Genomic DNA, 56,227 nt, shown 5'->3' with positions numbered 1-56,227 from the left:
GGTCCGAAAACCTTGGGTTGGAACGGGCGATCAATTCGACTGATCTGTGCGCTGTGGAGGTGCTCGATCGGGGAACGAAGGGTCTGGGTGGGCCCACCCGAAACGACATCGATCCCGCTGCAGGTGAACCCGCCGACTTCGCCGACTTCGTGCTCACGATTGGTGCGCCACCTGAGCACGGCTATGGGGGCGGCACCTACGGGTTCGGCAAGACGGCCGCGTACCTCGCCAGCGAGTGCTCGACCATCGTCATCTGGTCGAGGTTCAGACACGCGGACGGCTCGTTCGAGGAGCGCTTCATCGCGTCAGCGATGGGCTCGAGGTTCGTCGTGGACGGGCAGCGATACACCGGAAGACAGTGGTGGGGTTTCTCGGCCGACGCACCTGATACCCAGGCTGTGTTCCGAGTGGAACCGGCCGTCGGCGACGACGCCCGCACCCTGGGACACGCTGTCTTTGAGCGTCGCTTTGCTGACGATGAGACCGGTACTTCGATCCTGATCCTGCAGCCGAAGGGTCGCGAAGACGTCGATGAACTCGTCGACAATTGGACGCAGGCGGTCACTCGCAATCTTTGGCCGAAGCTCGACACCGATCAACCGATGGACAGGCGTATGGACATCGGGATTGCTCGTGACGGTGTCGACCTTCCGCTGCCCGGGCTCACCGGCTCTGCGGCTCTTGAGGCTGCGGCAAGGTGCCTGACCTCGCTCAGACAGGTCGGCACAGGGGCCTCTGAGCCTCACCCATTGGTGCAGGTCCAGGAGATTTGGTGTCATCGCCCGCGCCAACTCCTTGGCCACATCGCACTGACGAAATACCTGGCAGGCGCCGACGATGGTGATGGGTATGCCGCAGACTCCCTGATCTTCATGCGTAACAGAGCAGAGCTTGTGGTCCGCGATGAGATGCTTGGACCGACAGCGGACGGACTCACACGCTGGGTTGGAGTGTTCAAGCCTCTGAAGGAACTCGACTCGGTGTTCGCTGCCGCTGAGCCACCCGCTCATGACTCCTGGAATCCGGGAGGGCTTGAGGACCCGCGGCACAGGACCTTCGTCAAGCTGGCTCTGGAGCGTTCACGGGAGAGTGCGAATATCTTTCGAGGTCCTGCGAAGTCTGACGTCGTAGCTAAGGAGGCCAGTTCTACAGGCCAGTTGGCGGTGGCGTTGGCCGGACTCGTCGGCTCGTCCTCGGGGCCCATAGCGACGAACCGACCGAAGGCTTCAGGTCCGCGCGGCAAGGCCAGATCGCACCAACCGAGGGTCGAGGTCCTTGAGATACTGCCGATACCGCAGTCATCAGACGATTGGAGACAAGACCGCCAGACGACGCGGGTTGCCTTGGAGGTCACCGGCTCGAAGTCGGCGGTCCCAGTCCATGCGGCATCGTTGTCCCTTGCGGTCGACGGCGGCGTGATGGCCTCAGAAGGGCAGGTTGTGCTCAAGCAGTGGACTTTCGAGGGCGGGGCTTCGGTCAGGGCAGATGTGATCGAGCTGCCCCCAGGGCAGAAGGTGTTCGCTGATATCAGTTTCCCGGCGGGATTGGCGATTGACTTCAAGTTCGCGGCTGGTGAGGCCTGATGCGCGCGATGCCCTTCCGGACAGCCTCGGAGGCCTCCGTCCAGTTCACTCCTCCCCGGCTCCAGGTCGGGGATGCGATTTTCGAGGCTGGAGACGCTGTCCCAAGCTGGGACTTCCTGGCTGCACCAACGATCCTGGGCTTCTTTCGAGTCGAGCCGGACGAACTGTTGCGTTCCACCGGTATGAGGGACCTCGATGGTCTGAGCGGAACGATTCAGGTGGACTGCAGGGCAACCGGCTTCCGCGAGACCGTGACGGTACCGGTGCTGTCAGCCGTTGGCGCGGAAGCCCCACTGCAGGTCCGGATCGGCCCGCATACCGTCGCGGGCGAGCTCGAGGTCCGTTACGGCCTCGTGCTCGACAGGGAACGTGAGGTGGGGCTTGAGATGGCCGCGAGTAAGCGCGGCAGCAGGGTCTACACCCCCACCAGGAGCTACCGGTTCCCGCTTGAGGGTGATGCGGCGGGGTTTCCTACAGAGGCCTTCGATTTCGAGCCGACAGGTTACCCGTCGGAGGCCTGTTGGCACCTCAACTTCCGAGCGGACTCTTTGGACGAGCCTTTCATGGGTGCTGTCCGGCTTTTCATCAATACGGGGCATCCGGCGGCCAGCACGCTGTTGTCTGGAGTTGCAAGCATCCATCGGTCGGTGCTGTTCCATGGGGTGGTCGAACAACTGCTCGTGTCAGCGGCCAGTAGATGGTCGGATGAGCTTCCAACTGAGTATGAGGAAGGCACGGTGGGCCACGTACTTCAGGAGTTGAGCTCAACCTATCTGCGCATGGGGCTGGCCGAGGCCATCTCCGCAGTCCACGGGGACGGAGACCGCGTCTTCACGAGACTCCGTGCGGCCACCGGGCTTCTGGAAGGGAGACAGTAGTGACGCACAAGCTCATCCCGCGTTTCTCACCGGGTCAGGCTTCGGCCAGACTCGAGGAGATCCAGGCCGATCTCGCCGCTGGGAAGCGTCCCGGTGAGCTGGTTCGTTTCGACAGGGTAGAGGCGGTCCCCAACGCAACTGGTGGGGAGGCCGCGAACAGCGCGGACCTCCAGCGGTGGCGAAAGGGCGTGATGCATGCGCTGGATCACTTGGAGACGGGCTCGAAGTTCGACAACGACATCTATGGCATCGAGTTGGGCAAGGCGCTCGATTCAGAGATCAGGCCGAGCCCCAGTGATGCGGCCTCGGACGGCGTCTGGTCCTTCCTGTCTCTCGCAATGTTCCCGGATGTGGTTCACAGGAGGTGGCCGGCAGAGTCCCCCGCATTCGAGCTCTCGAAGGATCGCTGGATCGGCGGACAAGTAGGGCGCGATCGCAACTACCTCAAGCTCTCATGGCGACGCTGGCGTGTGCTGGGGCAGGTGATGGAGGAAGCGTCGCCAAAACTCGGAGAGGATGAGTTCGGCGCTCTGCTCGAGCGATCTGCGGTGGCAAGGAACGCACGCCTAGTGCGGCTCGCTGCTCAGGAGGTCATCTCTTTCAGTGGGCAGGACGGTGCGCGAAGTGAGTTTGCGCGGGCGTTGATGAAGCAGATCACCTACCGCTCGGGACCGCTCAACCTGGACATCCTCACCGTCGATGAACTGGGCGACCTCGTCGGTGAGTGCGCGGAGGCAGTGATGAGTCGTGGAGCACCTCGCAGGGCGGCTGCTGAGTCCGCAAGCTGAGCCGCCGAGGCGGAGCGCTGTCGGATAGTTCCCCTAACATCTACTCATGGACTCGGCGGGCACCACCAAGGATGGCGGATTCGGTGTCAAGCTGGTCCGGGGACCGTTTCTGCAGCTTCCCCCCCATCCCGGGCACGTGAAGAGCCCAGCGGCGCTGGCCGGCTTGTGCCGGAGTCTGAAGCGGGGGTCGCCCGGCACCAGGCTTGCTGCAGACCTATTCTCTGGAGCCGGCGGACTGAGCCTTGGGCTCCACCAGGCGGGGGTGGAGGTAGTGCTCGGCGTCGATCACTACGCCGAGGCCGTCAAGACCCACGCACACCACTTCCCTGGCCTCTCGGTCGACTGGGATTTGTCAGAGCCTGATCGGATCGAACAGGTCGCCAGCCTCATGCGCGAGTGCGGCATCACGGTGCTCGCAGGTGGCCCTCCGTGCCAGCCGTTCTCCAAGGCAGGCCGATCAGGCATCCGTCACCTCGTCCGCAACGGTCAGCGCGAATCGCACGACCAGCGCAGGGATCTCTGGCGCTCCTTCATGGAAGTGGTTGACCTCGCTCGGCCAGAGGCTGTGCTGATGGAGAACGTCCCAGACATGGCGCTGGATCCGGAGATGTTCATCCTCCGGACAATGGTTGAGGAGTTCGAGGTCCTGGGGTACTCCGTGGAAGTGCGGGTCGTCGACTCTTGGCGGTATGGGGTTCCCCAGTTCCGGCAGAGGCTTATCGTGGTTGCGCTTGCTGATGGGGTTCAGTACCGGTGGCCGGCGGAGTCGGACCATCGAGTGACGGTCTGGAATGCGATCGGTGACCTGCCTCCAGTCGAGGGGGGATGGCGCCCAGCCGGCGGAGAATACGGCTGGGCAGGGTATGCGGCTCCGCAGACCGCATTCCAGCGGAAGATGCGCGAGGGAGTGCCGGAGGCGGACAGTCGCAAGGTGTTCGATCACATCACGAGACCAGTTCGCGCCGACGACGCTCAGGCTTTCGCGCTGATGAGTCCTGACACGAAGTACTCGGAGCTTCCAGACGAGTTCAAGCGATACCGGGACGACATCTTCGACGACAAGTACAAGCGACTCGATGAGAACGACGTCTCGCGGACGATCACGGCCCACATTGCCAAGGATGGATACTGGTACATCCACCCACGTCAAGGCCGGACGATCACCGTTCGTGAAGCTGCACGCATCCAGACCTTTCCTGACTGGTACCGCTTCAACGGCCCGCCATCCGCTGCCTTCAAGCAGATCGGGAACGCTGTGCCGCCCCTTCTGGGGCGTCATCTCGCCCGGTCGGTGCTGACCTCGCTCGCTGAGGGGGCGGCGCGGAGCTACTCGACCCGTGAGCTCGCTGGAGCCGTGTCAACGTGGTTCACCGCGAGGGATAAGTTGACGGTGCCGTGGCTCCGTGGGAATCGCTGGCAGGTCATTCAGGCCGGGGTTCTGCTCGATCGCCTCACGGCGGTGATGGTGCCGCAAGCCTGGGCAGTCATTGAAGGAGCGATGACGAAGCCCGAGGAGACACTTGAGAACCGCGATGTGGTTCGAGCCGTCGGGCGGTTGATCGGGCGCACTGCAAAAGCGGAGCTGGTTATCAGCTTGGCCCAGATCATGGCAGATGAACCGGATCTGCCTGATGAGGGACTCATCAAGCTGCCGGGGGTCAACCAGACCACGGCGGCCATGGCGGTCCTGGTGGATGGACTGAGCGAGGAGGAGCCGGTCACTTCTGGAGCGGGCATTTCGCGTGTCGCGGCGCGCTTCTCAGGCACCTCGTCGGATATTCACAATAAGTTCACTGACGGTCGGTTGGCCATCGCTCGCATGATCGGAAATGGCAAGACCTCGCGGAGCGCGCAGCTGGGACTGATTGAGTTGGCCGCTGCGATCTGTGTTCCTGATCGGCCCCGGTGTGGTGAGTGTCCGCTGGAAGAGCACTGCCTTACGGCTCAGCTTCGACCTTCTCGGAGAGAATTCGAGGGGAGTCCACAGCCCATCAAGTAGTCACTTCAGACTGCGAGCTCGTCCAAGCCGAGAGTGGTGGCAAGTTCCGGCGACTCTAGGCGCAGTGCCTGGACGATCGAGCGCAGGGGGTCCAACTGGCCCGAAGCCGAGGCGGCCGCGAGGATGGCCAGTCCGGCTTGGGCGTTGAGGCTCCCGACGGCGGTCCTCTTCGTGGACTCAGCGCGTTCCGTGTGCACGTTGGCCTGTCGGTAGACGGCCTCAGCGCGGTTGCACATCTCCTGCACTGGGCGCTGGAGCATCGTCTTCAGCTGCGGCGGCAGTGAGACGCGCATCTTGGCCACGTTGATGTTGAAGGCTGCATCGAGATCGGTGTCGAAACGCAATGCGCATCGGGCGATCTTGGTGTGCTCGTCGATCGCGCGCAGCCCCGCCCAGCCGCCCCCTTGGACCAACCGGTCGGCGCGGTAGATGTAGATGCCCTGTTGCCTGTTCCACTTCAGTGGCCCCGCGGCCATCTCGAAGGCTGCCTGTGAGCTGAACTGATGCCGTGGGGGCAGGACCCAACGGTCCAGCGTGACGGTCCCAGCCACCCCGGCTGAAGCAACCTCAAATGTCTGCGACGGCAGCTTCAGGGTGTTGCGTTCGTGGCGGGCGAACGGGTCCCAAGGGGTAAGCGCCTGGCCGTCCATCTCGATGGTGACGACGTCCCCGCGGGTTCCGTCGAGATACCGATGAAACACCATCGAGAGGTGCTGGGCGGTCCGCTCGGCAGAAGCGGTCATGCGTCGCCTGGCCCATCCGTCGGCCATCCCTTCCGGGATCACGCGGTCGAGGTCTTCCCACACGACCACAGTGTTGAGTCCCTCAGACAGAAGGGCTGCCGCCTCGGTGATCGCCGGGGATTCGAAGGGCTCCACGATCACCCATTTGTCGAACCTCTCCACCAGATCCAGACTGAGCTGGCGGATCGTGATCCGATCTGTTCCCCGAGGTCTCGAAACCACGGTCAGCTTGCGCGCCTGAGAGAGGGACGCGGTCTTGAGGCCGAGCCCGTATCGTCCGAGCTCGCCGCGCTCGTACTCCCGCCGCGACCCGAACCTCAACGCCTCATGCACACGGTCGTCGGACATCCCGGCGCCATTGTCCCCGATCAATACCCGGTAGTCGCCGTCGCCCTCGAACTTGATGACGACCCGGTCTGCGTCGGCCGCGATGCTGTTGTCGACGAGATCGGCGACCGCAGACTGGAGGTCATATCCAATGTCCCGGAGCGAGGTCGTGAGTCGGAAGGCCGATGGCGCGACCGAGAACGTTGGGCAGGCACTCACCCGATCACTCCTGACTCATTCGTGGCTGGTGGTCTCATCCTCCAGGATGTCACAGCCTTCTGACATTCTGCCAGTCTGGACACGCCCAACCGCACTTCGCCACAGCGTTGTGATGCGATTGGCAGCCTCCCCCGCATCCTCGTGCTCCCACACATGAATCGCGAGCCAGCCCATGGATTGCAGGGCAGCATCCTTCTCGCGGTCCCGCTCCACGTTGCGGGTGAGCTTCGCCTCCCACCAGTCGTGGTTGTTCTTGGGAGCTGTTGAATGCTCCGGACAGCGGTGCCAGAAGCAGCCGTCGACGAACACGGCGATCTTCGCGCGGGTGAAGGCGATGTCGGGCCGGCCGGGGAGGGGCGCCTGGACTCGAAAGCGCAGACCCCGGCGGTGAAGGAGCCGGCGGAGACGCATCTCGGGCTCAGAGCCGGCCCGTGGCATCCGTCGCATCTGCGCGGAGACGCCTGCGCTCAACGGCGTTGGCATTGCAGCCCTCGGTTGAGGCTCGGAGGGTGACTCCGATGAACTCATACCCATCAGTGTCATGCAGGCGAAACCAAAAGAGTGAGAATCCGGGGAGATGGCCGCCAGAGGGCTCTATCTCCCCGGATTCTCACTCTCTCCGCCCCTGGCCCGGGATCCCACCAGACCCAGGGGAGCGTCGAAAGGGAGCGACAAACTCAGTCAGTGAGCTCAACGCCCGCCGCGTCGCGGTGCCACTGCTCGCCCGGCTTCGAGATGAGGATCAGCACGCCCTCGATCAGGCCCCATATGGCGGACACCCAGGACAGGAAGCCCACCGACAGCACGGTGATCAGGAGCTGGATCAGCGCCTTCTTGGTGAAGCCGAGGTAGAAGTTGTGGATCCCAAGCCCACCGAGCAGGATGCCGAGGATGCCCGCCACGATCTTGGACTTCTGGTTCACCGGGGGGCCGTACTGCTGGCCCTGGTAGGGCGCGCCGGCGTACTGCTGCTGGCCCTGGAACTGGCCGGGGGTTTGCCCGTACGCGGGGGTGCCGGTGGGCTGACCGTAGGCGGGGGCCTCCGGCTGACCGTAGACGGGGGCCTCCGGCTGGGCATGGGCGGGCGCGGCCGCGGCGGCCGGCTCCGCCCGGAAAGGAGCGGCATACGGCTGGGCGTCCGCGGGCTGCTGGTCGGCGGCCGGCTGGTCAAAGGTGGGCTGATCGAAGCTCGGCTGCTCGGCCGGCGTGCCGAGCGGCTCCGGGTCAACGTTGCGCTGGGGGTCCTGGGGAGGCTGCGTCATGAGGAGTCCTGTTCATTGATGCGCCGGCTCAGGCCGACGACGCGCTCAAGATAGCGCAGCGGGCGGGTCACTCAGAGACCACTGCTCCATCGTTCGCGGGAAGCGCAGGACGGACCTTCGACGGTACCCTCCCCGCCGTCGCCGATGTCCATCACCGCACGAAGTGGGTGGCCTCGTCGCTTGTCAGGGCGTGCTCGAGGGCCTCCCGATGCCACTGCGACAAGGGCGGCAGGTCGTCGAGGGGGAACCATCGCGCTTCCGTGTTCTCGTCGTCGGCGGGGTGGGGCTCGCCGCTCACCCACCGGAAGAGGAACTCGACGGACAGGTACTGGGTCTGATCCCCGTTGTCGTAGGTGATCATCGGCGTCACCCGCAGCGAGACCAACCGCACCGGCTCGCCCACCACCCCCGCCTCCTCGAGCAGCTCCCGGCGGGCGGCCTGCGCGGGCTCCTCGCCCGGATCGACGATTCCCGTGACAGGAGTCCAGGCGCCATTGTCCGCGCGCCGCACCAGCAGCACCTCGCCGTCGCGGACGACGATCGCGCTGGTACCGGTCAGCCAGAGCGGGGCGTGGCCCACTTTTTCGCGAAGCTTCAAGATGAACTCAGGGGTGGCCATGGGCACACGCTAGCGGGGTCGGCTTCGGCTCAGCCCTGGAAGTCCTCAGGCTCCACGTCCTCCAGGAACTTGGTGAACGCCTCCACCTCGGCCTCCTCATCCACCTCGTGCTCCCGGTCGTCGGGGATGGCGGCGTCGTCGAGCACCGACTCGGCCGCCCAGATCACCGTCCCGGTTCGGACGGCCAATCCCAGCGCGTCCGAGGGCCTCGCGTCCAGCACGATCTGCCCGCCGGGCGTGGACAGGGTGATCTCGGCGTAGAAGGTGCCGCCCTCGATACGGGTGATCGCGACCCTCTCCACAGAGGTATCCAACGCTTCCAGCACATGCCGCATCAGGTCCAGGGTGAGCGGCCGGGGCGCCGGGTCGCCGTTGACGCCCTGAAGGATCGCGGCGGCCTCGAGCCCGCCGATCCAGATCGGCAGCATCCTGCCCTCGCCCGTCTCTTCGCCGACGGGTTTCAGGATCACCACCGGCTGCGACTTCACGTCCAGTGCGAGCCCGACGATGTGGACGGGGATCATGGATGCCACCTCTCAGCGGGGCCAGATGTTCGGCCGGATTGTGATGCCTTCTTCCATCGTAGGCCCGGCCGACGCCTCACCAGCGGTCGTGCACGTACCCGCGGATGTACTCGCCGTAGATCCGCTCACACGCGGCCAACTGCTCTGCGGTCAGCGACGGCAGGGACCCCGCCGCCGCGTTCGCCCGGGCCTGCTCCGGCCGGCTCGCCCCCGGGATGACGACGGAGACCCCAGGCTGATCGATGATCCAGCGCAGCGCCAGCTGGGCCGGGCTGACGCCCTCGGGCACGATGGCGGCGAACTCCCGCGCCGCCTCGACGCCGACGTCGTAGGGGACCCCGCTGAACGTCTCGCCCTGGTCGAAGGCCTCGCCCTGACGGTTGTAGGTGCGGTGGTCCTCCACCGCGAACGTCGTCGACGCGGTGAACCGGCCTGTCAGGAGCCCGCTGGCCAGCGGCACCCGCGCGATGATGCCCACCCCCGCCTCGACGGCGGCCGGCAGCACGCGCTCCAACGGCTTGCGGCGGAACACGTTGAGGATGATCTGAATGCTGGCCACCCCGGGACGAGCCATGGCGGTGAGGGCCTCGTCGACCGTCTCCACGGACACGCCGTAGTGCCTGATCCGGCCCTCGGCCACCATCTCGTCGAGCACGTCGTAGACCGAGTCGTCGGAGTACACCGGTGTGGGCGGGCAGTGCAGCTGGATCAGGTCGATGGCCTCGACACCGAGGAGGCTGCGGGAGCGGTCGGTCCAGGCGCGGAGATTGTCGCGGGTGAACTGGTCCGGGGTGTGCGGGTTGGCGCGGCGGCCCAGCTTGGTGGCCACCGTGAGGGAGTCGTCGGCGCGCTCCCTGAGGAAGCGGCCGACGAGCTCCTCGCTGTGCCCGTCGCCGTAGACGTCCGCGGTGTCGAAGAAGGTGACGCCCTCGTCGGCGGCGGTGTGGAGGACCGCCATGGCGGTGTCGTCGCTGACCGAGCCCCAATCGCCGCCGAACTGCCAGCATCCTTGTCCCACGACGCCGATGGTGCGGCCGGTCCTACCCAAAATGGAAGTCTGCATGCCTCCCACCTTGGCACAGACCGGTCGCCCGCGCTCCCCACTCAGCCAGCCGTCGCCCCCGCCGCACCCACGAGGTCTCCCGCCGATCCGGCGCCGGCCATGTGGCGGGCCCCACGGAGGCCGAACACCGCGGCTGGGCCGATCGTCGAGCCGGGGCCGGGGTACGTGCGCCCCATCACGGAGGCCGAGTTGTTGCCCGCCGCGTACAGGCCCTCGATCACCGAGCCGTCCTCACGCAGCGCCCGCGCGAACTCGTCGGTCACCACGCCTCCCTTCGTGCCCAGGTCCCCGATCACCACGCGATACGCCGTGAACGGACCCTTCTCCAGCGGGCCCAGGTTGGCGTTCGGGATCACCGACGGATCGCCGTAGTAGCGGTCGTAGGCGGACCTCCCGCGGCCGAAGTCGTCATCCACGCCGGCCCGGGCGAACGCGTTGAAGCGGTCGACGGTGGCGCGCAGCGTGGCGGGCTCCATCCGCAGCTTCCGCGCCAGAGCCTCGACGGTGTCCGCCTTCGCCATCGACCCCTCCGCCGCCAGCTTCTTGTTGGTGCGCGGGTCCATCGCGTAGGTGCGCATGTAGCGGCGCGCGTGGCGGGCCTCGCCGATGATCCAGTAGGCGCCGTCCTTGTCGTGCTCCAGCATGTGGTGCCCGAGGTCCACATACGACTCCGCCTCGTTGGCGAACCGTTCCCCGCGGCCGTCCACCATGATCGAGTAGGGCAGCGCCCGCTCGCCCACGATGAACGACGGGTCCCCGCCGTCGGCGCCGATTACGGACGCGCCCCACCACGCGTCGTCCATCAGCTCCAGCGCCGCGCCCGCCCGCTGGCCGAGCCCGATCGCCGAGCCCAGGTTGCCCGGGTTGCCGGAGCTGTCGCCCTCGATGCCGTGGTACTGCACCCGCATCAGGGCGTTGCGGTCGAATCCGCCGCCCGCGAGCATCACGCCGCGGCGGGCGCCCACGGTCTGGGTGCGGCCGTCGCGGGTGATCCGCACGCCGACCACGCGGTCGCCGTCGAAGATCAGCTCCTCGACGGGGCTGCTCAGCCACAGCTTCGCTCCGCCCTTCTGCACCACGCCCGCGAACATCGCGGTGGCGAGCGCGGCGCCGATCCCCACGCCCCGCCTCCCGGTGCCCAGGAATCCGAGCATCCGGAACACGAGGCTCGCTCCGCGCTTGAATCCGCCCCAGGTGGACCAGTCGCGCTGGATGAGCCACACGTCGTCGGTCATGATCGGCAGCGGCGCCGTGAGGCGGAGCGTCGAATACCAGTCGCCAAGCACCTTCGAGTCCAGTGGCTTCACCTCCACGGCGCGCCCGATCCGCCCACCGGGGAGCTCGGGGTAGTAGTCCGGGTACTCGCCCGCCCGGACGAACTCCACCCCGTAGCGCTCAGCGGTGGTGACCAAGTCGGACACCGAATCGACGAAGGCCTCCTTGCGCTCGCGCGATGTGCACCGTCCGACGTCCCCGATGCACGCCTCCATGTACTCGAGTGCGGACTCGCGGGAGTCGGAGACCCTCTCCCGCTGCATCAGGGGATTGTTGGGCAGCCAGAGGCCGCCTCCCGACATGGCCGTGCTGCCGCCCCACTTCTCGGTGCTCTCCAGCATCACCACGTCCAGTTTCTCGTCGACGGCGCCCAGCGCGGTGGCCATCGCGGCCCCACCCGAGCCCACAACCACCACATCGAAAGTGTGGTCGAAAGTCTGCGTCATCTTTCCTCCTCATACCGGACAGCTATGTCCGGTTCTATGCTGTCCAGCATGCCCGCCCATCACCGTCGGATCAATAGGGGACCCGCAGCGGCCGCCGAGAATCGCCGCGCGGTGCTGGCTGCCGCCCGCGAACTCTTCGCCGAACGGGGCTACGACGTGCCGATGCAGGCCATCGCCAAGCGGGCCGGCGTCGGCCAGGGGGTGCTCTACCGGCACTTCCCCAAGCGCCTGGACCTGGCGCTGGCGGTGTTCGAGGAGAACTTCGTCCGCCTCGAGACGGCCGGGGCCGACGTGGGCCCCGGCTCCTTCAGCGCCCTGTGGGGAGTGATGGTGGACAGCGTGGTGGAATCCGCGGCCTTCGTCGAGATGGCGGTCGAGGCGCGGCGCGAGATGCCGGACTTCGGCGGCAACGAGCGTGTGGTCGCGGTGTTCGGCCCCCACGTCGAGGCGGCCCGGCAGGCCGGGGAGGTGCGCGCGGACCTCGTCGTCGACGATGTGCTCATCGGGGTGCGGATGGTTTACGGCCTGGTTGTGACCAGCGGCGGCGGGGGCATGCTGAGGGGGCGGATCGCGGCGGTGTCGCGGCGGTGGTTCGGAATGGGGTGAGTCGGGCGCGGGAGGCTCAATCCGGCAGATGGAGGCAACAGACGGCCAAGTCGCGCCCAGCGGTTCGTGCGGGCCTACGCTGGCCTCACACGGATGAGAGGCGGCAGACATGCCGGACGTCAAGCACAACATCGCCCTGGTGGCCCACGACAACAAGAAGGCCGAGCTGCTCAGCTGGGCCAACTACAACCGGGGCACCCTCAGCCACCACACCCTCTTCGCCACCGGCACCACCGGCACGATGCTGGAGTACGAGCTCGGACTCCCCGTCACCCGGCTGCTGTCCGGCCCGGTGGGCGGGGATCAGCAGATCGGCGCGATGATCGCCGAAGGCCGCATCGACACACTCATCTTCTTCTGGGATCCGCTCGAGCCACAGCCCCACGACCCTGATGTGAAGGCGCTGCTGAGGATAGGGGCCGTGTGGAACGTGCCGATGGCGTGCAACGTGGCAACCGCCGACGTCCTGATCTCGTCGCCGCTGATGAGCCAGCCATGGGCGAACCGCCCCGACATCACGCCGCGAGCCTGGGAACCCACCGAGGAGTGATGGCCGGTCCGGCGGCCACCTTGCCGCGGTATGGAAAGCTGGGGCCGTGACACCCCTCGAGCTGACCTTCCCGGACATCAATCCGGTTGCCATCAACATCTTCGGCCTGAAGATCCACTGGTACGCACTCATGTACCTCCTCGCGTTCGCGATGGGGTATGGGTTGATGATCCTGCGACTGCGGCACGAGCCCTACCGGTCGATCACCACGCCCAGGCCGTGGACCCGGACGAGCATCGAAGACATCCTGCTCGCGGCCATCATCGGCGTCATGGTGGGCGGACGCCTCGGCTACACGCTCTTCTACAATCCGGCCTACTACTTCGCCAACCCGCTGGAGATCCTCCAGATCTGGGATGGCGGGATGAGCTTCCACGGCGGTGCCATCGGCGTGGGGCTTGGCCTGGCCTGGTTCGCCTTCCGCGAGAAGCGCCCGTTCCTCCAGGTGGCGGACTTCCTCGTGCCCGCCGCGCCCATCGGCCTCGCGGCCGGCCGGTTCGGCAACTTCATCAACGGCGAGCTGTGGGGCCGCGAAGCCTCGGCAGATCTGCCGTGGGCCATGCGGTTCCCCACCGGGGGCGACGTCCTGCGCCACCCGTCGCAGCTCTACCAGATGCTCCTCGAGGGCGTCCTGCTGTTCATCCTGCTTTGGCTCTACGCCCGCAAGCCCCGCTTCCGCGGCCAGATCACCGGCGCATTCATCGCCGGCTACGGGCTGTTCCGGTTCATCGCGGAGTTCTGGCGCGAGCCCGACGCGCAGCTGGGCTTCCTCTCGCTCGGGCTCAGCATGGGTCAGTGGTTGTCGCTGCCCATGGTGCTGATCGGCCTCGTCCTCTGGTCCTGGGCCCGGATGCGCGCAGTCAGCGATGTGGAAACCGAGGCTGTTGATAACCCGGAGGATAAGTCCGTGGAGTCCGACGAGGCCTGACCCCTTCGCGGTGACCTGCGGTCTTTTCGCTCCGCGAACCTGTGGACAACTGTGTGGACGGCTGTGTGGACCGACCGGCTCAGAGGTGGTAGTGGCCGGCGCGGGCGGCCAGCCATCCTTCGGGATCCTTGAAGACGGGGCCCATGGCCGCCAGCCCCGCCCCCATCACCGACCGCAGGGGTGCGTCGGTCAACGCCGTGACCTCCATGGGTGTCTTGCGGGCCCACACCACCCGGCCCGCCAACTGCCGGTGCAGAGGCTCGCGCAGCCAGGGTTCGAGGTGGGCGAAGTGACCGGACAGTCGCACGGTGGACACGTCGGAGAGGTTGATCGCAGCACCGAGCGCGATCCCCAGGGCGCCGGCGGCGCGGCGGATCACCGTCTGGGCCCGTTCGTCGCCGTGGGAGAGGGCGTGCATGAGTGCCTCCAGGGTGGGTTGCCTGGCCGCTGAGAGGAGGGCGTGCAGGCCAACGACCGTCTCCAGGCAGCCGACCGAACCGCACGGACAGGGTGCCCCGCGCGGGTCTACGCAGACGTGGCCGATCTCACCGGCCCAGCCGTGCTCGCCGAGGTGCAGCCTGCCCTTGACGACGATGGCGCCTCCAACCCCGGCATCCCCACAGAGCAGGATGAACGACCCGCCGTGCGCGTCCCGGAGCAGGGTCACCGCGCCGCTGTCCGCGTCGTTGGCGATATTCAGCGACACAGGCACGCCGTCGTGCGCGAGAGACCAGTGATCTGCCGGGCGTTCCCCCTCCCAGCCGAGCGGAGTGGAGCGCACGATCAGGCCGGCCTTGCGATCCACCAAGGCGGGCAGCGCCACGTAGGCGCCGATGAGGCGGCCGGCGGAAGGAAGCTCCTCCAGGACGCTACGTGAGAGCCGCTCCAACTCGGCCATGGTCCCCGCGACACCCAGGCGCTTGGCATCCGCGGCCACCTCCCGGGAGGCAGTCACCTTGGAGGTCAGGTCCACGAGGCCCACCGCGAGCCTGCCCAGGCGGACATGCAGGCCCAGCCCGAACGTGGTCCCCGGCTTGATGAACAGCGGGACCGCGGGGCGGCCCCGGCCGGCGCTGGCCGCCTCGCCCTCGGTCACCAGATCGCCGGAGATCAGCTCGTCCACCAGCCGCGACACCGTCGATCTCGTCATGCCCAGCTGCTGGGCGATTCCCGCGCGCGACACGTGCCCGCTGTGTTCCACCACGCGCAGAAACACCAACGCGAGGTTCGACGATCGCATCGCCGACTGCGTCATGCCCGAGGTGTGCTCGTACTCCGGCTCTTCCGTCATGCAACTCACTTCCGATCACCGACGCTGGGGGTGCGTCTCCGGTGACGCCGCCAGTGTCCACCCAACAAGGTGTTGAGCGCTAGGGGGCGTCCATAAATGGGCGGTCAGGCAGATCTGCAACGGCGGCCCGATAGTCGTCGCCTAGGCGCTCCAGGTCCGCCCGGCAGCGGCTGATCAGGCAGCGGTCGCCGTCGGCGTCGATGCCTTCGCGCTGCCACTGCTTCCGGGCCAGCGGGAGCAGATGCTCGGGCATTCGCCCAGAGGCGTTGGTCACCCGCCACCACGACACCTCACCGCCCCAACTGGTCATGATGCTGCCGACCCGGCGGGGCGACGTGCCGACAAGAGCCGCGATGTCGCCGTAGGCCACGACCCGCCCCGGCGGCACCTGCTCCACGGCCCGCAGCACGCGCTCCACCACCTCGTCACTCATCGGCGACCCCGAGCAGAGCCGGGAGGACCTCGTCGAGCTGACCGCGGATGACCTGGTCCGCGTCGTCGTCGTAGGCGGTGGCCTCCGCGTTGACGATCACTCCGTACGCCCCGAGCTCCAACGCCAACGGGAACAGGCCGGCGACGGGATAGACGCCGAGAGTGGTGCCGACGGCGACGATGGCGTCGCAGTCCTCCGCCGCCGCCACCGCGGCGCCCAGCACGTCGGCGTCGAGGACCTCCTCGAACAGCACGACGGTGGCCCGCGTGATCCCCCCACACGCGGGGCAACGCGGATCCTCCTCGCCGGCCGCCACCCGCTCCAGCATCTCCTCCATCGGACCGGTGCGCCCACACATCTCGCAGCGCCAGGTGCGTGCCGAGCCGTGGATCTCGTGCACCAGCTCGGGGTTGCTGCCGGCCAACTGGTGCAGACCGTCGGTGTTCTGCGTGACGATCGCGCGCAACCGCCCCGCCCGCTCCAGCTCGACGATGGCCCGGTGTGCGCGAGTGGGCTGCGCGGCCCACATCGCGGGGTGGGCCCGACGGCGCCAGGCCGCCTTGCGCACGTCGTCGTCGCGGAGGTACCAGGAGAGGGTGGAGACCAGCTCCGCGTAGGGGTCGCGCGTCCAGAGGCCCTCCGGCCCACGGAAGTCCGGGATGCCCGCGGCGGTGGACAGCCCGGCCCCGCTGAGGATGAGGATCCGGGTGGCCTGGTCGAGGCTCGAGATCTTCGCCACGGCTCAGCCTCCGGTCACCAGGCGTAGGCCTCCGGCGCGGCTCCGCCGGGGCCGGGGAAGATTTCGTCGAGGCGCTTCAAGGCGGCGTCGTCGAGGGTGATCTCCAGCGCGCGGAGGGCGCCTTCGAGCTGCTCCATGGTGCGAGGCCCGATGATGGGTCCGGTGACACCGTCCTGGTGCAGCAACCACGCGAGGGCCACGTCGCCGGGCGCGTGGCCGAGCTCGTCGCAGAACGCCTCCCACTGCTCCAGCTGCGCCCGCTTCTCCTCGACCCGCTTGAGCATGCCCGCGTCTGCGCGGCGGCCCTCATCGATCTTGCGCAGCACGCCACCCAGCAGGCCGCCGCCCAGCGGCGACCACGGAATGACGCCGAGGCCGTAGTGGCGGGCCGCCGGGAGGACCTCAAGCTCGATGGTGCGGGCGGCGAGGTGGTAGAGCGACTGCTCGCTGACCAGGCCGAGCGAGTGACGCGCCTTGGCGGCCTCGTTGGCCGCGGCGATGTGCCAGCCGGCGAAATTCGACGAGCCCACGTAGACGATGTCGCCGGAGGCGACGAGGCGGTCCATCGACTGCCACACCTCCTCCCATGTGGTGGCGCGGTCCACGTGGTGCATCTGGTAGAGGTCGATGTGTTCGGTCTGGAGCCGCTGCAGGGAGGCGATCGCCGAGCGGCGCACGTTGACGGCGGACAGCTTCGAGAAGTTCGGCACCTCTTCGTCGAGGGTGGAGCCATAGCACTTGGTGGCCAGCACCACCTCGTCGCGGCGGCCGGACTTGGCGAACCAGCGCCCGACGATCTCCTCGGTGCGGCCGCGATGGCCCTGACCGCCGTAGCCGTTGGCGGTGTCGAAGAAGTTGATGCCCGCGTCGAGGGCCCGGTCCATGATGGCGTGCGAGTCCTCTTCCGAGGTGTGCGGGCCGAAGTTCATGGTGCCGAGCACGATGCGCGAGACGAGAAGGCCGGAACGGCCGAGGCGGGTGTACTGCATGGTGTCCTCCAGTTGACTGCTCCTCCACCCTATCCACGGCCCGCGTGCGGGGGTGGGGACTTCGCAGAGGCGACGTGGCACGACTGCGGGGTTAGGACAGCCTCAGCTCATAACTGACCCCCGGGGTCGCAATTGACAACCGCAGTGTTAGCTTAATTCCATGACCCTCGTGGAGCGCTTCGTGAGCCGTCGGTGCATCACAGCCCAACAGCTGGACGCCGGGACGACGCGCGCACTGGACGCACTGAGGGTAGGCGAGGCGGCCACCATCGCCGCCTTCGACGCCAACGACGTCGTCGCGCGGCGCCTCTTCGACCTCGGATTCACGCCGGGAGAACCCGTGATCAGGCTGAGGCAGGCGCCGCTCGGCGACCCGTTGATGTTCCGCGTGGGCGGCATCGAGATCGTGCTGCGCCGGGCTGAGGCGCGGCGGATCCTCGTCTCCGCATGACCCACCACCACGGCGGAACCTCCGCAGCGCCCGTGCTGCCCGACGCCGCCCGGGTCGCGCTCGTCGGAAGCCCCAACGCCGGCAAGACCACCCTCTTCAACGGCCTGACCGGCCTGCGGGCCAAGACGGGCAACTATCCCGGGGTGACGGTGTCGCGATACGAGGGGCGGGTGGACACCCCGGCCGGCCCCGTCATCGTGGAGGACCTCCCGGGCACCTACTCGCTGGACCCGATCAGCCCTGACGAGGAGATCGTCGCGCAGGTGTTGGAGGAGGCCCACGAGCTCGCCGGCCTCGTCGTGGTGGTGGACGCCACCCACCTCCGCCGCGGACTCGGCCTTGTCTCGCAGGTGCAGCAGGCCGGCCTGCCCACCGTCGTGGTCCTCACCTTCGTCGACGAGCTGCTCCGACGCGGCGGCCGGGTGGACCCGGAGCGGCTCGGACGGGCGCTGGGCGTCAAGGTCCTGCCCGTGGTGGCGGGGGAGCGACGGGGGGTTGAGGCACTGCGCGACGTGCTGGCCGCACCGTCGGCCTGGCCCGCCCCGCCGCTGCCGCCGCCCACCGAGCCGGACGAGGTGACCGGCTGGGCCAGATCCATCCTCCAGGCCGCGCACTTCGCGCCTCCCGACCCCGACTCGCGCACCGGCCGCCTCGACGGGGTGCTGCTGCACCCCGTGTGGGGGTCACTGGTGTTCTTCGCGACGATGTTCGCGTTCTTCCAGACCATCTTCATGGTCGCGGCCCCGGTGCAGGGGTGGATCGAGGCTGCCTTCGCCTGGTTGGGTGACGTGGCCCGGTCGTCGATCCCGGTGGAGTGGCTGGGCCGGTTCGTCGCTGACGCGCTGCTGGCCGGCGTCGGCGGGGTGCTGGTCTTCCTGCCCCAGATCGCGCTGCTGTTCGTGCTCATCTCGCTGCTGGAGGGCTCCGGCTACCTGTCGCGGGCCGCGTACCTGATGGATCGGGTGATGGCCACCGCGGGGCTGGAGGGTCGCGCGTTCGTCGCACTGCTCAGCTCCATGGCGTGCGCCATCCCCGGCATCATGGCCACCCGCACCCTGCCGTCGGCCAAGGACAGGCTCGCCACCATGATGGCGGCCCCGCTGATGACCTGCTCCGCGCGGCTGCCCGTGTACGTGCTGCTCATCGGGATGCTGGTGCCGCCGGACCTGCGCTGGGGCCCCATCGGTGCGCAGGGCCTGATCATGTTCGGGCTGTACCTGATGGGGGCCGCCTCCGCCATGACGTCGGCCTGGTTCTGGAAGCGCATCGTCGGACGCTCCGGCATGAGCCTGCCGTTCTACATGGAGATGCCCAGCTACCGGATGCCGCGGCTGCGCACCGTGCTGATCTCCGTATGGGACGCGTGCAAGGCCTTCCTGCGCAAGATCACCTCCATCATCCTGGTCACCACCGTCGTGCTGTGGGCGCTGCTCAACCTGCCGATCCGCGGTACCGACGAGTTGCTCGAGGCTGGGGTGGACCCGGCTGACAGTGTCGCGGTGACGGCCTACACGCTGGACCACTCGGCCGCCGCCGCCGTGGGGCGAGCCATCGGACCCGTGTTCGAGCCGCTCGGCTTCGACTGGCGCGTCAACGTGGGCGTCATCTCCTCCCTGGCCGCCCGCGAGGTGTTCGTCTCGACGTTGGGCCAGGTGGCCGCCGCCTCGGACCCGGAGGACCCCACCGCCGCGCTCGAGGCGATGACCCACACCGAGGGGCCCCGCGCCGGGGAGAAGGTCTTCACGCCGCCCACCATCGCGGCTCTGCTGGTGTTCTTCGTCTACGCGCTGCAGTGCATGTCCACCCTCGCCGTGATGCGGCGCGAGACCGGCACCTGGCGCTGGCCGCTGATCGCCTTCGTGCACCTCGGGGTCATCGCGTGGCTGATGGCGTTCCTTGCCCACTCGATCGTCGGAGCACTCCTGTGAAGCGCAGCATCCATCCCCAGGCCGTCCCCGGAGAGCCCGCGGCGGTCCGGTGGGTCACGGACGTCGACCTGCCGGTGGGGCGCGTGGTCTCCGCCCCCGGCACCCTCGGCCCGCTGCTCGAGTACGGGGTGCTGACCAAGGCGTTCGTCGAACGTGGGGGAGTGTGGACGTGGCTCGCCCCGGACCACACGTGGACCGAGCACGGGCCGCGGATCCGGGACGCGGTCTCGTCGGCCGTCGACCTGCCCGGCTGGGAGGTCGACGAGGGATCCGACGAGCTGCTCGGCCTGATCGCCCGGGAGATCCTCGACGGCGAACTCGCCGGCTACGTCGAATCTCACGGGGGCGTCATCACGGTCGCGGCCGCGGAGGGCGGGCGGTTGACGCTGGACTTCGGCGGCGCGTGCGAGGACTGCCCAGCCGCCAGCTCGACGCTCCACGAGCGGATCGAGGCTGCCGTGCGCGAGCGCTACCCGCTGCTGGGCGGGGTCGAGCGGGTGGGAGGGGCGCACCACAGGTCGCGGGGATGGTTGGGGCTGCCGGTCCCGGGTCGCGGCCGCTGACCCCCGCCGTCCGTCTCGACGGCGGGGTCAGGCCGTCTCGACGGCGGGGTCGGCGACGGGGCCGCTGTGCTTGGGCGGCTCGTGCGACTCCCGTGCGGGGCCGACTGTGAGCGCCGCAATGCCGGTCGTGATGGGCACCGCGAGGATCAGCCCGATCGCCGAGGCGAATGTGCGCACGCCCTCCCCGGCGAACAGCTCCAACCCGAACAGGTCCAGCGGCTCCCGGGTGGTGAAGAACAGCAGCAGCAGGATGGTCAGGGCGCCACCGGCGTAGGCGAACACGATGGTGTAGATGGTGGACGCGATGTGATCGCGCCCGATCCGCATGCCCGCCGAGAACACCTTTGACCGCGTCCACTCCGGCGCGGCGGCCCGCAGCTCCCACACGGCCGAGGCCTGCGTGATGGTCACGTCGTTGAGCACGCCCAGACCGCCGATGATGATGCCCACCATCAGCAGTTCCTGGAAGTTGATGCCCGGGGCGAGTTGGGCCAGGTCGTACTCGTTCTCCTCGGCGAAGCCGGACAGGCGTGCCGCACCGACGGCGATCGACCCCAGCGTGGTGGTGACGGCGAGCCCCAGGAGGGTGCCGGCCAGCGCCGCCGACGTTCGCATCGACACCCCGTGGGCCACGTACAGGACGATGAACATGATCACCGTGGACCCGGACAGCGCCACCGCCATCCCCGGCTTCCCGACGATGATGGCCGGCAGCATGAAGCCCAACAGGATTCCGCCGGCGATGACCAGCCCCAGCAGCGCGAACAACCCGCGCCAGCGCGCCACCGCGACCACCGCCACAGTGAACAGCGCCGCCATCGCGAGAAGCACCGGCAGCCTGTTGATGCCGTTGAACGCGTAGTGGATGCCGTCAGAGGTAGGCACGCGCGCCACCTCGATGGTGTCGCCGGCCCGCAGCCCGTTGTGCACGTTGGGGCCGGTGAGCTCCACGGCGGCCTGCTCACCGGCGTCCGGCCCTGACGTGAGTGTGACGGTGGCGGTCATGCACGCGGCCGTGCCCGTCGGGGTCTCGACGGAGGACTCGCATCCGTCCGCGATCGAGTCGATGGTGGCCTGCTCGTAGGTGACTCCCGGGGCGTCGGAGATCTTGTTGAGCGCCGCCGACACCTCGCTCTGGCTGGGCCACAGCCAGATCAGCCCGGCGATGGCGAGGACGCCGAACACCACCAGCAGGCCGGTCAGCAGGGTGCGGGCGCGCTGGCCCACCTCGACGACCCCGTGGCTGCCGTGCCCGTGCCCATGCCCGTGACCCATGGGCACAACTTACCGGCCCACCCGCCCGGAGTGGCCAAGACCGCTCGCCCTAGAATGGGACGCACGATGCTCAAGGCACCCCAGCCCTCCCTCCCGCGGCGACGACCCGACGCGAAGTGCCCGCTGCGCCCGGGGGAGCCGTGCACCCTGTGCCAGGCAAGTGTGACGGGGCCGCAGGACTGCGGCCTGGTGTACCTGGTCATGGATGATCCCGAGTTCCGCGAGGCCTGGGCGGCGTCGCGCCGGCCCGTCGGGCAGTAGCAGCCCCCGAGCCCGTCCAGCCCGGGCCCTCAGCCCACAACCACGGAGCCGCCCCGCTGCGGCGGCTGGGTACGCTCGTCGCATGGATGCCGAGTCGTCGACGTGTTATCGACACCCCGATCAACCCACGCGGATCGCGTGCCAGCGCTGCGACCGGCCTATCTGCCCGCAGTGCATGATCCCCGGCTCGGTTGGCTTCCAGTGCCCTGAGTGCGTCTCCCGCGGCCACCGCGAGACCCGGCAACTCCAGCTCCCCTACGGGGGGACCCGGGCGGCCAACCCGCGCGCCACCTCGATCGCGCTGATCGTGATCAACGTCGTCGTGTTCGCGGGCGTCCTGATGACGGGGGGCTCGTTCGGGTCCCTGTTCAACCTGTTCGCACTGACCCCGCAGGGGATCTGCCCGGTGGGGGAGCAGATCCTGCTCACGGACGCGGCGGGATGCGCCGCGGAGGGCTACGTGTGGCAGGCGGGGGTGGCCACGGGCGCCCCCTGGCAGGTGATCACCTCCGGCTTCACCCACGCCGCCCCCTTCCACATCCTGTTCAACATGCTGGTGCTGTGGCTGCTCGGGCCCACCATCGAGCAGGTGCTCGGCCGGGCGCGGTACTTGGCGGTCTACCTGGTGGCGCTGCTGGGAGGCTCGGCCGCCGTGATGCTCTTCTCGGTGCCATTCCTCTCCACCATCGGAGCCTCCGGCGCCATCTATGGCTTGATGGGGGCTCTGCTGCTGATCGCGGTCAGGCACAAGGGGGACGTGCGCGGCATCCTGTTCTGGCTCGGGCTCAACGTCGTCCTGTCGTTCACCTGGGCGGGCATCAGCTGGCAGGGGCACCTCGGCGGCCTCCTCGGCGGCGCGGCGACGGCGGCCTTGATCATGTACCTGCCCAAGGAGCGCCGCGCCGCCTGGCAGTGGCCGTTGGTGGGTCTGTTGGCGGCGGTGTTCGTGGCCATCATCGTGGCCCGCGCGCTCGCCCTGGCAGGCTGACTGCGGGGCGTGGGCCGCGTCCAGCACGGTGGTAGGTTGCGGGCATGGTGGAGGCCCCCCGCGATGAGCTTGATCCCACGCTGCGCCGCGCCCGCTACGGCAAGCGCGACGACGGGGACAGGTTCCTCGGCTTCTGGCTGACCATCCTGGTGCATGCCCGCCAGGATCGACTCACTCCCAGCCTCACCCAGGTTCGACGCGCCCTCGATGGCTTCTACGCCGGGCGCGAGGTGCGGGCCGCCGTCGCCGCGGTGGGGCTGCCGGCTGTGCAGGACCAGCTGCGCGACGCCGCAGCCGTCTACTTCCAGACCTGCCTGACCGATCCCCAATACTCGTCGGTGGTGTGGGGGATGAATCGGCTGCAGCCAGACCAGCTGCGCGCCAAGGCGGCCAAGGATGCCGCGACCGCGCTGGCGGCGCTGGTGGAATGCCGAGCCGGGAGCCCGGCGGAGGAGTTGCCCCCGCTGTTCGTCGACGGTTTCCTCGAGGTCTTCGGTGAGCCGGGCCGCGACGCACTGCGCCCAGCCCTGGCGAAGAGGTCCTCGCTGGCGGGCCTCGGACTGGTCTAGGAGCTCACGCCTCGGGGGCCCCCGCCATTGCACGGCGGGCCGACGGTGCGTGGAGCGCGGCCTGGATTCGCCTGGAGAGGTCCGGCGCCAGGTCACGGCCCTCGGCGCGGGCCGTCCGGGTCAGGGCCACCGCGGCGCCGTTGGCCTCGGAGGAACGACCGGCCAGGGCGAGGGCCAGGATCTCCCGCGATGCGAGGGCGTCGTTCGAGGGCGCAGCGAGACGTCCCCTTCGTACCGCCCAGAGGGCGGCCTCGGCCGCGCTGCGCTCCAGCGCCCGGTCCGCCAGCACACTGGCCGCGTCCACGACCATGGACACCATGTCCGAGCGCAGCTGGTGCGCCCAGCCCCATTGGAACTCGAAGGAGCCAAGGGGTTCGCCGCGCACCAGGCGCAGCGCCGCCACGAGAGCAGCGTCCGAGGACAGGTTCACGCCGCCGCTCAGCATGGTGCGGAACTGCTCCCAGTCCGAGGACACCCTCGGATCCAGCGACACCCTCCCCGAGTACGCATCCGGCAGGTACTGCACCCCGTCCGGGGCGTCGCCCAGCCAGCTGCGCAGGCGGCTGGTGTTGGAGCGACGGGTGGTCTCGGCGATCAGCAGCGCACGCGTCATGGCCGTCGGCGTGGATCCGGGGTTCTCCAGGAGCCAGGCGCAGTACTCGAGGCACTGGCCCACGGCGCGCCCAGGAACGTCTCCGGCGGCGCCGATCAGGTCCGGATCCCCGAGGAGGAGCAGCATCGGGTGCTCGGGAGTGCTGAGCCGTCCGGTCATGGGGGCGTCCTCGTACGGTCTGGGTGAGTGCGGAAGGGGCGTCACGTTGGGGGGAAGCTCGTCCTCCGAGCGCCACCACGGAGCCTGCTCTGTGTCTGTGCTGCCGGCTGCGCGGAACAGTTCAAGCACTGCCCTGCGGGCCGGCTGGGTCAGCAGTTGGGGCGTGAACGACTGACCCCGCCAGGTGCCTGAGCGATCATCGACCGTCACGGGGTGCGAGCCGAGCTGGGTGGCGGACTCCGATCCGACGACCACGCTCACGCCCACCTCACCGAGGGCGAGGGCATCGGCGATGGCATCCAGCTGCACCGGGTTCACCGTCGACACGAACACCACCACCACCGGCTGCCACACGCCGGCCAGGTCCGCGTCCTCGCGGAGCTGGGGGAGGGTGCGACCGGCCATGGCGAGGCGCCGTTGGCTGCAGAGTCTGGTGAGGGCCAGGACGCCGTCCTCGACGGTGTGCGTGGCGCTGATCCGGGGATCATCCAGGGCGTCGGCCCATTCGGTGCCGCCCACCAGGACAAGCTGCGTCTCATCGGCCCAGGGCGCGCAGCTGAGGCCCGTCACCACAGCGGCCAGCGCCGACGCCGTAGCCGGCCCGGTGAGGATCAGCGCCCGCTCCCGCTCCACGTCCGCCGCGACCGTCTCGCCCTCAGCGGTCCACCCGAGGACGACGGCGGTGGCCGACTGCCCTGGCTCCGCCTCCTCCGCCCGCCTCGCCAGCGCCGCCCAGAAGCGGGCGAGTGGAGGTGAGACCGGGATGGCTCTGCGGCCCATCGCACGGCCGAGAAGCTGCAGGCGACGCCGTGAGGCCAGGCCCGCCACGATGCCGCTGGCCAGGATGGCTCCGATGGGGCCGAGCACCTCGGCCACGCCGTCGTCCGCGTCAACCATCGAGGACACGGCGGCCGCGGCTTCGTCGGCGCGCTCAGATGGGGCAACGGTGGGTGGACCGGGGAGCGGGTCCGCGGCACCTTCGTCCGGCCGCGGAGTGGCCGGCGGGCGGCTGGGCGTGGAGGTGTCGGTGGGGTCACTGAGCGAGGACTCAACCGCGACTTCGTCAGGAAGGGGATCCGCCGGCGCCGCAGCCACTGGGACAACCTCGACGACCGGCTCAGCGGCAACGGGGACGCTGAGGACCCAACCGGTGTCGATCTGGTCCGGGTCTGTGATGCGCTGTTGATTGAGCCGGTGGATCTCCGGCCACCGCTCGGGATCCCCGAGCTCGTCCGCCGCGATGGACCACAGCGTGTCACCCTCCTCCACGGCAACCACGGCTGCTTCCTCGGGGAGGACCAGCCGCGTCCCGGCCTCGAGCCGAGTGGACTCAGTGAGCCCGGGGTTCAGGGCCACCAGCTCCCGCCAGCGGCCTCCCTCGCCCAGCTCCTGCTCGGCCACCCCCCACAGTCCGTCGCCCGGCTGGACCAGGTAGGTGCGCGACCCTGCCGCCTCATCGGACACGGAGGCCTCGGCGCGGGCCGAGACCGATGCGCGCCCCCCGGACGCATCAGCGGGGCCACCAGGCGCCGCGACCGTGTCGGCCACCGCCGCGTTGGGCGCCGCGACAGCCGCCAACACCAGCGCCCCGATGACGGGCCGGAGCCAGCCGGTGCCCGGCAGAGCCACCGCGACCCGCCGTCGGGTGGCCACGGACAGCAGCTCGAAGACGACGGTGAGGGCCAGGACCGCCCACGCCACCCAGCCCACCACGCTCAGCGCGGCCACGACCAGGCGGCTGTCCATCGCCACGAAGAGCGACGTGGCCCAGTCCGCGTTGAGGAGCGCCGTCGGATTCCCCACCTGGAGCAGCAGCCACGGGATGCCGATCAGGAGGAAGGCGAGTGCCAGCGTGGCGCCGAGGGCGCGGATGAGCCTCATGGCCCTGCCTCCTCGCCGGCTGAGTGCGCGCGCATGTCAGCTGGGGAGGCGGTCTGTGACGTACGCGGTGATGGCGGTGATGACCACCAGGGCGATGGCGGCGGCGCCCGCGAGCAGGATGGCGTTCTCCGTGCTCTGGCTGAGGCCTCGCTCATCGCGCTCGCGGGGCAGGTGACGAAGGGTGACGAGCAGCCCGACGAGGTGATGGATGGGTGACATGGGAACCTCCTGGTGATGATTGTGGTGGGGGGCAGTGCCAGTTCTTGAGTTATCCACAGGTGCGGGCGAAAGAGTAGATAGTCGTCCACAGTTGTGGTCCGGGTCTTGACATCAGGTGGCCAACAGCTTCAGCAGCGGCGGAACCAGGAGGGCAAGACCGAGAATCAGGGCGGGGATGGTCATCCACAGCGACATCGCCTCGCTCGCCTCCTGCGCGGCGGTGCGTTGGGCGCCCAGGTGGGCGTCGCGCAGCTCGCGCACCCGAGCCTGAAGGACGTCCGCCAGGCCCGCGCCCTGCTCCTCCAACTGCATGACGTCCGCGAAGTCCGCCAGCTCCGGCACGTTCCATTCCCGGGCCACCTCCCGCAGCTCGGACCATGGCTGGGACTGCTCCATGCGGGCGCGTTCGAGGCCGGATGAGATCCTCCGGAAGAGGGGCGAATCGGAGACACCAGCCGCGCTCGCCGCCGCCTGCGCGGCCGACGAGTTGGCCAACCGCTCCAACACGACGAGATCGAAGAACGTGTGGATGCCGTCGGTGGCGGCGCGGCGTTCCTGCTCCGCCCCGCCGCGGAGCCGCAGGTCAGCAACGAAGTAGCCGACCACTGCGGCCACGAGGCCGATGGCCAGGGGTGCGGGGCCTGGTGAGCCGCCGAACGCCATCTGAGACGCGGCCCACACCACCGGGAGCAGGAGCCCGGCCGCCGTCCAGACGAGCTTCTCGACGAAGAAGTCCCCCACGCTGCGGCCCTGCATGAGCAGCAACTGCTGCTGGCGGGCGGTCAGCGGGAGCCTGAGGCGCCTGTGCACCCGTTCGCCCAGCGCCTCCACGCCGACGGCGGGCGCCGACGCCGACGCCGTCGGCTGACGACTGTCCAGGAGAGCCAACGCGTCTCCCAGCCGCACCGGGGGAGTGGTGAAGCCCCGCACCATCACGACGGCGCCCAGGCCGGCCACCATGCCGAATCCGATGGCCGCCCCGATCACTGCGCGCTCCGGAGGAAGCGGGGCGCCACGGGCGGCACCGTCATGCGGCGCAGTATCACGAGGCAGCCCAGGTAGGCGGCGGCCAGTCCGAGCGCGATCAGCTGGCCGAGGGGGGTGGTGTACGGGGCGAAGAACTGCGGATTCATCACCAACGCCCCGACGAGCACGCCCAGCGTGATGAAGGTCACCTGCTTGACCACGGCGCGGGGCTTGGCGCGCTCGGCGGAGATCTCGCGCAGCGCGGCGAGGCGTGCCTGGATGCTGTCGGAGATGGCACCGAGGGTGGCCCTCGCGCCCGCGCCGCCCTTCGCGGAGGCGATGGTCAGGGCCGCCACCACCGCGTCCGCGTCTGCGGAGGCCAGCTCGTCGGCCATGGCGAACAGCGCATCCCGGGCCTGCCAGCGCTGATCCAGGCGCGTGCACAGCCGTGCGACGGGCTCGCGCAGCACCGGCGCCACCTGCTGGCGGGTGCTGAAGATGGCGTCCCGGATGGATCTGCCCGAGGACAGGGAGGTGGCGATCAGCCTCACCCAGCGGTCCAGGGCGGCCAGGATCTCGATCTCGCGGTTGGGCGGCGCGCTCAGCAGCAGGGGAATGGCGATGGAGATGGCGGGCAGCAGGATCAGCGCCATCACCGATCCGGTCGCGAGGCCGGCCACCACCCCTGCGGCGCCGGCGGCCGCGAACCAGCCCCTCCGTGCCCTCGACAGGCCTGTCCACCACCGCGACACTCTTGTCCACAGGCCTGTGGACTCCTGTGTGGATAACCGCTCAGCGCGGCGCCAGCCGAGCCCCACCAGCAGCAGACCCAGGCCCAGCGTCGATCCGGACAGCGCCGCCAGGATCACCCCCACGGGCCGGCCCCGTCGAACTGCGCCAACTCCGCCGCCATCGCCGCCTCAGGCTGGAAGAGCTCGGGCTGGGTGGGTGTGGCCGCGCGGTAGACCAGGTGCGTGGCCGGCCTGCCCGCCTCGACGGATCCGGTGAGCTGCCTCACCTCAGAGACGAACCGGACTCTCGTGCCGCCACGCCAGGCGTCGTCGCGGAGGGTGACGTGGACGATGAAGTTGAGGTGATGGGCGATCTGATGCATCGCGTCCTCGACGCTCAGCACCCGGCCCTGCGCCACCCTGGCCGCCAGGCGGTCGATCGTCGACGACGCCGAGTGCGAGTGCGTCGTGGCCAGGCATCCCGCGCCGGACTGCATGGCTTCAAACATTGCGCCCGCCTCCGAGCCACGCACCTCACCCACGACGATCCGGGTGAGGTTCTGCCGCAGCGCCTCAGGGATGAGATCCGCCACCGAGTAGGACCCCACGCTGGTCCCGCCAGCCATCTCGCCCATCCCCACCCTGGCCTGCAGCGCCAGGATGTTGCGACGGTTGCCCAGCAGGTGGGTGAGCAGCTCGTAGTCCGTCTCCAGCGTGCCGAACCGCTCCGTGGGATGGATGGCCGCGATCAGTGCACGCAGCAGTGTGGTCTTGCCCGCGCCCTGGTCTCCCGAGATGACGATGGACTTGCGAGCCATCACTGCGCTCTGCAGCAGGCGCGCGACATGCGGCGGCAGCATCCCGTCGTCTGCCAGCTCGGCCAGGGTGACGTCGGTCAGGAGGTGCTGCCGGATGACCACGCTCGGCCTGAACGAGAGTCCGAACCCGATGGCGTGCAGCCGGAAGCGATTGCCCAGGGCCAGTGTCATCGTGGGATGCAGGTCGTCGAACGGCCTTGGCGGCGTGGCGGTCTGACCCAGGAAGCGGATGGCGTCCACCAGTTCCTCGTCGGTGTCCGCGACGGCGGCGTGCGCCTCGCGGTGACCGTCGCCGTATTGCACCGTGACCGTGTCGCAGCCGTGGATCTCGATGTTCTCGGCGTCTCGGATCTCGAACAGCGGCTGGAGCCGGCCGTAGCCGAAGATGGCGTTGTCCACCGCGTCGACGTAGCGCAGCTCCAGCTCGAGCGGCCACAGTGCCTCCCCGGCCTCGCCGAGGCTCTGTGCCCGGGCGTGCACCACGCTGCGGATGATGGCGCGGCCGCGGACCCGGCGGTCCTCCTCCGGCATGGGCTGGTTGCGGGTGGCCTGCCACTCGGCGGAGGCGTTGGAGATGAGCTCCACCGCCTCGCGCCGCAGCCCGACGACGAGCTGCCAGTCCACGTCCTGGGGAATGGAAGCCCCGCCTGCCGACGGCGCGGCGGCCCTGCGGGCGGACGAGGGATCAGGGGCAGGGGCCGCGGGCCCGGGGTCCGCGGGCATGAGCCCCAGCCTGCCCAGCGCCCCCGCCAGCGGAGGTAGTTGTCCGACGCTCATCAGGCCCTCACCGTCACCGCGGCCACGGCCTGGCGGGTACGGGTGAGGCGCTCTGACAGCGCCTTCGCGTCCGCCCGGAAACTGCCCATGAACCCTCCCTCGTGGAACCGCCTCGGCTCGACGGCGCCGTCGCTCAGCACCTCGGCCTGGCGTGGGTCCCACGACGGCTCCAGCCAGCAGGGGAGGCCGAACTGCGCCGCGATCTCTCCCGCCGCGTAGGGCCGGCCTGGGCCCACCACGGCCAGGCCCGCCGTTGTGGGGGACGGCATGGAGCGCAGCTGCTCCTCCACCGTGGCCAGATGGATCCTGGCCGCGGCAAGTGAGCGCAGCGACGACCGCACGCACACCACAACGGCGTCCGCCGCGGCGAGCAGGCCCAGCGGCAGCCCCGCCGACGAGATCCGTCCGCCGTCGATCAGCACGTCGATCCCGCGGTCGTCCAGGGAGGCCAGCGCCTCGCCGAGTGGGCCCCACACGTGCTCGAACAGCCTGGACGCCCCCGCCGTCGAGAATCCGGGGAGGAACCTCCGCTCCCGGTCCCCTCCCTGGGTGAGGGGCAGCGTGTGCCGCCAGAGCTCGGGGGCCAGCGCGGTTCCCTCCCGGTGGAGTTGCGCCAGGGCCATCAGACCCCGCCCGCCGTGGTCCATGCCGCGGAGGTAGCCGGCCTGGATGGCCTGGGAGGGGTCGCGGTCACAGTCCGCCACCAGCGAGTGTCGCGGCCAGGCCAGGCCGAGCGCCAGGGCGGTGGTGGTGACCCCGGGCGAGCCGGTGGCCGAGGAGAGCAGGACAACGGCCATCACTGCCCCCTGACCACGACGACGGCGAGGAGGTCCGCAGCGGAGAGCCTCGCCACGGAATCCGCGTCTGAATCGGAGACCCGGACGTCCAGGGAGAAGCTGGCCCCGTCGTCGAGGAGCACGGGCGAGCTGGCCACCACCGCCTGGGCGGCGGTGTCCGTGCCCTCCAGGAGCCCGACGAGGCGCACCGCGGTGCCTGGCGGCATGTCAGCGGTGGGCAGCTTGCCGAGCGGGAGGCGCAGCCCGATGAGGGCCTGCCCGCTGGGAAGTGGATCCTCCCCGACGTGGCGTGCTAGCGGGAACGCGCCCTGCGGGAGGTCCGTCAGCGAGCGCTGCCCGACGAGGCCCGGCAGCTCCGCGGCGCCCAGCGCCTCGACCCCGAGGCTCTCGGGGACCTCAAGGACCGCAAGATCCTCCCGTTCGATCGCGTCCCCGCGGCGCACGTCGGTGGCCATCACAACGACCGCGCGGTGGTCCGCGTTCATGGAATAGAGGGTTGCGGCGCCGAGCCCGCCGAGCGCCACGAGCATCGCTCCCAGGGCAATCAGCTTGGGGCTGCGGCGTGCGCGCAGCTGGACCTCGGCCGGCCGGGGCGCGGCGGGCGCAGCGGGTTCCGGCGTGTGTGGCCGTTTCTGATCGTGCATCGGGCCTCCCTTCCGGCCGCAAATGTAAGAGGAGCAGAAGGTCACTTCGGAGTCCAGAACCCGGATGTGGACAAGTTCGCCCCATTTGAACGATTTATCCACACCCTTATCCCCAGAGTCCTGTGAACGAAGCACACCAGCTTGACTATCTGAGAATCCTGAGAGATTCTTGGGGTCGTTGACTGTGAAGAGTGGGAGAGCTTGTGCGCAAGTGGATCGCAGCGTTGACGGCCTCCCTGGTCGTCGCCGCGGGTTCCGTCGTCGCCACCTCTGCCCAGGCGCTGCCCATCGCCCCCGCCCCAGTGGCGTCAGTGAGCGGGATCCCCACCCCGTGCCCCTCGACGAAGCCCTACCCGGCTGACGCGTCGATCGAGCAGCTCAAGGAGCAACTCGCGGCCACCTTCGGCTTCAAGCTCGCCGGTTCCCAGTGGACCGAGCAGCGCAGGCCCTCCATCAAGATCCTGTGGGAGACCCTGGACGCGGTGGAGTGCACCACCTACCGCGCGGATCTCCAGGCCAACGTGCACGGCGCTCTCGGCCTCAACGCCGCCCACATCTCCGGCTACGCCTGGGGTGACTGGAGCCTGACGAAGACCAACTACGTCACGCTGGACTTCGCGAAGTTCCAGCGCGCGCTGGACAGCGGCGACGAGGGCCGCCTCGTGCGCCTCGTGATCCACGAGCTCGGCCACGTGCGGAACTCGGACCGCTACGAGAACCCCGAGTACTGGACGGTGTTCACCAAGCTCTTCGCCCGCGAGGGCCGGTTCAGCGAGTACGCGGGCCGCAGCGTCACGGAGACGTTCGCCGACGTCGTCGGCTACTACGTGGGCCGCTGTGCGCTGGACAATCCGTACGACTCGGGCGAGCACGCCGCCTACTACGACTACGCGAAGACCTACATCTTCGGTGGCAAGGAGTTCGGGCCCGCAGCAGGCGTCGCGCCCAACTGCACGCTGCCGTCCGAGACGGCCGAGGAGCCGGCGCCGGGCGCCGAGGTCGCGGCGTGGATGGAAGGTCTCGGCGGCGAGTAGAAGCTGACGGGGTAGCATCGCAAGCTGTCCCACGGATCTGCTTCATGGAGGAAGTCATGCCCGACGTCGCCGCCTACGCCATCGATTCACCCACCGGCCGCTATCACAGGACCACCATCAGCCGTCGCGAGCCGGGCCCCACCGAGGTGTACTTCGGCATCGCGTACACGGGCATCTGTCACTCGGACATCCACACCGCCCGCGGCGAGTGGGGGCCCATCCACTACCCGTTCGTCGGCGGCCACGAGATCGCGGGCGTCGTCAGGCAGGTGGGCTCGGAGGTGACGAGGTTCCAGGTGGGTGATCGCGTTGGCGTCGGCTGCTTCGTCGATTCCTGCCGCACCTGCGAGATGTGCCTCCAGGGTGAGGAGCAGTTCTGCACCGGCCGGCCAGGCGCGGTCTGGACCTACAACGGGACCGGTCGCGACGGGCTGCCCACCGACGGCGGCTACTCGCAAGGCATCACCGTGGAGCAGGACTACCTGATGCGCGTGCCGGAGCAGATGCGCCTCGAGCACGCCGCCCCCCTGATGTGCGCCGGCATCACGCTCTACTCCCCGCTGAAGCGTTGGGGCGCCGCGCCTGGCAAACGGGTGGGCATCGTCGGCATGGGCGGCCTCGGTCACATGGGCGTGCAGATCGCGGCGGCCATGGGGGCCGAGACCATCGTTCTCGGCCGCACTCTGGCCAAGCGCGACGACGGGCTCAAGCTCGGCGCCACGGACTACGTGTCCACGCAGGATCGCGGGGTGATGAAGTCTCTCCGGGGCTCGTTCGACCTGATCGTCACCACCGTCTCCGACGGCGTCGAGCTGGATTCGCTACTCAAACTGCTCAAGGCGCACGGGGTGCTGGTCAACGTCGGCCTGCCGGAGAACGCGTCGTCGGTGCACCTCGGCGTGCTCACCGGGCAGGCCCGGGTGCTGGCCGGATCGAACATCGGTGGGATCCGGGAGACGCAGGAGATGCTGGACTTCTGCGCTGAGAACGGGCTCGCGCCTATCGTCGAGATCATCGGCGCGGACCAGATCGACGAGGCGTACGACAATGTCGTCGCGTCGAAGGTCCGCTACCGCTACGTGATCGACATCGCCACCATCTGAGGGGTCGCAAAGGGGCAGAGAGGACGAACGCAGAATACACCTGTGTAAGGTGCGCGGCCCCTCCACCCCCACCAGGGCTCCCATGTCGACGATGCGACGATGGAGGGGTAGGAACGGCGTCCACCGTTCCTGCGGCCGGCCGGTCGGCCCGGCGCTTTCCCGGCAACCGGGCCGACCCCCGACGACGACGTCGGCCGCCGGTGCCTCTGTTGCCCACGGTTGCCGCGACAGCCCAGCCGCGGGCGTGGGTTCATCAGTCATCGGCATAGGATCGTCCCGGGAGGTCACGCGTGGTGGCGAGCGGATACGGTCGAGCGGCCTGGGTGGTCTGGGGAGTCGGCGTTTTCGGGTACTCGCTGGCGGTCATGCACCGTGCCGCCCTCGGCGTCGCGGGGCTTGAGGCGGCGGATCATTTCGGCACCACTCCCGGCATCATCTCCACCTTCGTCGTGCTGCAACTCGCCACGTATGCGCTTACCCAGGTGCCCGTCGGCCTGCTGCTCGACAGGTACGGTTCCCGCCTCATGCTCACCGGCGGAACCCTCGTCATCGCCGGCGGGCAGGCGATGCTCGCCACCACCGACGACCTGTCCACGGCCTACGTCGCCAGGGTGCTGCTCGGCATCGGCGACGCCTGCATGTTCAACTCCGTGCTCAGACTCCTTCCCCGCTGGTTCGCGCCGCAGCGCGTCCCCGTGCTCAGCCAGGTCACGGGCATGGTCGGCGCACTGGGCCAGATCGCGGCGGTGGGCGCGGTCCTTCCGCTGATCAAGCTCATGGGCTGGCAGACGGGCCTACTCATCACAGTGGCCTTCAGCGTCCTGGCCGCAGTGCTCGTGATGGCGTGGGTGCGCGACGCTCCCCCCGGGCAGGCGTCGGCGGTGGTGGTGGACCCCATTCGCGAAATCCCCGGCCGGATCAGAGGGGTCTCCATGCACCCCGCCACCCAACTCGGCTTCTGGGTGCATTTCACCTCTGGATTCTCCAGCATCACCTTCGTGTTCATGTGGGGGATCCCGTACCTCGTCGTCGGCCAGGGAATGTCGCAGGCCGAAGCGGGCGGGCTCTTCGCGCTGCTCTCGGTGGCATCGATGGTGGCCGGCCCCGTCGTCGGGTCGCTCACCGCCCGGCACCCGCTGCGGCGCAGCACCCTGGTGATGATCCTGGTGTGGGCCGTCATCGCGTGCTGGGCGGCCGTGCTGCTGTGGCCGGGGCGCGCCCCGCTACCGCTGCTGGTCCTGCTGGTGCTCGCGCTGGCGGTGGCGGGCCCCGGCACCGGGGTGGGCTTCGACTTCCCCCGCACCAACCTCCCGGTGACCCGGCTCGGGGCCGCCAACGGCATCGTCATCGCGGGCGGCTTCGTGGGCGGCACCGTGCTCATCCTGATCATGGGCCTCTTCCTGGACTGGCTCTCGGGGGGCAGCGCCTACACCCCGGAGCAACTCCGCCTCGCGTGGCTGCTCCAGATCCCCTTCTTCGCGGTGGGGATCGTAGGTATCCAGCTCAGTAGGCGACGCCTGCGCCGGTTGATGGCGGAGGAGGGCGTGATCGTGCCGTCGTGGCGCGAGGTGGCGCGCCGAATCCGAGACCGGCGCGTCGAGGACTAGCGACGAGGGCTAAAAGAGGCCTTCCGGCAGCGGTGGCGGTGCATAGGACGGGTCCACGTCGTTGAACAGCTTGCTCACCGAGCGGCCGTTGTGGATGCGGTCGATGGCGTCGGCGAACAGTCCCGCCACGCTCAGCACCGTCAGGCCGGGGAAGTTCTCGGGCGGGGGCACGGTGTTGGTGGAGACCACCTCCACGATCCGCGACACGTTCTGCAGCTTCTCCACCGCCTGGCCCGCGAACAGGCCGTGGGTGCACGCCACAGACACCTCTTCGCAGCCGAAGTCCCCCAGCCGGGTGACGATCTCGACGATGGAGCCACCGGTGGCGATCTCGTCGTCCAGCACGATGGCCCGCTTGCCCGCCACGTCGCCGACGATGGCGTCGATGACCACGCGGTCGTCCGCCAGGCGCTGCTTGGACCCGGCCGCGACCGGCAGGTTGAGGAGGCGGGCCAGCAGCGTGGCCTGCTTCGCGTTCCCCAGATCCGGGGAGACCACGACGGTGTTGCTCAGGTCCCGATCCCGGTAGTGGTCCGCGATCACCCCCAGTGCGGTGAGGTGATCCACGGGAACCGAGAAGAAGCCGTGCACCTGGGGCGCGTGCAGGTTCATGGTGAGCACCCGGTCCACCCCTGCCGTGGACAGCATGTCTGCCACCAGCCGCCCGCCGATCGAGATCCGCGACGCGTCCTTCTTGTCCGAGCGCGCGTAGGCGTAGTGCGGCATCACGGCGGTGATCTGGCCGGCCGAGGCGCCGCGGGCCGCGTCGATCATCAGCAGGAGCTCCATCAGGTGGTCCTGCGTGGGCGGCACGAGCGGCTGCACGATGTAGACGTCGCGCTGGCGGCAGTTGGCCAGCAGCTGCGCCTGCAGGCAGTCGTTGCTGAAACGGGAGATCTTGACGCCTGAACGACGAAGACCCAGGTGGCTGCAGATCTCGTCGGCGAGCGCGGCGTGGGCCGACCCGGAGAACACGACAACGCCCTTCACAGGCTGCCCCTTCCGTTTGCCCCCAGCCTAATGGGCGACGGGGTATCGCGGGCCCCACCGATCACACGTTCCAGTGGGCAGCCCGTTCGGGGCGTCGCCGTCGCCTCACCTCCCGCAGCGCTCCTCCGACGCGACCGCTCACACAAGCATGCGGGTGCCGGTGGGGGTGACTTCGTAGCGGTAGCCCAGGGGGCTGGACCAGTGGAGCTGGCTTGGTCTGGGTTGGTCGGCGCGCCAGGTGCGGGCCGTTTTCGCGCGGTGGACTCGGCGGCTGAGTGGGGCAAGGTTCCCGCTCCGGGTCTGCCCGCGACAGCCGGACGCGAAGGGCTGAGTGTGATCCAGGTCCAGGCCGTCGGCTCGCCGCTTGGAGTAGGGGAACATTTCGTGATCCATGCTCAACAGCAGCGCCTTCTTCAACCCGGCCGATGGCGCGTAGTGGTCTTCGGCGGGGACCTCGGGCAGATCGATCACCGGCTGCACCGTGACATCCAACCCGGGGAGCAGTTCGACCAGCAGGGCGGTGGTGATGTCCCCGGCCCGATCGATGCGGGCCGCGCCGGTGAGCTCGCCGAGGGCGTCGGCGTGAATGTGGACGGCCAGCTCCAGCTTGGGGCGGAGCTTGGCCAGTGGGGTGGTGATGGTGCCACACAACGCGCCGAGGCAGTGCGGATCATGACGCTGCCCACCATCGACAGGCGCAGGACCCACAGGGCCGGCGCCGGCTGCCGTAGTGCCCGGGGCATCGGCTCTGGTGATGGCCGGGGCAGCGTCGAGGGCGACGGCCAGGCCGTCGAGGAGGGCGGGCTGCGCCGCGTGCTGGAGAAGCGCCAGGGCGTAGGCCGGGTTGGCCAGCACTCCGAGGGCTTTGGCGCGCAGGATCGTCTTCGATGTGTCGGGCTGCTCGACAGCCAACAGGTCGGCGATCCGGTCGACGGCAGCGTCGAGGTAGCGGGCGTCGAGCACATCCAAGCGGCCGGTGAGGTTCATCACCCCGTCGTGCAACCCCCACACGTGCACCCCGCGTGAGGCCCGCTGCCGCCGTTCGCGTTCCGCGGCGCGGGCCTGATCAGCCTCGATGATCATCTTCTTCAACAGCGTGAACGCGGCCGTCCAACCCAACCCGTCCTGCCTACCCAACCAACGGTCGGTGACCTGGTCTGCTGGCTCAACGGGCAGCTCGCGGCACAGCTCGGCGGCCTTGCAGGCCCTGGCCGCCTCGATCCTGCCCTCCTGCACCGCCGCGTAGAGGCAGGGATGGCGGTGCTTCAGGCTCAAAGCATCGGCGAGCTTGGCGGCAGCCACAATGGGTGGGCAGCGCAGCAGGCCGGCAAGTTCGAGGCCGATGAATTCGGAGACGGCCGGGGTGCCGATGCCCCCGACCACGACCCTGCGCTCGGCGAGGACCTCAACGACCTGGTCGTAGTCAACCTCGTAGTGTTCCGCGAGGTCACACAGCAGGGTCAGGGTTTGGGCTTCGGCGAAGCGGCGCAGTTCGTCGGCGGAGCGCAACTGCTCCGCGATCTCACGCGCCTTGTCCTTCATGGGTTCCACGCTATGACCGACCACTGACATTTTCTGCTCCCAGCAGGGGCGCCGGGCAGAAATTCTTCGAGAAGTTTTTCTGGGGGTTGCGGTGGGGTCGGCGACGGTGTCGAGGCCTCGACGCGTCGGGCGAGTTGGCTTGTCGGCTCGCGTTTCTTAGGCTTCGAGGCCGCTTCGCGGCACCTCAGCCAGCGGGGAGGGCTCCAGCCCACTGCGCGGCACCTCAGCCAACGGGGAAGCCCTCGTCGCCGACCCGCGGCTCCTCAGCCAACGGGTAGGGGGAGCTCCGACTCGTAGGGTCTTCCGTGGCGACGCGACACGGCGCCCGGGAGTGGGGGGCTCCCGGGCGCCGTGTCGCGTTGCGGACGGATCAGGCCTTGGCGGCCGCGGCCCGACGCTTGTTCCAGATGTCGAACGCCACCGCGAGCAGCAGCACCAGACCCTTGACGATCTGCTGGATGGACGTCTGCACGCCCATGAGCTGCATGCCGTTGCTCATGACGGCCATGACCAGACCACCGATCATGGCGCCGATCACGGTCCCCACGCCGCCGGTGACGGCAGCGCCACCGATGAAGCAGGCCGCGATCGCGTCGAGCTCGAACATGTTGCCTGCGCCCGGCTGGGCGCCGTTGGTGCGTGAGGAGAACACCACGCCGGCCACGCCGGTGAGGAGGCCCATGTGCACGTACACCCAGAAGATGGTGCGCTTGACCTTGACGCCGGAGAGCAGGGCGGCGTTGATGTTGCCGCCGATGGCGTAGACGTGACGGCCGTAGATCGAGTTCTTGGCAAGGAACGAGTAGACCAGCACCAGCACGGCCAGGATGATCAGCACGATCGGGAAGCCACGCGCGGTGGCAAGCTTCCAGGCGAAGAACATCACGACGACGGCCACCGCGACCAGCTTGAAGATGAAGAGCGGCATGCCCTCCACCTCCTGCTCGTAGCGGATGCGGGCGCTGCGGCTGCGCCACTGGGTCCAGGCGAAGCCGGCGATGGCGAACACGCCGATGAGCAACGTGAACAGGTCGAAGCCGTTACCGCCTAACAGCCCGTTGAGGAAGCCGTTGGCGATCTGCTGGTACTCCGGGGTCATCGGGGACAGGGAGACCGAGCCCAGCACGAGGAACGTCATACCACGGAACAGCAACATGCCCGACAGCGTCACGATGAAGCCCGGGATGCCCACGTAGGCCACCCAGAAGCCGTGCCAGGCGCCGATCGCGAGGCCGACGATGAGGCCGGCGATGACGCCGACATACCACGGCATGCCGTTCTTGATGATCAGCGTTGCCGAGACCGCGCCCACCAGTGCCACCACGGAACCCACCGACAGGTCGATGTGGCCCACGACGATGACGAACAGCATGCCGATCGCCAGGATCAGGATGTAGGAGTACTGGAGGATCAGGTTGCTGACGTTGATGGGATTGAGCAGCGTCCCGCCGGTCAGCACCGTGAACAGGAGCACGATCGCCACGAACGCGATGACGATGCCGCTCTGGCGGAGGTTCTTGGAGAAAAGGTCCTTGACGGTGGCCATCACGCGGCCTCCCTTTCTTTGGTCATGAGCTTCATGAGGCTCTCCTGGGTTGCCTCTCCGCGGGGGAGTTGGCCTGTGATGCGTCCGAAGGCCAACGTGAAGATGCGGTCACAGATGCCGAGGAGCTCAGGGAGCTCCGACGAGATCACAACCACCGCCTTCCCGGCGTCGGCGAGCGCGTTGATGATGGTGTAGATCTCGTACTTGGCGCCGACGTCGATGCCGCGGGTGGGTTCGTCGAGGATCAATACCTCAGGGGAGGTCATCATCCACTTCGAGAGGACAACCTTCTGCTGGTTTCCGCCGGAGAGCTGGCCCACCACGTTCATCACGGTGGGGGTCTTGATCCGCATCTCCTTGCGGTACCGCTCGGCGTTCTTGATCTCCTCGTTGGAGTTGACCACCCCGTTGGAGGCGATCTTGTCCAGCGAGGCGGCCGAGATGTTGCGACGGATGTCGTCGATCAGGTTGAGGCCGTAGCGCTTGCGGTCCTCGGTGGCGTAGGCGAGTCCGGCGTCAATGGCTGCTGCCACTGAATGGAGCTGGACTTCCTTGCCGTGGAGGAAGAGCTTCCCGCCGATCTTGCGGCCGTAGGCCCCTCCGAACAGGCTCATCGCCAGCTCGGTGCGGCCCGCGCCCATGAGGCCGGCGATCCCGACGATCTCCCCGGCGCGGACGTCGAAGGAGGCGTTGTCGGAGACCTTCCGGCCGGCGACGGTGGGGTGCAGGACCGTCCAGTCCTCGACCCGCATGATCTCCTCGCCGATGTTGGGCGTGTGATCGGGGAAGAGGTTGTCCAGCTCGCGGCCGACCATGTCCTTGATGATCCGTTCCTGGGTCATGTCCGGGCCTCTGTCGAGGGTCTCGATGGTCATGCCGTCGCGGATCACCGTGGTGGCATCGGCGATGGCGGTGATCTCGTTGAGCTTGTGGGAGATCATGATCGACGTGATCCCCTGCCCCTTGAGGTGCCGGAGCAGGTCCAACAGGTGCGCCGAATCGGTGTCATTGAGCGCGGCGGTGGGCTCGTCGAGGATGAGCAGCTTGACCTGCTTGGAGAGCGCCTTGGCGATCTCCACGAGCTGCTGCTTGCCGACGCCGATCTGGTTGATCGGCGTCATGGGGTTCTCGTCCAGACCCACCCGGGCCAGCAACTTCGCCGCCTCGGCGTTGGTCTTGTGCCAGTCGATCACCCCGCGCTCGACCTGCTCGTTGCCGAGGAAGATGTTCTCGGCGATCGACAGGAGCGGGACCAGGGCGAGCTCCTGGTGGATGATGACGATTCCCGCGTGCTCCGAGTCGTTGATGGAGTTGAACTTGCACTCCTTGCCCTCGAAGATGATGTCGCCTTCGTAGGTGCCGTGCGGGTACACACCGGAGAGCACCTTCATGAGGGTGGACTTACCGGCCCCGTTCTCGCCGCAGATGGTGTGGATCTCGCCGCGCTCAACCTCAAGTGTGACGTCCGAGAGGGCCTTGACACCAGGAAAGGTCTTGGTGATGTTGCGCATCTCGAGGATGTTCTGTGTGTCGCTCATGCGTCGCCTTTCTTCGCTGTCAACGGGCGACGATGGCCCGGCCCCTGAAGGGCCGGGCCACCGCGGGTGCCTGGATCAGGCAACGCCTGCGTCAATCTGCTCCTGGGTCCAGTAGCCGGTATCGACGAGCGCCTCGGTGATGTTCTCGCTGGTGACGGTCACAACATCGAGGAGGTAGGACGGAACGACCTTCACGCCGTTGTCGTAATCCTCGGTGTTGTTCGCCTCGGGCTCGTTGCCGGCCAGGAGATCCTGGGCGGCTGTGACGGCCTGCTCGGCCAGAAGCCGGGTGTCCTTGAAGATGGTCGAGGACTGGATGCCGTCCTGGATCAGCTTGACGGAGGCGATCTCGGCGTCCTGCCCTGTGACGATCGGGAAGCTGTCGGCGACGGTGCCCGAGTAGCCGTTGTTCTGCAGGGCGGTGATGATGCCGCGGGAGAGTCCGTCGTAGGCCGACAGCACGCCGTCAACCTTGGTGTCGCCCTGGTAGTTGGCGGTGAGGAGGTCCTCCATGCGCTTCTGCGCGGTCTCCTGCTGCCAGCGAAGCGTGGCAGCCTGCTCGATGTCGGTCTGACCGGAGACCACCACCATGGTGCCGTTGTCGATCTCGGGCTGGATGACGCTCATGGCGCCGTCGAAGAAGAAGAAGGCGTTGTTGTCATCAAGCGAGCCGGCGAACAGCTCGATGTTGAACGGGCCTTCGCCGCGGGCCTTGAGGCCGTCGATGAGGGCCTGGCCCTGGGCGACGCCGACCTTGAAGTTGTCGAAGGAGACGTAGAAGTCGACGTTGGCGCTGTCGCGGATCAGGCGGTCGTAGGAGATGATCTTGATGCCCTGGGCGGCGGCGTTCTCCAGCTGCGGGGCCAGAGCGGTGCCGTCGATGGCGGCGATGATGAGGACCTTGACGCCCTGGGTGATCATCTGGTCGATCTGCTGGCCCTGGGTGGGGATGTCGTCGTTGGCGAACTGGAGATCGACTTCGAAGCCGGCCTCTTCGAGCTGGGACTTGACGGCCTCGCCGTCGGCGATCCAACGCTCGGAGGTCTGGGTGGGCATCGACACGCCGACGCTGCCGCCCTCTTCCATGGGGGCGCTCGCGGACGCCGTGGCGTCACCCGAGGCGGCCGGCGTGGTGGCTGTTCCGGCGCCGCCGCCACCGCACGCGGTGAGGGCGAAGGCCATGAGCAGGCCTGCGCTTGCGGTTACGAACTTCTTCATCTTCATTCGTTCCTCCTGTGAACGTTCACTTCGAGCGGACCGACGCCGCCTCGTGGGGTTGTGCGGGTATGAACGAAGCGCTGAGCGCTGGGCGAACTCCGCACACGGTGTCTTGTGGGCCGGATCTCGGACGGCGCTGTCTCTCCGTTGCGCTTGAGTCTGTCGCGCAGTCGCAGCGCTGTCAACCGATTCTGAGGCCTGACATGGTTGCGAAATTGTAACGATCTGATAGCGCTCCCACCATGCACTTTCGACGGCGAGGGTGGGGGTCGGCTCCGAAACGACGCTGTGTAGTATCCGGACGGTGACTCCGCACCCAGGCACCGCCCCCCACGAGGCCCGCAAGGGCGTGGTCCGCACGCTCCACCACGACGCCGGGGAGCGCCCCCACGTGCTGGTCTGGGAGGTCACCCGAGCCTGTCAGTTGGCCTGCCGGCACTGCCGCGCTGATGCCTTCACCCGGGCGGACCCCCGGCAGCTCACCACCGAGCAGGGCAAGGCCCTCCTCGACGATTTCGCCGCCTACGGCACCCCCAAGCCGATCGTCATCCTCTCCGGCGGCGACGCGTTCGAGCGCGCAGACCTGGAGGAGCTGATCGCCTACGGCACCTCCATCGGGTTGCCGATCGCACTGTCGCCGTCGGTCACGCCGCTGCTCACCGACGAGCGTCTGGCGTCGGTGCGCGAGGCCGGGGTGAAGGCCTTCTCGCTGTCCCTCGACGGCGCCACCGCTGAGACCCACGACTCGTTCCGTGGCATCGACGGCACCTACGAGGACACCATGGCGGCCGCCGAACTGGTGGTGAAGCACGGCTTCCGGTTCCAGGTGAACACCACGATCTGCCGCAACAACCTGCGCGAGCTCCCTCAGCTGCTCAAGCGGACCATGGAGATGGGCGCGGGCATGTGGTACGTGCTGTTCCTGGTGCCGATGGGTCGCGGATCCAACCTCGAACCGCTCGATCCGGACGAGATGGAGGACGTGCTGCACTGGCTGCACGACGTCTCCGACCGGATCGCGGTGAAGGTCACGGAAGCGCCGAACTACCGTCGCGTCGCCATCCAGCGCGACGACGCCCGCGCGGCCGGTCGGCCGTTGCCGGTCCGCGGAGAATTGCATGCCTGGCTGACTGCCGAGACCGACGCCCTGCTGGGTGAGGTCCTGGAGCGGCGGCCGCCGCGTCCGCCGATCGGCGTCAACAGCGGTCGCGGCTTCGCGTTCGTGGACCACATCGGCGACGTCTACCCGTCGGGGTTCCTGCCGCACCGCTGCGGATCGGTGAAGGAGCAGAGCTTCCGCGAAATCTACGCCGAGGCGCCGATGATGAAGGCGTTGCGGGACCCCTCGTCGTATTCGGGCAAATGCGGGGTGTGCGAGTTCAACTGGATCTGCGGAGGGTCGCGGGCGAGGGCTCACGCCATGCTGGGTGACCCCCTCGCCTCGGACCCCACCTGCGTCTACCAGCCCGCGGGTCTGCTTGGCGTGCACGAAACGCCGTCGGACCTGGAGACCGCGCCCGCATAGGTCGCCGGGGCCCCGTCGCGACGGTGTGTCCTGCTGGTCCGGAGGTGCCGGGTGGCGTGCACGAAACGCCGTCGGACCCGGAGTCGGTGCCCGCGGCTCCGGGAAGACGACGCTTGGCCGGGCGGTGCTGGGCCTGGCGCCCGTCACCGAGGGTCGGATCGTCTTCCAGGGCCAGGACATCAGCCACGCCACCCGGTCCGACCGGCGCAAGCTGAGCCAGGACCTCCAAGTGGTCTTCCAGGACCCGTACAGCTCCCTCAACCCGTCGCTGACGGTCGGCGACATTCTCGCCGAGCCGCTGGGCATCCAGGGCGTCACCGGCCCGGACGCCCTCAAGCGGGTGCAGGAGCTGTTGGACCGGGTGCATATGCCGTTGGACGCCATGGGCAGGCTGCCGCGCGAGTTCTCGGGCGGGCAGCGGCAGCGGATCGCCATCGCGCGGGCGCTGGCGCTGCGGCCGAAGCTCATCGTGTGCGACGAGCCGGTGAGCGCGCTGGACCTCTCGACGCAGGCCCGGGTGCTTGACCTGCTGCTGGAGATCCAGCAGCTGACCGGGGTGTCGTACCTGTTCGTCTCGCACGACCTGGACGTGGTGCGGCACGTGAGCCATCGGGTCGCGGTGATGTACAAGGGCGAGCTGGTGGAGCAGGGGGAGGCGGAGCAGGTCACGGGTCGACCCGAGCATCCCTACACGCAGAAGCTGCTGCTCGCCTCGCCGGTTCCTGACCCGGACCGGCAGGCGATCCGTCGTGAGGAGCGACGGCGCCACGCGCGTGAGACGGCGGCGGCCTGACCTGACTCGGGCCCAGGCCTGCAGGATGCTATCCATGGGGCGGTTTCTGTGTATATGCACAGAAGCCGCTCTGTGGATAGCAAGTTGCAGCCCGACACGGAGGTGGGAGCCAGGATGGGGCACCTCGAGACTTCACCCACGAGGAACGGCATCCTGGGTGGCGTGCACGAAACGCCGTCGGACCCCGCGTCGGTGCCCGCATGGGTCCCCGAGGGTCTATCGCGACGGCGTGTCGTGCTGGTCTGGGGGTGCGGGTTGGCGTGCATGAAACGTAGTCGGTGCCGGTGTTCTTCCCTCGCACTCAGGCCGTGAAGCGGCGCGCCCACAGCCTCGACCAGGCGCTGAAAGGATGGGCGTGTCGCCGGAACATGCGAGCGTAGGAGCCGTCGTTTGTCGCCGCCTCCAGCCTGACACCTCGATCCCTGACGGCCGCCAATCGCACGACTCACCGCCTCCCTCCACCACTGCAAGTGAGGTCAGGACCTACCCGACCGCTCTGCGCTGGTCGGCCCGCCCCCGGCTAGGGGGCAGCCGGGCCCCGGGGGCGTCTCTTGGAATTGTCAGGCGTTGCGCAGTGTGACGTCCCCGGACGCCGTGGTCACCCGCACCGTGATGAAGGGGTCCCCCTCTACGGGCTGGCCCGCCGGCTCCAGGCGGGCGTCCACGTCGCCGCTGGTCGACTGGACGTCCTGCCAGATCGGGACGCCGGTCGGTAGGCCGACGCTGACGTCCCCGGACGCCGTCCGCAGCGTGATGGCGGCGCCGTCGAACAAGGCCACCTCGAGGTCACCGGACCCTGTCCCGACCGTCAGCGTGCCGGAGGCGTGCCGCACCCGGACGTCTCCAGAGCCCGTGCGAACCTGCCCGTCGGCGTGGATGCGCTCGGCCGTCACGTCGCCCGACCCGGCGGCGAGCACGGCCTCGTCGGCCTCCTCGACTGTGACGGCACCCGACCCGGTCCGGAGCTTCGTCCGCGCCGAGCGTCCCCCGACCACGATGTCCCCGGACTTCGACTCGACCTGCACGGACGCACCCTCGGGCAGCACGGCGGTGACGGTGACGCCACGGGCCCGCGCGTCGCCGAGCGAGAGGCTCAGGAAGCCTAGGTCGATGGCGAGTCCGCGGCGTCCCGACTGCTCGACGAGCAGCGGCGGCACGCGCACGCCGACGACGTCTCCAGCTGTAGAAAACTCGACCTGGCCGAGGTCGGCCTCGTCGTGGCAGGCCACCTCGATCGTGCACGTGTCGGTGGCCTCGTGCCGAACGGTGACGTCGGCCGCCTGGACCCACACGTGCAGCGTGGTCTTTGCGGATGCCGGGAAGGTCTCGCGGCGAAGGGTTGCGGTGGCGCTCATGGTGGTCCCCTCTCAGGCCCAGCCGGTGATCCGGCGCTCGGTGCGGAGGTCGGGGCCGCGGCCTGCGACCCCGACGAGGTAGGCGCGGACCGCGTTGACGATCCAGGTGTTGAGGGACGTGCCGGCGGAGTCCGCTGCCGCGTCCGCCCTCGTCTTGACGGCCTCGGGCAGGCGGAGGGTGATGCGGGCGGTGCCGTCGGCTTCGCCCTCGGGCGGCACCAGCGTTGGTTCCACGGCGCCGTCCGCAATCTGGTGCTGGACCCACCACACGGGGTCCCGGCCGTCCATGCGCACCTCCACGACGTCGCCCAGCTCGGCGCTGAGGGATGCCGCTGCGTCGGTCAGCGTCTCGATCAGCCGCAGCCGCAGGGCGGGCTCCAGCGCGGCCAGCAGGCGCGCAGCCACGCTGCGCGTGTGCTCATCGGCAAGCGCGGTGGCCTTGGCGAGGTCGTCGCGCAATGCGTTCAGGTAGGGGTCCAGGTCCATGACTCCACTATGACACTACTGTGATGTCACTGCAAGCACCATTTAGGCACTCAACACCGGGCGTAACTCGACGACCTTGCCACCCGCGTCGCCGGACCGACTCCGTAGATCCGGACACGACGAGCCGCGGACGGTAGCCTCGCGCCATCCCGCCGCGATGGGTGGGAGTGGGATCGAGGGTTCGTCACCCAGAATCCCGCTGCTCCGCCCAGGCCGTGCCTGAACGCTGTGGTCCAAGTCGTACGGGGGTGGGCCGTCACTGTCAGTTCGATGGTCCGTCGCTGCTGGCGATGGCTGCAGGCGTGGCGGGCAGGACGTCGATCCCGGATCCGGTGGCCTTCACTCCTTTGACCAGGAGCCACAACGCAAGCCAGCCCGTCCGGCGCGGCAGGTGTCCGGAGCAATGGTCGGCGTATCCGAGGGCATCGGTGAAGGCGTACTCGCGGCCGTCCGCCCCGACGGACCCGCGCACGGCGGTGTGCATCGAGCTGACCATTGAGTACTGATGCGCGAACTGGTTCTCCTTCTTGATGAACGGAGGGGCGGTGGGGCGGATCATTACGTCGGCCTCCACGCCGCCGTCGGAGAACCGCAGGCTCCAGCCCGCCTCGCTTGATCCCGAGTAGTGGACCTGGCCCCGCCGCGAGTCGGCACGCAGCTCCGTGTGGTCGAGACCGGCCGGGGCGGTGAGGAACAACTTCCGCGACCGGGCCACGGGCCTTCCGGCCGCGAGATCGAAGACCGTGAAGACCACGTTATCCACCGGCGGGAGCCTGATGGCGTGGAAGCTCGTGTAGACCGTGCGGCTGTCGTCCACCCAGCCCACGTACCACCATTCCTTGTGCCTGGGGGCACGAACGAGGTCTGAGCGTGAGACGACGCTGGCGTCAAGCAGCATGGGCAGACCTCCGCTTCGCGGCGGTTGGGCATCACCGCCTGTCGACGACCGGATCCCCACCATGGTCCGGTGTTCCGCGCGCCGTCCGCAAGGTCACGAGGCGACGGCGCGCTGCGGCTGCTTGACGAACAAGGCGACGATGAAGCCGGCCAGCAGCACCAGCACCACTCCGAGGATGCCCCAGTGCTGGCTGGACTCCTGCGCGTCGCCCGTCACCGCGACACCCACCGTGATCATCAACCCGAACATCAGCGGTGCCAGGAAGCTGACCGCGCGCCCGGTCGTCGCATACAGCCCGAACATCTCGCCGCTCATGCCCTCGGGGATGAGGCGCGCAAGGAAGGATCGGCTGGCCGACTGCGCCGGCCCGACGAACAGGGTCATGCCCAGGCCGAAGATCCAGAAGACGGTCTTGCCGCCGTCGTGGAAGTAGAAGATGCCCAGGCCGAGGGCCACCAGCATCCCGAGGGAGAACAGGATCACCCGCTTGGGGCCGAGTCTGTCGTCGAGCAGGCCGAACAGCATCGTCGCAAGGCCGGCGACGACGTTGGCCACCACGCCGAAGATCACCACCTCGCCGAACGTGAAGCCGAACGTGCCGGCGGCGAGCACGCCACCGAAGGTGAACACCCCGGCCAGGCCGTCGCGGAACAGGGCGGAGGCGACGAGGAAGAACAGGGTGTTGGGGTTGTCGCGGCCCACGCGCCCGATGGAGCGGAACAGCTCGCGGTAGGAGCCGACGATGCCCAGCGACGGCGGCACGTGATCGGGCCTCCGGTCCTTGAGCGCGATGAAGATCGGGATGGTGAACAGCAGAGTCCAGGCCCCGCAGATGAGCATCGAGAGCCGCACGTCGTCGGGCGTGAAGTCGGAGCCCAGGACAGCGATGATGACCAGCAGGATGGTGATGCCGCCGAGGTAACCGAGGCCCCAGCCCAGGCCGCTCACCCGGCCCACGTCGGACGGGGTGCTGACCTGGTCCAGCGCCGAGTAGTAGTTGACGTTGGCGATCTCCGAGACCACGTTGCCCGCGCCCAGCAGCACCGCGCCCAGCAGGAAGTACTCGGGCGCCGGCGCGACGAAGTACATCGCCGCGCAGATCGCCGCGAGCAGCCAGGTCTGCCAGCGCAGGTGGAACATCCGCTTTCCCGTGCGGTCCGCGCCCTGGCCGAGCACCGGGGCCAGCAGGGCGATGAGCAGGCCCGCGGTACCCGTCGCCCAGGCCAGCTGGATGGTGACCTGGTCCTTCTCACCGAAGGCGGAGCTGGTGAGGTAGACCGAGAACACGAACGTGGTGATCACTGTGGCGAACGGCTGCGTGCCCCAGTCCCAGAATGCCCAGGCGACCACCTTCCTGCGCGGGGCCTTGGTGGAGGACAGCGCGCCGGCCTGTGGCACGGCGTCGACGGCGGGGGGCGGCTCGATCGTCACGCGAGCAATGTATGCCGAACGGGTGAACGGTGAGCGTCATCCCGGGAAACGTCGGTTGCTCCGGGAGGGGGCGATGTTTGAAATCCGCCGAAGTGGGTATGAGGGAGAGATACATCTGAACAAGCAAGGAGCCACTCATGCGTATCGGTTCATCCGTCTTCCTCATCGCGCTCGGCGCCATCCTCACGTTCGCAGTGGAGGCTGACGTCCCCTACATCAGCCTGGATCTCGTGGGCTACATCCTGATGGCGGCAGGTGTCGTCGGCCTCATCTGGGCGCTGCTCGCCTCCAACCGCAGCCGCACCACCGAGACCCGCGTGGTCAGCGACCCTGCCACCGGCGAGACCGTTCGCCGTTCGGAGTCCTCCGAGGGCATCTGACCCACCGACTCTGCAGCCCCCTCCCGTCGCTCTGACGGGTGGGGGCTGTTTTGTGTGGTCTCTACAACAAGATTGGACGCTTTCCGGAGGTTCCCTCCAGCGTTGTAGGGTGGGGGTGCAGGCCAGTGAGTAGGCATCAACGGCGCCCACGACGGTCGCCGGGACCCAAAAGAAAGGCAACGCATGACCGACAGCGGATTCCTCAGGTACGGGGATCTCGAGCTTGAACTGCCGATCGTGGAGGCCACGCAGGGCAACGATGGATTCGACATCGGCAAGGTCCTGGCGCAGACCGGCGCCACCACCCTGGACCCCGGCTTCGTGAACACCGCGTCGTGCACGTCGTCGATCACGTTCATCGACGGCGACGAGGGTGTGCTGCAGTACCGCGGCTACCCCATCGAGCAGCTCGCCGAGCAGGCCACGTTCATCGAGGTCACCTACCTCCTCATCTACGGTCACCTCCCCTCGCAGGATGAGCTCGACGAGTTCAGCCTCAAGATCTCGCGCCGCATGATGCTCGACGAGCGCATGCGCGAGCTGTTCCGCTGCTTCCCGCGCGGCGCCCACCCCATGCAGGTGCTCGCCGCCGGCATCATGGCGCTCGGCTCGTTCCACCGCGACACCCTCTCGGTGCACGACACCAACCAGGTCGAGGAGGCGTCGCTCCGGTTGCTGGGCTCGATGCCCACCCTGGCCGCCTACGCGTACAAGAGCTCCGTCGGGGAGCCGTTCCTCTACCCGCAGACCGGACTCGGCTACGTCGAGAACTACCTGCGCCTGTCCTTCGGCACGCCGCAGGAGGAGTACCACATCGACCCGGACATCGTCCGTGCCTTCGAGACGCTGTTCATCCTGCACGCGGACCACGAGCAGAACGCCTCCACCTCGACGGTGCGGCTCGTGGGTTCGGCAGATGCCAACATCTACGCCTCGGTCAGCTCCGGCGTCAACGCGCTGTCCGGCCCTCTGCACGGCGGCGCCAACCAGGCCGTGCTGGAGATGCTCTCGCGTATCCAGGATGAGGGCCTGGACATCAAGGAGTTCGTCAGCCAGGTCAAGGACAAGAAGTCCGGCGTGAAGCTGATGGGCTTCGGCCACCGGGTCTACAAGAACTACGACCCGCGCGCCAAGATCATCAAGGGTCACGCCGACGCGCTGCTGCGCATCTCCGGCCGCAACAACCGGCTGCTCGACATGGCGCTGGAGTTGGAGGAGACGGCGCTCAACGACGACTACTTCATCGAACGCAAGCTGTACCCCAATGTGGACTTCTACACGGGCCTCATCTACGAGGCGATGGGATTCCCCTCGCAGCACTTCACGGCCCTGTTCGCCCTCGGCCGGCTCCCCGGCTGGATCGCGCAGTGGCGCGAGCAGCACGCGGACCCCAACCGCAAGATCGGGCGTCCGCGCCAGATCTACATCGGCGAGAAGAAGCGCGACTACGTGCCGATCACCGAGCGCTGACGTCCGACTTCAAGGGCCCACTCCCGTCGGGAGTGGGCCCTTCGTCGTTCACCTGCAGGGTCGGGGAGGGGTTGACCGCTCCCGCACGACGGGGCACCATTGGACACGTATTTCAACGATGAAAGGCTGTCCCGTGGCCACCCTCCCGCTCGTCGCCCCCGCTTCCCCTCTGGCCGCAGGCCCGCGTCACCCCGTCGCGATCACCGGGGTCCGCCTGGACCCCGCCTCGCGGCTGGGCGCCTGGCAGCTGCGCAACGCCGCCGCGACCATCCCGCACTGCATCGCCCAGCTCGAGGAGGCCGGCAACCTGGACAACTTCCGCCGTCTGATCGGCGAGTCCACCGCCGAATGGCGCGGGTTCTGGTTCGCCGACTCAGACCTCTACAAGACCATCGAGGCGGTGGCCTGGGAGATCGCCCGCACCGGCACCCGTGAGTTCGACGCCTGGCTCGACGACGTGATCGGCCTCGTGGCCCGCGTCCAGGAGCCGGATGGCTACGTGATGACCTGGATCCAGGGCGTGCACCCCGAGAAGAAGTTCGCGGAGCTGGACTGGACCCACGAGATGTACGTGCTCGGCCACATGGTGCAGGCCGCCGTCGCGTTGGCCCGCGCCGGCCGCACCGACCTCCTGGACATCGCCGTCCGCTTCGTCGACCTCGTGGACGCCACCTTCGGACCAGCAGCTGACAAGGTGGGATACTGCGGGCACCCTGAATTGGAGACCGCGCTAGTGGAGCTCTACAGGCACACCGGCGAGCGCCGCTTCCTGGACCTGGCCCGCCACCAGGTGGACCACCGCGGCTCCGGCCTGCTCAAGGTGGGCTCACTCGGGGCCCGCTACTTCCAGGACCACGCCACGGTTCGGGAATCCACCAGCGCCGTCGGCCACGCCGTCCGGCAGCTCTACCTCAACGCAGGGGTGACCGATCTGGTCCTCGAGGAGGGCGACGAGTCGCTGCTGGTCGCGATGCGCGCCCAGTGGGACAGCGCCCACAACCGGAAGATGTACATCACCGGCGCCTTCGGCTCGCGCCACCGCGACGAGGCGTTCGGCGACGACTACGAGCTCCCGTCGGACCGCGCCTACGCCGAGACCTGCGCCACTATCGCGGATCTGCACTGGAACTGGCGCATGTACCTGGCCGAGGGCGGCGCCCGCTACGCCGAGACCATCGAGCGCGAGCTGCACAACGCCCTGGCTGCCTCCCTCGACGAGACCGGCACCCGCTTCTTCTACTCCAACCCGCTCCAGCTCCGCCCGGACCGCTACTCCGAGGAGAACGCCCCCCGCGAGCGCACCTCCTGGTACACGTGCGCCTGCTGCCCGCCCAACATCGCCCGCGTCTTCGCCCAGCTGAGCGGCTACGTGGCCTCCCTCGACGGCGAAGCCCTGGCGCTCCACCTCTACACCGCCTGCGAGATCGACGTCCCTGAGGCCCTCGGCGGCGGCACGGTCGCGGTGCGGACCAGCTACCCCGGCGACGGCCGCGTCGAGGTCGAGGGCCCGGCCGGCCTCACCATCGCGCTCCGGATCCCGAGCTGGGCCAGCGCCGCGACCATCGACAGGCAGCCGGTCCAGCCTGACGCCGACGGGTACGCGCGCGTCGAACTCGCCGCCAACCCGCTCGTCCTCGACCTGCCGATGGCTCCCCGCTGGACGCAGGCCAACCATCGCGTGGATGCGGTGCGCGGCTGCGTCGCGCTCGAGCGCGGCCCCCAGGTGTACTGCGTCGAGCAGGTGGACCTCCCTGAGGGGATCCGCCTGGACGATGTGATCGTCGACGCCACCAGTGCGCCGATCGAGTCCGACGGCGGGCTCGAGATCGCGGTCACCCCACGGCCGGGGGTGGGCCCGCTGTACGGCGCGCCAGCCACCGCCCCCACGGGGCAGCCGGTCACAGTGCGGGCCATCCCCTTCCACACCTGGGGCAACCGCGCCTCGGGTGCCATGCGCGTCTGGCTCCCGACCATCTGAGATGAACGGCCGCGGCGTCGGCCGCTCAGGTCCACACGGGTAGAGTGCCACGTCGAAGGAGTGACCGCTCGTGCGCAGCATCGCCAAGATCATGGCCACAGCCAGAGAGCTGTGGCCGCTCTACCTCATCGTCGTCGTCGGGGCCGTCGCCACGTCCGCGACGGCTCTGTTGACCCCGTTCGTCATCGCGCGGGCCACCGACACGGTGGTCGACATCGCGGAGGGCCGCGGCGGCACCGTCGCGGACCTCATGTGGCTGGCGGTGGTGCTGCTGATCATCGCGCTGGCCAACTCGGCCATCACCAACGTCTCGGGCTACTTCGGCGACCTGATGTCCGTGCGGCTGCGCGCCATCCTGTCGGCCAACTACTACCGCAAGCTGCTGCGCCTCCCGCAGCGCTACTACGACAACGAGCTGACCGGCACCATCATCTCCCGGCTCAACCGCTCCATCACGTCGATCACCGACTTCCTCCAGACCTTCAGCAACGGCTTCTTCCCGACCGTGGTGACACTGCTCGCGGTGCTCGTCATCACGGCGTTCTACTCGCCGTGGCTGACGATCCTGCTCATCCTCATCTACCCGACCTTCGTGTGGCTGACGGCCAGGACGTCGAAGAAGTGGCAGGTGTGGGAGAAGCAGAAGAACGACCACTACGACATCTCAGGCGGCCGCTTCTCCGAGGTGATCGGACAGATGCGGGTGGTGAAGAGCTTCGTCACCGAGAAGAGCGAGCTGGAGTCCTTCAAGGGCCACTACCGCGACGCCATCGCCTTGTCGCGGCAGCAGTCCCGGTTCTGGCACACCATGGACCTCTGGCGCCGGGGGGCGCTGGACGTGGTGTTCTTCGGGATCTACGCCATCATCTTCTACCAGACGGCCAGCGGCCAGTACAGCGTCGGCACCATGGTCCTCCTCATCCAGCTCACCACCATGGCGCGGATGCCCGTCACCTCCATGAGCTACTGGGTGGACATGACGCAGCGCGCCGTCGCTGGAAGCCGCGAGTACTTCAAGGTGATGGACGAGACCGACGAGCCCAACAACGCCCTGGAGGCCGCGCCGTCGGCCGTGGTGCAGTGGGTGGACTCCGATCCGGTGATCGAGTTCGACCACGTTGACTTCGGTTACGGCGACGGTGACGGCGCCGACGGGCTGGTCCTGAGAGACATCGACCTCAGGGTGAACCGCGGCGAACGGATCGCGTTCGTGGGCGAGTCCGGAGGCGGCAAGACCACGCTGGTCAACCTCATCATGAAGCTCTACCCGGTGACCTCCGGGGCGCTGCGCGTCCACGGCCAGTCCGTCGACGACGTGCCGACGGTGGCGCTCCGCCGCGAGGTGGGCGTGGTGTTCCAGGACGCCAGCCTGTTCTCCGGCACCATCCGCGAGAACATGGCCTACGGGCAGGACGGCGTCACTGACGAGCAGTTGAGTGTCGCGGCCAGGCGGGCGAATGCGCTGTCCTTCATCTCGCATCTCCACAACGGCTTCGACACCGAGATCGGCGAGCGGGGCGTCAAGCTCTCCGGCGGGCAGAAGCAGCGGCTCTCCGTGGCGCGCGCCCTGCTCAAGGATGCTCCCATCCTCATCCTCGACGAGGCCACCAGCTCCCTGGACACCAAGTCCGAGCGCGCGGTGCAGGCCGGGTTGGAGGAGCTGATGGAGGGTCGGACCACGCTGATCATCGCTCACCGGCTGTCCACCATCTCGACGGTGGACAGGATCGTGACGCTGCGTGACGGTCGCATCGACGAGATCGGCACCCCTGCGGAGTTGGCCACCACCGACGGCATCTACGCCGAGCTGCTGGCCCTTCAGGGCTCCACGCGGAAGGCGGACAAGGCGCGCCTCCTGCGCTACGACATCACGCAGTAGCGTCGGCGCGGCGCTCGAGGCCCTCCGCGTCGAGGATCCGCACCCCACGTCGGCCCGCCAGCTCCACCACGCCGTCGTCGACGAGGTCGCGGAGCCGGCGGCTGAACGTTTCCGGGGTGGTGCCCAGGTAGCTCGCCACGTCCTTCTTCGCCATGGGCAGCTCGACGACCGCTCCCTCGGGGTCGCGGCGGGACGGGAGGTCCAGCAGGTACGCCGCGACCCTCGCGCCCACGTCCCGCCCCCCGAAGGCGGCCAGCATCCGCTCGGCCGCGGCCAGCCGCTCGGCCTGCATCTGCAGCATCCGCACGGCGATGTCGGGGTAGCGGGCGACGAGGCGCGCCAGGTCCGCGTGGTCGAACGAGCACAGCTCGACGTCGGTCTCGGCGTAGGCGTAGTTGTCCGGGCGACGGCCGAGGATGAACGACGCCTCGCCGACCACGCTGCCCGGACCCAGCACCCTCACGACGCGCTCGTGGCCGGTGTCCAGCAGGTGCGCCACCCGGACGCTTCCGCGGTGGATGACAAGGAGGCGTCTGGTCCGGTCCGTCGGCGCGAGCAGCTGCTCACCGGCGGCGGCCCTGATGGGCCTCGCGAATCCTGCCACCTCCTCCTGCTGGCCGGCATCCAGCCCGCGGAAGACGGGGACCAGCGCCACGCAGGTGTCGCCGGCGTGATGGGTCTGAGCGTGCTGAGTCATGGCCCCAGCCTGCCCCAACACCCAGTCTGTCAGGCAATGCCGAACGACTCTTCCGCCGAGTAGGATTCAGTCCTACCCTGGATGGATGGAGGGAGGTCGACATGAGAACTACGAAGCAGATGAGTGTGACGTTGCCCCACGAGATGGCCGACATGGTCCGCGCCAAGGTGGTCTCAGGAGAGTACGCCTCCGAAAGCGAGGTCATCCGCGAAGGCCTACGGGCCCTGGCGGCACGCGATCGGGCGGTCGACGCCTGGCTTCTGGAGCAGGTTGCTCCAGCCTATGACAGGCTGCTGGCAGACCCGAATGGTGCGCTGTCTGCAGGCGAGGTCCGTGCGCGGCTCGTGTCCCTGCGCGGCCAGTGACCTACACGGTTCGGTTTGCGCAGGAGGCGGCAGATCAACTCGAGGCGCTGTACCGGTACCTTGCTTCGTCAGCATCGCCGATGGTTGCTGCCGATTACGTGGATGCCATCGTGGCCCACTGCGAGGGCCTCGCGGTGTTCCCGCACCGAGGAACAATGCGGGACGACATCCGTCCTGGGCTTCGCACCTCCAGTTACAAGAAGCGTGCGGTGATCGCTACCTACGTCGATGACGAGACCCAGGAGATCACCATCCTCGGCGTCTTCTACGGCGGCCAAGACTACGACACGATCCTGAGCGGATCCGACAACGCGTGAGTCCTCTGCCCTAGGGAATCACTGATCAATCATGTCCTGGCTGCGGCGCACCGGATCGGGCGATCTGACCCCCCTGCATCTGGATATGGACGTCGAGTACACGCACCAGATGCAGTGGCACCATCTCATCCCGCCCGGCACGTCCTCGCCGAGGACAGCATTGATCAGTAACTCCCTAGAGGACACCGGTGGAACGCACTCAATTGCCGCGATGGGTGGTGCTCGCGTGATCAAGATGTTCGTCGGCGTGCCCACCATCGCCAAGCCGCAAGCATGACCGCCCCGGGGCTCGTCCCGCGTGCGTCCCTTGCCTCCCGGAGCAGGCGAGAACTCCTCGCTGCGCGGGCAGGCATGCAGCGCCATTCCCCCGACGGGGCTTGATCCACGTCAAGGAAGCGTCGGCGGCACCCCCGTAGCGTCGAGACATCGCCGCATCCAGCGGCACCGACCCTCCAGGAGGAGACCATGTCCACCGCGACCATCACCCACACCACCCTCCGCGCAGAAGGCTTCAGCTGCCCGTCCTGCGTGGCCAAGATCGAGAAGGCGCTGAGCGCGCTGCCCGGTGTGACGACGGCGACGGTCCACTTCGCCTCCTCACGCATCGAGGTGGATCACGACCTCACCCGCACCAGCGTCGACGACCTCGTGGCCGCCGTCGCCAAGGCCGGCTACACCGCCCGCCCGTCGGCGTTCTGAGGGCAGGCCATGACACGCTTGTCCCATCGCTGGCGGGTGCCGGCGCTCTCAGGGTTCTTCATCCTGTCCTCGTGGGTGGCCGGCGCGCTCGCGTGGCCGGCGGCCGGCTGGCTCATGCTGGCCGCCGCCGTCGTGGCCGGTGCACCGGTGGCCTGGTCCGCGGTGCGTGCGCTTCGGCTGCGGGTGATCGGGATCGACCTGCTGGTCGCCGTCGCCGCCGTGGGGGCCATCGCGATCGGCAACTACTGGGAGGCCGCCGCGGTCACGTTCCTCTTCGCCGTCGGACACGCGCTGGAGGACGCGACGCTGGCCAAGACCCGCTCCGCACTGGCCGAGCTGGTGGCCCTGGCCCCCGACACCGCCACCGTCGTCCGCGACGGTGCCCAGGTGGAGGTGCCGGCCGCTGAGGTGGGGCTCGGCGAGACCGTGGTGGTCAAGCACGGCGGGCGGGTCCCCGTCGACGGAGTGGTGACC

At 68.6% G+C, this 56,227-nt stretch carries 56 protein-coding genes and 1 pseudogene (2 of these 57 only partly in view); 28 read left to right on the top strand and 29 right to left on the bottom strand.

The genetic code is table 11. The features are described 5' to 3' along the window. The 4 genes in view from H5398_RS15030 to dcm are tightly spaced (at most 46 nt apart) and all read left to right on the top strand, a layout consistent with a single transcriptional unit that may run on beyond the window. Positions 1-1,583 carry the 3' portion of a hypothetical protein gene (locus tag H5398_RS15030; protein WP_182800598.1) on the top strand. It extends 247 nt beyond the left edge of the window, so 1,583 of the gene's 1,830 nt are visible here — the last part of the coding sequence; its start codon lies beyond the left edge, outside the window; its stop codon occupies positions 1,581-1,583. Beyond that, positions 1,583-2,461 (top strand): hypothetical protein, encoded by an 879-nt coding sequence (locus H5398_RS15025; protein WP_182800597.1) that lies wholly within the window; start codon positions 1,583-1,585, stop codon positions 2,459-2,461. Before H5398_RS15030 ends, H5398_RS15025 begins: the two co-directional genes overlap by 1 nt. After that, the gene (locus tag H5398_RS15020; protein ID WP_182800596.1) at positions 2,461-3,249 is read left to right on the top strand and encodes a hypothetical protein; all 789 of its coding nucleotides are present in this window, start codon (positions 2,461-2,463) and stop codon (positions 3,247-3,249) included. Before H5398_RS15025 ends, H5398_RS15020 begins: the two co-directional genes overlap by 1 nt. A 46-nt stretch (positions 3,250-3,295) precedes the next feature. Next, positions 3,296-5,248, top strand: coding sequence for a DNA cytosine methyltransferase (dcm, locus tag H5398_RS15015; protein WP_182800595.1), 1,953 nt, complete (start codon positions 3,296-3,298; stop codon positions 5,246-5,248). 5 nt (positions 5,249-5,253) lie between these two features. Here the strand turns inward: dcm and H5398_RS15010 are convergent, their stop codons facing one another. The 7 genes from H5398_RS15010 to H5398_RS14980 form a co-directional block, all read right to left on the bottom strand. After that, positions 5,254-6,537 (bottom strand): ATP-binding protein, encoded by a 1,284-nt coding sequence (locus tag H5398_RS15010; protein ID WP_182800594.1) that lies wholly within the window; start codon positions 6,535-6,537, stop codon positions 5,254-5,256. Between the two features lie 15 nt (positions 6,538-6,552). After that, on the bottom strand, positions 6,553-6,984 hold the full coding sequence (locus H5398_RS15005; protein ID WP_255443795.1) for a very short patch repair endonuclease: 432 nt from the start codon (positions 6,982-6,984) through the stop codon (positions 6,553-6,555). Positions 6,985-7,214: 230 nt separating this feature from the next. Then, positions 7,215-7,799 carry a TM2 domain-containing protein gene (locus tag H5398_RS17530; RefSeq protein WP_182800592.1) on the bottom strand — a complete coding sequence of 195 codons (585 nt, stop codon included), beginning with the start codon at positions 7,797-7,799 and terminating at the stop codon, positions 7,215-7,217. A 151-nt stretch (positions 7,800-7,950) separates the two neighbouring features. Then, positions 7,951-8,418, bottom strand: coding sequence for an NUDIX domain-containing protein (locus tag H5398_RS14995; RefSeq protein ID WP_182800591.1), 468 nt, complete (start codon positions 8,416-8,418; stop codon positions 7,951-7,953). Between the two features lie 29 nt (positions 8,419-8,447). Further along, positions 8,448-8,942 (bottom strand): bifunctional nuclease family protein, encoded by a 495-nt coding sequence (locus H5398_RS14990; RefSeq protein WP_182800590.1) that lies wholly within the window; start codon positions 8,940-8,942, stop codon positions 8,448-8,450. Between the two features lie 76 nt (positions 8,943-9,018). After that, on the bottom strand, positions 9,019-10,005 hold the full coding sequence (locus H5398_RS14985) for an aldo/keto reductase (protein ID WP_182800589.1): 987 nt from the start codon (positions 10,003-10,005) through the stop codon (positions 9,019-9,021). Positions 10,006-10,046: 41 nt separating this feature from the next. After that, complete coding sequence (locus H5398_RS14980; RefSeq protein ID WP_182800588.1) at positions 10,047-11,726, bottom strand: FAD-binding protein; 1,680 nt, start codon at positions 11,724-11,726, stop codon at positions 10,047-10,049. A gap of 48 nt (positions 11,727-11,774) precedes the next feature. On the opposite strand from H5398_RS14980, the gene H5398_RS14975 reads away from it, so the two are divergent. The 3 genes from H5398_RS14975 (at position 11,775) to lgt (ending at position 13,810) form a co-directional block, all read left to right on the top strand. Further along, on the top strand, positions 11,775-12,332 hold the full coding sequence (locus H5398_RS14975) for a TetR/AcrR family transcriptional regulator (RefSeq protein ID WP_182800587.1): 558 nt from the start codon (positions 11,775-11,777) through the stop codon (positions 12,330-12,332). 109 nt (positions 12,333-12,441) lie between these two features. Continuing rightward, positions 12,442-12,882: a methylglyoxal synthase gene (locus tag H5398_RS14970; RefSeq protein ID WP_182800586.1), complete on the top strand. Its 441-nt coding sequence runs from the start codon at positions 12,442-12,444 to the stop codon at positions 12,880-12,882. Positions 12,883-12,928: 46 nt separating this feature from the next. Next, positions 12,929-13,810, top strand: a complete 882-nt coding sequence (lgt, locus tag H5398_RS14965; RefSeq protein WP_182800585.1) for a prolipoprotein diacylglyceryl transferase — start codon at positions 12,929-12,931, stop codon at positions 13,808-13,810. Between the two features lie 79 nt (positions 13,811-13,889). Here lgt and H5398_RS14960 read toward each other — a convergent pair whose 3' ends face one another. The 4 genes from H5398_RS14960 to H5398_RS14945 all read right to left on the bottom strand — a co-directional run bounded on the left by H5398_RS14960 (position 13,890) and on the right by H5398_RS14945 (position 17,262). Continuing rightward, positions 13,890-15,101, bottom strand: a complete 1,212-nt coding sequence (locus H5398_RS14960; protein ID WP_182800584.1) for an ROK family transcriptional regulator — start codon at positions 15,099-15,101, stop codon at positions 13,890-13,892. Between the two features lie 79 nt (positions 15,102-15,180). Continuing rightward, on the bottom strand, positions 15,181-15,534 hold the full coding sequence (locus tag H5398_RS14955; RefSeq protein ID WP_182781009.1) for an MGMT family protein: 354 nt from the start codon (positions 15,532-15,534) through the stop codon (positions 15,181-15,183). Beyond that, entirely contained in the window at positions 15,527-16,273 is a 747-nt protein-coding gene (locus tag H5398_RS14950) for a Sir2 family NAD-dependent protein deacetylase (RefSeq protein ID WP_182800583.1), read from the bottom strand. The genes H5398_RS14955 and H5398_RS14950 overlap by 8 nt, the downstream gene beginning before the upstream one ends. A 14-nt stretch (positions 16,274-16,287) precedes the next feature. Beyond that, positions 16,288-17,262: an aldo/keto reductase gene (locus tag H5398_RS14945; protein ID WP_182800582.1), complete on the bottom strand. Its 975-nt coding sequence runs from the start codon at positions 17,260-17,262 to the stop codon at positions 16,288-16,290. Positions 17,263-17,422: 160 nt separating this feature from the next. On the opposite strand from H5398_RS14945, the gene H5398_RS14940 reads away from it, so the two are divergent. Genes H5398_RS14940 through H5398_RS17925 form a run of 3 tightly spaced genes read left to right on the top strand, consistent with a single transcriptional unit; the run spans position 17,423 to position 20,204 of the window. After that, on the top strand, positions 17,423-17,713 hold the full coding sequence (locus tag H5398_RS14940; protein ID WP_182781007.1) for a FeoA family protein: 291 nt from the start codon (positions 17,423-17,425) through the stop codon (positions 17,711-17,713). Next, positions 17,710-19,641: a ferrous iron transporter B gene (locus H5398_RS14935; RefSeq protein ID WP_182800581.1), complete on the top strand. Its 1,932-nt coding sequence runs from the start codon at positions 17,710-17,712 to the stop codon at positions 19,639-19,641. The genes H5398_RS14940 and H5398_RS14935 overlap by 4 nt, the downstream gene beginning before the upstream one ends. Beyond that, the gene (locus H5398_RS17925) at positions 19,638-20,204 is read left to right on the top strand and encodes a NifU family protein (protein ID WP_182800580.1); all 567 of its coding nucleotides are present in this window, start codon (positions 19,638-19,640) and stop codon (positions 20,202-20,204) included. The genes H5398_RS14935 and H5398_RS17925 overlap by 4 nt, the downstream gene beginning before the upstream one ends. A 27-nt stretch (positions 20,205-20,231) precedes the next feature. Here H5398_RS17925 and H5398_RS14925 read toward each other — a convergent pair whose 3' ends face one another. Then, positions 20,232-21,479 (bottom strand): YibE/F family protein, encoded by a 1,248-nt coding sequence (locus H5398_RS14925; protein WP_182800579.1) that lies wholly within the window; start codon positions 21,477-21,479, stop codon positions 20,232-20,234. A gap of 66 nt (positions 21,480-21,545) precedes the next feature. Between H5398_RS14925 and H5398_RS14920 the strand changes: the two genes are divergently transcribed. The 4 genes and pseudogenes from H5398_RS14920 (at position 21,546) to H5398_RS14910 (ending at position 23,297) form a co-directional block, all read left to right on the top strand. Then, positions 21,546-21,740, top strand: a complete 195-nt coding sequence (locus H5398_RS14920; RefSeq protein ID WP_182781003.1) for a DUF6767 domain-containing protein — start codon at positions 21,546-21,548, stop codon at positions 21,738-21,740. Further along, positions 21,685-21,906 (top strand): annotated as a pseudogene (locus tag H5398_RS17920) (hypothetical protein); the annotation flags it as partial. The gene H5398_RS14920 and the pseudogene H5398_RS17920, both read left to right, overlap by 56 nt. Positions 21,907-21,915: 9 nt before the next feature. Then, positions 21,916-22,728 (top strand): rhomboid family intramembrane serine protease, encoded by an 813-nt coding sequence (locus tag H5398_RS14915; protein ID WP_255443787.1) that lies wholly within the window; start codon positions 21,916-21,918, stop codon positions 22,726-22,728. Between the two features lie 44 nt (positions 22,729-22,772). Then, the gene (locus tag H5398_RS14910; protein ID WP_182800577.1) at positions 22,773-23,297 is read left to right on the top strand and encodes a DUF6553 family protein; all 525 of its coding nucleotides are present in this window, start codon (positions 22,773-22,775) and stop codon (positions 23,295-23,297) included. Between the two features lie 4 nt (positions 23,298-23,301). Here H5398_RS14910 and H5398_RS14905 read toward each other — a convergent pair whose 3' ends face one another. The 7 genes from H5398_RS14905 to H5398_RS14875 all read right to left on the bottom strand — a co-directional run bounded on the left by H5398_RS14905 (position 23,302) and on the right by H5398_RS14875 (position 30,902). After that, the gene (locus H5398_RS14905; protein ID WP_182800576.1) at positions 23,302-25,950 is read right to left on the bottom strand and encodes a LysM peptidoglycan-binding domain-containing protein; all 2,649 of its coding nucleotides are present in this window, start codon (positions 25,948-25,950) and stop codon (positions 23,302-23,304) included. A 36-nt stretch (positions 25,951-25,986) separates the two neighbouring features. Beyond that, the gene (locus tag H5398_RS14900) at positions 25,987-26,169 is read right to left on the bottom strand and encodes a hypothetical protein (RefSeq protein WP_182781000.1); all 183 of its coding nucleotides are present in this window, start codon (positions 26,167-26,169) and stop codon (positions 25,987-25,989) included. Positions 26,170-26,280: 111 nt separating this feature from the next. Then, a complete protein-coding gene (locus H5398_RS14895; protein WP_182800575.1) occupies positions 26,281-27,156 on the bottom strand; it encodes a hypothetical protein in 876 nt (291 codons plus the stop codon). After that, positions 27,153-28,010, bottom strand: coding sequence for a type II secretion system F family protein (locus tag H5398_RS14890; protein WP_182800574.1), 858 nt, complete (start codon positions 28,008-28,010; stop codon positions 27,153-27,155). The genes H5398_RS14895 and H5398_RS14890 overlap by 4 nt, the downstream gene beginning before the upstream one ends. After that, complete coding sequence (locus H5398_RS14885; RefSeq protein WP_182780997.1) at positions 28,001-29,461, bottom strand: CpaF family protein; 1,461 nt, start codon at positions 29,459-29,461, stop codon at positions 28,001-28,003. The genes H5398_RS14890 and H5398_RS14885 overlap by 10 nt, the downstream gene beginning before the upstream one ends. Next, positions 29,461-30,258 carry a hypothetical protein gene (locus H5398_RS14880; RefSeq protein ID WP_182800573.1) on the bottom strand — a complete coding sequence of 266 codons (798 nt, stop codon included), beginning with the start codon at positions 30,256-30,258 and terminating at the stop codon, positions 29,461-29,463. Before H5398_RS14880 ends, H5398_RS14885 begins: the two co-directional genes overlap by 1 nt. Then, entirely contained in the window at positions 30,258-30,902 is a 645-nt protein-coding gene (locus H5398_RS14875; protein WP_182800572.1) for an SAF domain-containing protein, read from the bottom strand. Before H5398_RS14875 ends, H5398_RS14880 begins: the two co-directional genes overlap by 1 nt. 191 nt (positions 30,903-31,093) lie before the next feature. Here H5398_RS14875 and H5398_RS14870 point away from each other — a divergent pair, with 191 nt between their 5' ends. The 3 genes from H5398_RS14870 (at position 31,094) to H5398_RS14860 (ending at position 34,646) form a co-directional block, all read left to right on the top strand. Further along, the gene (locus H5398_RS14870; RefSeq protein WP_182800571.1) at positions 31,094-31,936 is read left to right on the top strand and encodes a hypothetical protein; all 843 of its coding nucleotides are present in this window, start codon (positions 31,094-31,096) and stop codon (positions 31,934-31,936) included. 56 nt (positions 31,937-31,992) lie between these two features. After that, a complete protein-coding gene (locus H5398_RS14865) occupies positions 31,993-33,039 on the top strand; it encodes an NAD(P)-dependent alcohol dehydrogenase (RefSeq protein WP_182800570.1) in 1,047 nt (348 codons plus the stop codon). Positions 33,040-33,329: 290 nt separating this feature from the next. Then, positions 33,330-34,646 (top strand): MFS transporter, encoded by a 1,317-nt coding sequence (locus H5398_RS14860; protein ID WP_220489533.1) that lies wholly within the window; start codon positions 33,330-33,332, stop codon positions 34,644-34,646. A 9-nt stretch (positions 34,647-34,655) separates the two neighbouring features. On the opposite strand, the gene H5398_RS14855 is transcribed toward H5398_RS14860, so the two are convergent. From H5398_RS14855 to chvE, 5 genes are all read right to left on the bottom strand, one after another. After that, positions 34,656-35,636: a ribose-phosphate pyrophosphokinase gene (locus H5398_RS14855; RefSeq protein ID WP_182780992.1), complete on the bottom strand. Its 981-nt coding sequence runs from the start codon at positions 35,634-35,636 to the stop codon at positions 34,656-34,658. Between the two features lie 138 nt (positions 35,637-35,774). Next, a complete protein-coding gene (locus H5398_RS14850) occupies positions 35,775-37,178 on the bottom strand; it encodes an HNH endonuclease (RefSeq protein ID WP_182800569.1) in 1,404 nt (467 codons plus the stop codon). Between the two features lie 370 nt (positions 37,179-37,548). Then, complete coding sequence (gene mmsB, locus H5398_RS14845) at positions 37,549-38,724, bottom strand: multiple monosaccharide ABC transporter permease (RefSeq protein WP_182783568.1); 1,176 nt, start codon at positions 38,722-38,724, stop codon at positions 37,549-37,551. Further along, the gene (gene mmsA, locus H5398_RS14840) at positions 38,724-40,262 is read right to left on the bottom strand and encodes a multiple monosaccharide ABC transporter ATP-binding protein (protein ID WP_182783541.1); all 1,539 of its coding nucleotides are present in this window, start codon (positions 40,260-40,262) and stop codon (positions 38,724-38,726) included. The genes mmsB and mmsA overlap by 1 nt, the downstream gene beginning before the upstream one ends. A 75-nt stretch (positions 40,263-40,337) precedes the next feature. Continuing rightward, positions 40,338-41,486, bottom strand: coding sequence for a multiple monosaccharide ABC transporter substrate-binding protein (gene chvE, locus H5398_RS14835; protein ID WP_182783539.1), 1,149 nt, complete (start codon positions 41,484-41,486; stop codon positions 40,338-40,340). Positions 41,487-41,784: 298 nt separating this feature from the next. Between chvE and H5398_RS14830 the strand changes: the two genes are divergently transcribed. Next, positions 41,785-43,005 (top strand): TIGR04053 family radical SAM/SPASM domain-containing protein, encoded by a 1,221-nt coding sequence (locus H5398_RS14830; RefSeq protein WP_370585773.1) that lies wholly within the window; start codon positions 41,785-41,787, stop codon positions 43,003-43,005. After that, a complete protein-coding gene (locus H5398_RS14825) occupies positions 42,908-43,798 on the top strand; it encodes an ATP-binding cassette domain-containing protein (protein ID WP_370585772.1) in 891 nt (296 codons plus the stop codon). Before H5398_RS14830 ends, H5398_RS14825 begins: the two co-directional genes overlap by 98 nt. 560 nt (positions 43,799-44,358) lie before the next feature. Here H5398_RS14825 and H5398_RS14820 read toward each other — a convergent pair. The 4 genes from H5398_RS14820 to H5398_RS14805 all read right to left on the bottom strand — a co-directional run bounded on the left by H5398_RS14820 (position 44,359) and on the right by H5398_RS14805 (position 47,968). Then, a complete protein-coding gene (locus tag H5398_RS14820; RefSeq protein ID WP_182783535.1) occupies positions 44,359-45,153 on the bottom strand; it encodes a DUF4097 family beta strand repeat-containing protein in 795 nt (264 codons plus the stop codon). 12 nt (positions 45,154-45,165) lie between these two features. Continuing rightward, on the bottom strand, positions 45,166-45,639 hold the full coding sequence (locus H5398_RS14815; RefSeq protein ID WP_182783533.1) for a toxin-antitoxin system HicB family antitoxin: 474 nt from the start codon (positions 45,637-45,639) through the stop codon (positions 45,166-45,168). Positions 45,640-45,901: 262 nt separating this feature from the next. After that, entirely contained in the window at positions 45,902-46,537 is a 636-nt protein-coding gene (locus tag H5398_RS14810; RefSeq protein WP_182800568.1) for a hypothetical protein, read from the bottom strand. Between the two features lie 93 nt (positions 46,538-46,630). Next, entirely contained in the window at positions 46,631-47,968 is a 1,338-nt protein-coding gene (locus H5398_RS14805; protein WP_370585771.1) for an MFS transporter, read from the bottom strand. A gap of 137 nt (positions 47,969-48,105) precedes the next feature. Here H5398_RS14805 and H5398_RS14800 point away from each other — a divergent pair, with 137 nt between their 5' ends. From H5398_RS14800 to H5398_RS14785, 4 genes are all read left to right on the top strand, one after another. After that, positions 48,106-48,348 carry a DUF6458 family protein gene (locus H5398_RS14800; protein WP_182783529.1) on the top strand — a complete coding sequence of 81 codons (243 nt, stop codon included), beginning with the start codon at positions 48,106-48,108 and terminating at the stop codon, positions 48,346-48,348. A 183-nt stretch (positions 48,349-48,531) separates the two neighbouring features. Further along, complete coding sequence (locus H5398_RS14795) at positions 48,532-49,818, top strand: citrate synthase (RefSeq protein ID WP_182783527.1); 1,287 nt, start codon at positions 48,532-48,534, stop codon at positions 49,816-49,818. A 133-nt stretch (positions 49,819-49,951) separates the two neighbouring features. Then, entirely contained in the window at positions 49,952-51,796 is a 1,845-nt protein-coding gene (locus H5398_RS14790) for a beta-L-arabinofuranosidase domain-containing protein (RefSeq protein ID WP_220489529.1), read from the top strand. 70 nt (positions 51,797-51,866) lie between these two features. Continuing rightward, the gene (locus tag H5398_RS14785; RefSeq protein ID WP_182800566.1) at positions 51,867-53,675 is read left to right on the top strand and encodes an ABC transporter ATP-binding protein; all 1,809 of its coding nucleotides are present in this window, start codon (positions 51,867-51,869) and stop codon (positions 53,673-53,675) included. On the opposite strand, the gene H5398_RS14780 is transcribed toward H5398_RS14785, so the two are convergent. After that, positions 53,665-54,372 carry a Crp/Fnr family transcriptional regulator gene (locus H5398_RS14780; RefSeq protein ID WP_182800565.1) on the bottom strand — a complete coding sequence of 236 codons (708 nt, stop codon included), beginning with the start codon at positions 54,370-54,372 and terminating at the stop codon, positions 53,665-53,667. The genes H5398_RS14785 and H5398_RS14780 overlap by 11 nt on opposite strands. Before the next feature lie 101 nt (positions 54,373-54,473). On the opposite strand from H5398_RS14780, the gene H5398_RS14775 reads away from it, so the two are divergent. The 5 genes from H5398_RS14775 to H5398_RS14755 form a co-directional block, all read left to right on the top strand. Further along, on the top strand, positions 54,474-54,737 hold the full coding sequence (locus H5398_RS14775; protein WP_182800564.1) for a type II toxin-antitoxin system ParD family antitoxin: 264 nt from the start codon (positions 54,474-54,476) through the stop codon (positions 54,735-54,737). Further along, positions 54,734-55,054, top strand: coding sequence for a type II toxin-antitoxin system RelE/ParE family toxin (locus H5398_RS14770; RefSeq protein WP_182800563.1), 321 nt, complete (start codon positions 54,734-54,736; stop codon positions 55,052-55,054). The genes H5398_RS14775 and H5398_RS14770 overlap by 4 nt, the downstream gene beginning before the upstream one ends. Before the next feature lie 31 nt (positions 55,055-55,085). Further along, a complete protein-coding gene (locus H5398_RS14765; protein ID WP_182800562.1) occupies positions 55,086-55,331 on the top strand; it encodes a hypothetical protein in 246 nt (81 codons plus the stop codon). Between the two features lie 188 nt (positions 55,332-55,519). After that, complete coding sequence (locus H5398_RS14760) at positions 55,520-55,753, top strand: heavy-metal-associated domain-containing protein (protein ID WP_182800561.1); 234 nt, start codon at positions 55,520-55,522, stop codon at positions 55,751-55,753. Positions 55,754-55,762: 9 nt separating this feature from the next. Then, on the top strand, positions 55,763-56,227 hold the start of the coding sequence (locus tag H5398_RS14755; protein WP_182800560.1) for a cation-translocating P-type ATPase. Its footprint extends 1,401 nt past the window's final position; 465 of the gene's 1,866 nt are visible here — the first part of the coding sequence; it begins with the start codon at positions 55,763-55,765; its stop codon lies off the right edge, out of view.

Source organism: Tessaracoccus sp. MC1679 (assembly GCF_014164775.1).
Taxonomy (GTDB): Bacteria; Actinomycetota; Actinomycetes; order Propionibacteriales; family Propionibacteriaceae; genus Arachnia.
The sequence above is the reverse complement of the archived record's forward strand: the minus strand, read 5'-3'. Positions and strand labels throughout refer to the sequence as shown.

Coding starts and splice junctions, on each gene's coding strand:
- H5398_RS15025 (WP_182800597.1), top strand. CDS start 1,583: ATGCGCGCGATGCCCTTCCGGACAGCCTCGGAGGCCTCCGTCCAGTTC.
- dcm (WP_182800595.1), top strand. CDS start 3,296: ATGGACTCGGCGGGCACCACCAAGGATGGCGGATTCGGTGTCAAGCTG.
- H5398_RS15005 (WP_255443795.1), bottom strand. CDS start 6,984: ATGCGACGGATGCCACGGGCCGGCTCTGAGCCCGAGATGCGTCTCCGC.
- H5398_RS17530 (WP_182800592.1), bottom strand. CDS start 7,799: ATGACGCAGCCTCCCCAGGACCCCCAGCGCAACGTTGACCCGGAGCCG.
- H5398_RS14995 (WP_182800591.1), bottom strand. CDS start 8,418: ATGGCCACCCCTGAGTTCATCTTGAAGCTTCGCGAAAAAGTGGGCCAC.
- H5398_RS14990 (WP_182800590.1), bottom strand. CDS start 8,942: ATGATCCCCGTCCACATCGTCGGGCTCGCACTGGACGTGAAGTCGCAG.
- H5398_RS14985 (WP_182800589.1), bottom strand. CDS start 10,005: ATGCAGACTTCCATTTTGGGTAGGACCGGCCGCACCATCGGCGTCGTG.
- H5398_RS14980 (WP_182800588.1), bottom strand. CDS start 11,726: ATGACGCAGACTTTCGACCACACTTTCGATGTGGTGGTTGTGGGCTCG.
- H5398_RS14975 (WP_182800587.1), top strand. CDS start 11,775: ATGCCCGCCCATCACCGTCGGATCAATAGGGGACCCGCAGCGGCCGCC.
- H5398_RS14970 (WP_182800586.1), top strand. CDS start 12,442: ATGCCGGACGTCAAGCACAACATCGCCCTGGTGGCCCACGACAACAAG.
- H5398_RS14960 (WP_182800584.1), bottom strand. CDS start 15,101: ATGACGGAAGAGCCGGAGTACGAGCACACCTCGGGCATGACGCAGTCG.
- H5398_RS14955 (WP_182781009.1), bottom strand. CDS start 15,534: ATGAGTGACGAGGTGGTGGAGCGCGTGCTGCGGGCCGTGGAGCAGGTG.
- H5398_RS14945 (WP_182800582.1), bottom strand. CDS start 17,262: ATGCAGTACACCCGCCTCGGCCGTTCCGGCCTTCTCGTCTCGCGCATC.
- H5398_RS14940 (WP_182781007.1), top strand. CDS start 17,423: ATGACCCTCGTGGAGCGCTTCGTGAGCCGTCGGTGCATCACAGCCCAA.
- H5398_RS14935 (WP_182800581.1), top strand. CDS start 17,710: ATGACCCACCACCACGGCGGAACCTCCGCAGCGCCCGTGCTGCCCGAC.
- H5398_RS14925 (WP_182800579.1), bottom strand. CDS start 21,479: ATGGGTCACGGGCATGGGCACGGGCACGGCAGCCACGGGGTCGTCGAG.
- H5398_RS14920 (WP_182781003.1), top strand. CDS start 21,546: ATGCTCAAGGCACCCCAGCCCTCCCTCCCGCGGCGACGACCCGACGCG.
- H5398_RS14915 (WP_255443787.1), top strand. CDS start 21,916: ATGATCCCCGGCTCGGTTGGCTTCCAGTGCCCTGAGTGCGTCTCCCGC.
- H5398_RS14910 (WP_182800577.1), top strand. CDS start 22,773: ATGGTGGAGGCCCCCCGCGATGAGCTTGATCCCACGCTGCGCCGCGCC.
- H5398_RS14905 (WP_182800576.1), bottom strand. CDS start 25,950: ATGAGGCTCATCCGCGCCCTCGGCGCCACGCTGGCACTCGCCTTCCTC.
- H5398_RS14900 (WP_182781000.1), bottom strand. CDS start 26,169: ATGTCACCCATCCATCACCTCGTCGGGCTGCTCGTCACCCTTCGTCAC.
- H5398_RS14885 (WP_182780997.1), bottom strand. CDS start 29,461: ATGAGCGTCGGACAACTACCTCCGCTGGCGGGGGCGCTGGGCAGGCTG.
- H5398_RS14880 (WP_182800573.1), bottom strand. CDS start 30,258: ATGGCCGTTGTCCTGCTCTCCTCGGCCACCGGCTCGCCCGGGGTCACC.
- H5398_RS14875 (WP_182800572.1), bottom strand. CDS start 30,902: ATGCACGATCAGAAACGGCCACACACGCCGGAACCCGCTGCGCCCGCC.
- H5398_RS14865 (WP_182800570.1), top strand. CDS start 31,993: ATGCCCGACGTCGCCGCCTACGCCATCGATTCACCCACCGGCCGCTAT.
- H5398_RS14850 (WP_182800569.1), bottom strand. CDS start 37,178: ATGAAGGACAAGGCGCGTGAGATCGCGGAGCAGTTGCGCTCCGCCGAC.
- mmsB (WP_182783568.1), bottom strand. CDS start 38,724: ATGGCCACCGTCAAGGACCTTTTCTCCAAGAACCTCCGCCAGAGCGGC.
- mmsA (WP_182783541.1), bottom strand. CDS start 40,262: ATGAGCGACACACAGAACATCCTCGAGATGCGCAACATCACCAAGACC.
- chvE (WP_182783539.1), bottom strand. CDS start 41,486: ATGAAGATGAAGAAGTTCGTAACCGCAAGCGCAGGCCTGCTCATGGCC.
- H5398_RS14820 (WP_182783535.1), bottom strand. CDS start 45,153: ATGAGCGCCACCGCAACCCTTCGCCGCGAGACCTTCCCGGCATCCGCA.
- H5398_RS14815 (WP_182783533.1), bottom strand. CDS start 45,639: ATGGACCTGGACCCCTACCTGAACGCATTGCGCGACGACCTCGCCAAG.
- H5398_RS14810 (WP_182800568.1), bottom strand. CDS start 46,537: ATGCTGCTTGACGCCAGCGTCGTCTCACGCTCAGACCTCGTTCGTGCC.
- H5398_RS14800 (WP_182783529.1), top strand. CDS start 48,106: ATGCGTATCGGTTCATCCGTCTTCCTCATCGCGCTCGGCGCCATCCTC.
- H5398_RS14795 (WP_182783527.1), top strand. CDS start 48,532: ATGACCGACAGCGGATTCCTCAGGTACGGGGATCTCGAGCTTGAACTG.
- H5398_RS14780 (WP_182800565.1), bottom strand. CDS start 54,372: ATGACTCAGCACGCTCAGACCCATCACGCCGGCGACACCTGCGTGGCG.
- H5398_RS14775 (WP_182800564.1), top strand. CDS start 54,474: ATGAGAACTACGAAGCAGATGAGTGTGACGTTGCCCCACGAGATGGCC.
- H5398_RS14765 (WP_182800562.1), top strand. CDS start 55,086: ATGTCCTGGCTGCGGCGCACCGGATCGGGCGATCTGACCCCCCTGCAT.
- H5398_RS14760 (WP_182800561.1), top strand. CDS start 55,520: ATGTCCACCGCGACCATCACCCACACCACCCTCCGCGCAGAAGGCTTC.